This window comes from Deinococcus marmoris (assembly GCF_001949125.1).
In the GTDB taxonomy this organism is placed as follows: domain Bacteria; phylum Deinococcota; class Deinococci; order Deinococcales; family Deinococcaceae; genus Deinococcus; species Deinococcus marmoris_A.
In genome coordinates this window covers 1-51,299 of sequence record NZ_MSTI01000137.1, presented here as the reverse complement: position 1 = coordinate 51,299, position 51,299 = coordinate 1, and the positions used below count along the sequence as shown (strand labels likewise).

At 65.6% G+C, this 51,299-nt stretch carries 55 protein-coding genes, 1 tRNA gene and 1 pseudogene; 28 read left to right on the top strand and 29 right to left on the bottom strand.

All coding sequences use genetic code 11. From position 1 onward, the window contains the following. A pseudogene (locus BOO71_RS28460) lies at positions 1 to 203 on the bottom strand (hypothetical protein); the annotation flags it as partial. Positions 204 to 504: 301 nt separating this feature from the next. Between BOO71_RS28460 and BOO71_RS19755 the strand changes: the two are divergent. After that, a complete protein-coding gene (locus tag BOO71_RS19755) occupies positions 505 to 2,010 on the top strand; it encodes a 2-phosphoglycerate kinase (protein ID WP_075835289.1) in 1,506 nt (501 codons plus the stop codon). 109 nt (positions 2,011 to 2,119) lie between these two features. Here BOO71_RS19755 and BOO71_RS19750 read toward each other — a convergent pair whose 3' ends face one another. The 3 genes from BOO71_RS19750 to dnaJ form a co-directional block, all read right to left on the bottom strand. After that, positions 2,120 to 3,715: a carboxylesterase/lipase family protein gene (locus BOO71_RS19750; RefSeq protein ID WP_075835287.1), complete on the bottom strand. Its 1,596-nt coding sequence runs from the start codon at positions 3,713 to 3,715 to the stop codon at positions 2,120 to 2,122. Positions 3,716 to 3,838: 123 nt separating this feature from the next. Then, complete coding sequence (locus tag BOO71_RS19745; protein WP_083653663.1) at positions 3,839 to 4,612, bottom strand: META domain-containing protein; 774 nt, start codon at positions 4,610 to 4,612, stop codon at positions 3,839 to 3,841. A 150-nt stretch (positions 4,613 to 4,762) separates the two neighbouring features. Further along, a complete protein-coding gene (gene dnaJ, locus BOO71_RS19740; protein ID WP_029479682.1) occupies positions 4,763 to 5,884 on the bottom strand; it encodes a molecular chaperone DnaJ in 1,122 nt (373 codons plus the stop codon). Between the two features lie 302 nt (positions 5,885 to 6,186). On the opposite strand from dnaJ, the gene uraD reads away from it, so the two are divergent. The 3 genes from uraD to uraH are packed head-to-tail and all read left to right on the top strand — an operon-like array spanning position 6,187 to position 8,017. Continuing rightward, the gene (gene uraD / locus BOO71_RS19735; protein ID WP_217694916.1) at positions 6,187 to 6,750 is read left to right on the top strand and encodes a 2-oxo-4-hydroxy-4-carboxy-5-ureidoimidazoline decarboxylase; all 564 of its coding nucleotides are present in this window, start codon (positions 6,187 to 6,189) and stop codon (positions 6,748 to 6,750) included. A gap of 14 nt (positions 6,751 to 6,764) precedes the next feature. Next, positions 6,765 to 7,658 carry a factor-independent urate hydroxylase gene (pucL, locus tag BOO71_RS19730; RefSeq protein WP_075835283.1) on the top strand — a complete coding sequence of 298 codons (894 nt, stop codon included), beginning with the start codon at positions 6,765 to 6,767 and terminating at the stop codon, positions 7,656 to 7,658. Next, positions 7,658 to 8,017 carry a hydroxyisourate hydrolase gene (gene uraH, locus BOO71_RS19725; protein WP_075835281.1) on the top strand — a complete coding sequence of 120 codons (360 nt, stop codon included), beginning with the start codon at positions 7,658 to 7,660 and terminating at the stop codon, positions 8,015 to 8,017. The genes pucL and uraH overlap by 1 nt, the downstream gene beginning before the upstream one ends. Positions 8,018 to 8,098: 81 nt before the next feature. On the opposite strand, the gene BOO71_RS19720 is transcribed toward uraH, so the two are convergent. Beyond that, positions 8,099 to 8,974, bottom strand: coding sequence for a GNAT family N-acetyltransferase (locus BOO71_RS19720; RefSeq protein ID WP_075835279.1), 876 nt, complete (start codon positions 8,972 to 8,974; stop codon positions 8,099 to 8,101). A gap of 354 nt (positions 8,975 to 9,328) precedes the next feature. Between BOO71_RS19720 and BOO71_RS19715 the strand changes: the two genes are divergently transcribed. The 4 genes from BOO71_RS19715 (at position 9,329) to mnmE (ending at position 13,545) form a co-directional block, all read left to right on the top strand. Continuing rightward, positions 9,329 to 9,940: a DUF4258 domain-containing protein gene (locus BOO71_RS19715; protein WP_075835296.1), complete on the top strand. Its 612-nt coding sequence runs from the start codon at positions 9,329 to 9,331 to the stop codon at positions 9,938 to 9,940. 33 nt (positions 9,941 to 9,973) lie between these two features. Then, entirely contained in the window at positions 9,974 to 10,636 is a 663-nt protein-coding gene (locus BOO71_RS19710) for a restriction endonuclease (RefSeq protein ID WP_075835277.1), read from the top strand. Further along, positions 10,633 to 12,159 carry a hypothetical protein gene (locus tag BOO71_RS19705; RefSeq protein ID WP_075835275.1) on the top strand — a complete coding sequence of 509 codons (1,527 nt, stop codon included), beginning with the start codon at positions 10,633 to 10,635 and terminating at the stop codon, positions 12,157 to 12,159. Before BOO71_RS19710 ends, BOO71_RS19705 begins: the two co-directional genes overlap by 4 nt. A 63-nt stretch (positions 12,160 to 12,222) precedes the next feature. Beyond that, a complete protein-coding gene (mnmE, locus tag BOO71_RS19700) occupies positions 12,223 to 13,545 on the top strand; it encodes a tRNA uridine-5-carboxymethylaminomethyl(34) synthesis GTPase MnmE (protein WP_075835273.1) in 1,323 nt (440 codons plus the stop codon). A gap of 9 nt (positions 13,546 to 13,554) precedes the next feature. Here the strand turns inward: mnmE and BOO71_RS19695 are convergent, their stop codons facing one another. The 3 genes from BOO71_RS19695 to BOO71_RS19685 all read right to left on the bottom strand — a co-directional run bounded on the left by BOO71_RS19695 (position 13,555) and on the right by BOO71_RS19685 (position 15,706). Continuing rightward, entirely contained in the window at positions 13,555 to 14,046 is a 492-nt protein-coding gene (locus BOO71_RS19695) for a DUF4385 domain-containing protein (RefSeq protein ID WP_075835271.1), read from the bottom strand. Positions 14,047 to 14,117: 71 nt separating this feature from the next. Further along, positions 14,118 to 14,759, bottom strand: coding sequence for a Dps family protein (locus tag BOO71_RS19690; protein WP_075835269.1), 642 nt, complete (start codon positions 14,757 to 14,759; stop codon positions 14,118 to 14,120). Between the two features lie 47 nt (positions 14,760 to 14,806). After that, positions 14,807 to 15,706: an MBL fold metallo-hydrolase gene (locus BOO71_RS19685; RefSeq protein WP_075835267.1), complete on the bottom strand. Its 900-nt coding sequence runs from the start codon at positions 15,704 to 15,706 to the stop codon at positions 14,807 to 14,809. Positions 15,707 to 15,742: 36 nt separating this feature from the next. On the opposite strand from BOO71_RS19685, the gene BOO71_RS19680 reads away from it, so the two are divergent. Together BOO71_RS19680 and BOO71_RS19675 are read left to right on the top strand one after the other, a co-directional pair. Beyond that, positions 15,743 to 16,714, top strand: coding sequence for a threonine ammonia-lyase (locus BOO71_RS19680; protein WP_075835265.1), 972 nt, complete (start codon positions 15,743 to 15,745; stop codon positions 16,712 to 16,714). Positions 16,715 to 16,787: 73 nt separating this feature from the next. Continuing rightward, positions 16,788 to 17,735 carry an aldo/keto reductase family protein gene (locus BOO71_RS19675; RefSeq protein ID WP_075835263.1) on the top strand — a complete coding sequence of 316 codons (948 nt, stop codon included), beginning with the start codon at positions 16,788 to 16,790 and terminating at the stop codon, positions 17,733 to 17,735. 73 nt (positions 17,736 to 17,808) lie between these two features. Here the strand turns inward: BOO71_RS19675 and BOO71_RS19670 are convergent, their stop codons facing one another. The 3 genes from BOO71_RS19670 to BOO71_RS19660 are packed head-to-tail and all read right to left on the bottom strand — an operon-like array spanning position 17,809 to position 19,195. Then, positions 17,809 to 18,303: a hypothetical protein gene (locus BOO71_RS19670; protein ID WP_139323067.1), complete on the bottom strand. Its 495-nt coding sequence runs from the start codon at positions 18,301 to 18,303 to the stop codon at positions 17,809 to 17,811. 3 nt (positions 18,304 to 18,306) lie between these two features. Further along, positions 18,307 to 18,552: a hypothetical protein gene (locus BOO71_RS19665; RefSeq protein ID WP_075835259.1), complete on the bottom strand. Its 246-nt coding sequence runs from the start codon at positions 18,550 to 18,552 to the stop codon at positions 18,307 to 18,309. A 25-nt stretch (positions 18,553 to 18,577) separates the two neighbouring features. Beyond that, a complete protein-coding gene (locus BOO71_RS19660; protein ID WP_075835257.1) occupies positions 18,578 to 19,195 on the bottom strand; it encodes a ParA family protein in 618 nt (205 codons plus the stop codon). Between the two features lie 51 nt (positions 19,196 to 19,246). Here BOO71_RS19660 and BOO71_RS19655 point away from each other — a divergent pair, with 51 nt between their 5' ends. Then, the gene (locus tag BOO71_RS19655; RefSeq protein ID WP_439823031.1) at positions 19,247 to 19,480 is read left to right on the top strand and encodes a hypothetical protein; all 234 of its coding nucleotides are present in this window, start codon (positions 19,247 to 19,249) and stop codon (positions 19,478 to 19,480) included. Here the strand turns inward: BOO71_RS19655 and BOO71_RS27210 are convergent. Then, a complete protein-coding gene (locus BOO71_RS27210; protein ID WP_139323066.1) occupies positions 19,426 to 19,692 on the bottom strand; it encodes a hypothetical protein in 267 nt (88 codons plus the stop codon). The two genes, BOO71_RS19655 and BOO71_RS27210, sit on opposite strands and share 55 nt — an antisense overlap. A 4-nt stretch (positions 19,693 to 19,696) precedes the next feature. Continuing rightward, positions 19,697 to 19,912, bottom strand: a complete 216-nt coding sequence (locus tag BOO71_RS27205; RefSeq protein ID WP_139323065.1) for a hypothetical protein — start codon at positions 19,910 to 19,912, stop codon at positions 19,697 to 19,699. 53 nt (positions 19,913 to 19,965) lie between these two features. Between BOO71_RS27205 and BOO71_RS19650 the strand changes: the two genes are divergently transcribed. Beyond that, entirely contained in the window at positions 19,966 to 20,811 is an 846-nt protein-coding gene (locus BOO71_RS19650) for a PIG-L deacetylase family protein (protein WP_075835255.1), read from the top strand. Between the two features lie 108 nt (positions 20,812 to 20,919). On the opposite strand, the gene BOO71_RS19645 is transcribed toward BOO71_RS19650, so the two are convergent. From BOO71_RS19645 to BOO71_RS19635, 3 genes are read right to left on the bottom strand one after another with little or no spacing between them, the layout of a single operon-like run. After that, positions 20,920 to 21,507, bottom strand: a complete 588-nt coding sequence (locus BOO71_RS19645; RefSeq protein WP_254843225.1) for a transcriptional regulator — start codon at positions 21,505 to 21,507, stop codon at positions 20,920 to 20,922. Further along, positions 21,504 to 21,710, bottom strand: a complete 207-nt coding sequence (locus BOO71_RS19640; RefSeq protein ID WP_075835253.1) for a hypothetical protein — start codon at positions 21,708 to 21,710, stop codon at positions 21,504 to 21,506. The genes BOO71_RS19645 and BOO71_RS19640 overlap by 4 nt, the downstream gene beginning before the upstream one ends. A 16-nt stretch (positions 21,711 to 21,726) precedes the next feature. Further along, positions 21,727 to 22,116, bottom strand: a complete 390-nt coding sequence (locus BOO71_RS19635) for a DUF3208 domain-containing protein (protein ID WP_139323064.1) — start codon at positions 22,114 to 22,116, stop codon at positions 21,727 to 21,729. Positions 22,117 to 22,237: 121 nt separating this feature from the next. Here BOO71_RS19635 and BOO71_RS27975 point away from each other — a divergent pair, with 121 nt between their 5' ends. Beyond that, positions 22,238 to 22,411 (top strand): hypothetical protein, encoded by a 174-nt coding sequence (locus BOO71_RS27975; RefSeq protein ID WP_175607487.1) that lies wholly within the window; start codon positions 22,238 to 22,240, stop codon positions 22,409 to 22,411. Between the two features lie 31 nt (positions 22,412 to 22,442). On the opposite strand, the gene BOO71_RS19630 is transcribed toward BOO71_RS27975, so the two are convergent. Together BOO71_RS19630 and BOO71_RS19625 are read right to left on the bottom strand one after the other, a co-directional pair. Further along, positions 22,443 to 24,050, bottom strand: a complete 1,608-nt coding sequence (locus BOO71_RS19630) for a S1C family serine protease (RefSeq protein ID WP_075835249.1) — start codon at positions 24,048 to 24,050, stop codon at positions 22,443 to 22,445. A 95-nt stretch (positions 24,051 to 24,145) separates the two neighbouring features. After that, a complete protein-coding gene (locus BOO71_RS19625) occupies positions 24,146 to 25,585 on the bottom strand; it encodes an amidase family protein (protein ID WP_075835247.1) in 1,440 nt (479 codons plus the stop codon). Positions 25,586 to 25,818: 233 nt separating this feature from the next. Here BOO71_RS19625 and BOO71_RS19620 point away from each other — a divergent pair, with 233 nt between their 5' ends. From BOO71_RS19620 to BOO71_RS19610, 3 genes are read left to right on the top strand one after another with little or no spacing between them, the layout of a single operon-like run. Further along, on the top strand, positions 25,819 to 26,661 hold the full coding sequence (locus BOO71_RS19620) for a prephenate dehydratase (protein ID WP_139323069.1): 843 nt from the start codon (positions 25,819 to 25,821) through the stop codon (positions 26,659 to 26,661). Between the two features lie 13 nt (positions 26,662 to 26,674). Further along, on the top strand, positions 26,675 to 27,547 hold the full coding sequence (locus BOO71_RS19615) for an SDR family NAD(P)-dependent oxidoreductase (RefSeq protein ID WP_075835244.1): 873 nt from the start codon (positions 26,675 to 26,677) through the stop codon (positions 27,545 to 27,547). A 47-nt stretch (positions 27,548 to 27,594) separates the two neighbouring features. Continuing rightward, entirely contained in the window at positions 27,595 to 29,037 is a 1,443-nt protein-coding gene (locus BOO71_RS19610; protein WP_075835242.1) for an AMP-binding protein, read from the top strand. Between the two features lie 20 nt (positions 29,038 to 29,057). Here BOO71_RS19610 and BOO71_RS19605 read toward each other — a convergent pair whose 3' ends face one another. The 5 genes from BOO71_RS19605 to BOO71_RS19585 all read right to left on the bottom strand — a co-directional run bounded on the left by BOO71_RS19605 (position 29,058) and on the right by BOO71_RS19585 (position 34,866). Then, positions 29,058 to 30,839 carry a GMC family oxidoreductase gene (locus tag BOO71_RS19605; protein WP_217694915.1) on the bottom strand — a complete coding sequence of 594 codons (1,782 nt, stop codon included), beginning with the start codon at positions 30,837 to 30,839 and terminating at the stop codon, positions 29,058 to 29,060. Between the two features lie 160 nt (positions 30,840 to 30,999). Next, positions 31,000 to 31,524 carry a hypothetical protein gene (locus BOO71_RS19600; protein ID WP_075835238.1) on the bottom strand — a complete coding sequence of 175 codons (525 nt, stop codon included), beginning with the start codon at positions 31,522 to 31,524 and terminating at the stop codon, positions 31,000 to 31,002. 28 nt (positions 31,525 to 31,552) lie between these two features. Further along, a complete protein-coding gene (locus tag BOO71_RS19595) occupies positions 31,553 to 32,059 on the bottom strand; it encodes a hypothetical protein (protein WP_075835236.1) in 507 nt (168 codons plus the stop codon). A 1-nt stretch (position 32,060) separates the two neighbouring features. Then, positions 32,061 to 33,332 (bottom strand): hypothetical protein, encoded by a 1,272-nt coding sequence (locus BOO71_RS19590; protein WP_075835234.1) that lies wholly within the window; start codon positions 33,330 to 33,332, stop codon positions 32,061 to 32,063. A gap of 247 nt (positions 33,333 to 33,579) precedes the next feature. Next, positions 33,580 to 34,866 carry a 3-isopropylmalate dehydratase large subunit gene (locus BOO71_RS19585; protein ID WP_075835232.1) on the bottom strand — a complete coding sequence of 429 codons (1,287 nt, stop codon included), beginning with the start codon at positions 34,864 to 34,866 and terminating at the stop codon, positions 33,580 to 33,582. A 248-nt stretch (positions 34,867 to 35,114) separates the two neighbouring features. On the opposite strand from BOO71_RS19585, the gene BOO71_RS19580 reads away from it, so the two are divergent. After that, positions 35,115 to 35,921: an AAC(3) family N-acetyltransferase gene (locus tag BOO71_RS19580; RefSeq protein WP_075835230.1), complete on the top strand. Its 807-nt coding sequence runs from the start codon at positions 35,115 to 35,117 to the stop codon at positions 35,919 to 35,921. Positions 35,922 to 35,933: 12 nt separating this feature from the next. On the opposite strand, the gene BOO71_RS19575 is transcribed toward BOO71_RS19580, so the two are convergent. Continuing rightward, the gene (locus BOO71_RS19575) at positions 35,934 to 36,275 is read right to left on the bottom strand and encodes a DUF4180 domain-containing protein (RefSeq protein WP_075835228.1); all 342 of its coding nucleotides are present in this window, start codon (positions 36,273 to 36,275) and stop codon (positions 35,934 to 35,936) included. Between the two features lie 181 nt (positions 36,276 to 36,456). Here BOO71_RS19575 and BOO71_RS19570 point away from each other — a divergent pair, with 181 nt between their 5' ends. The 4 genes from BOO71_RS19570 (at position 36,457) to BOO71_RS19555 (ending at position 39,317) form a co-directional block, all read left to right on the top strand. Continuing rightward, positions 36,457 to 36,987 (top strand): DinB family protein, encoded by a 531-nt coding sequence (locus BOO71_RS19570; protein ID WP_075835226.1) that lies wholly within the window; start codon positions 36,457 to 36,459, stop codon positions 36,985 to 36,987. Next, on the top strand, positions 36,984 to 37,466 hold the full coding sequence (locus tag BOO71_RS19565; protein WP_083653661.1) for a DinB family protein: 483 nt from the start codon (positions 36,984 to 36,986) through the stop codon (positions 37,464 to 37,466). The genes BOO71_RS19570 and BOO71_RS19565 overlap by 4 nt, the downstream gene beginning before the upstream one ends. Next, positions 37,460 to 37,942 carry a dCTP deaminase domain-containing protein gene (locus tag BOO71_RS19560; RefSeq protein WP_075835222.1) on the top strand — a complete coding sequence of 161 codons (483 nt, stop codon included), beginning with the start codon at positions 37,460 to 37,462 and terminating at the stop codon, positions 37,940 to 37,942. The genes BOO71_RS19565 and BOO71_RS19560 overlap by 7 nt, the downstream gene beginning before the upstream one ends. An 82-nt stretch (positions 37,943 to 38,024) precedes the next feature. After that, a complete protein-coding gene (locus BOO71_RS19555; protein ID WP_075835220.1) occupies positions 38,025 to 39,317 on the top strand; it encodes an aminotransferase family protein in 1,293 nt (430 codons plus the stop codon). 145 nt (positions 39,318 to 39,462) lie between these two features. On the opposite strand, the gene BOO71_RS19550 is transcribed toward BOO71_RS19555, so the two are convergent. Next, the gene (locus BOO71_RS19550; protein WP_075835218.1) at positions 39,463 to 40,212 is read right to left on the bottom strand and encodes a WecB/TagA/CpsF family glycosyltransferase; all 750 of its coding nucleotides are present in this window, start codon (positions 40,210 to 40,212) and stop codon (positions 39,463 to 39,465) included. A gap of 182 nt (positions 40,213 to 40,394) precedes the next feature. On the opposite strand from BOO71_RS19550, the gene BOO71_RS19545 reads away from it, so the two are divergent. Both BOO71_RS19545 and bshC read left to right on the top strand, forming a co-directional pair. After that, a complete protein-coding gene (locus BOO71_RS19545; protein WP_075835216.1) occupies positions 40,395 to 41,069 on the top strand; it encodes a Crp/Fnr family transcriptional regulator in 675 nt (224 codons plus the stop codon). 66 nt (positions 41,070 to 41,135) lie between these two features. Continuing rightward, positions 41,136 to 42,692, top strand: coding sequence for a bacillithiol biosynthesis cysteine-adding enzyme BshC (gene bshC, locus BOO71_RS19540; RefSeq protein ID WP_075835214.1), 1,557 nt, complete (start codon positions 41,136 to 41,138; stop codon positions 42,690 to 42,692). A gap of 45 nt (positions 42,693 to 42,737) precedes the next feature. On the opposite strand, the gene ftsY is transcribed toward bshC, so the two are convergent. Together ftsY and BOO71_RS19530 are read right to left on the bottom strand one after the other, a co-directional pair. Then, the gene (gene ftsY / locus BOO71_RS19535) at positions 42,738 to 43,694 is read right to left on the bottom strand and encodes a signal recognition particle-docking protein FtsY (RefSeq protein ID WP_075835212.1); all 957 of its coding nucleotides are present in this window, start codon (positions 43,692 to 43,694) and stop codon (positions 42,738 to 42,740) included. A 145-nt stretch (positions 43,695 to 43,839) separates the two neighbouring features. Beyond that, the gene (locus tag BOO71_RS19530; protein WP_075835210.1) at positions 43,840 to 45,633 is read right to left on the bottom strand and encodes a GAF domain-containing sensor histidine kinase; all 1,794 of its coding nucleotides are present in this window, start codon (positions 45,631 to 45,633) and stop codon (positions 43,840 to 43,842) included. Between the two features lie 259 nt (positions 45,634 to 45,892). Between BOO71_RS19530 and BOO71_RS19525 the strand changes: the two genes are divergently transcribed. The 4 genes from BOO71_RS19525 to BOO71_RS19510 all read left to right on the top strand — a co-directional run bounded on the left by BOO71_RS19525 (position 45,893) and on the right by BOO71_RS19510 (position 48,572). After that, complete coding sequence (locus BOO71_RS19525; protein ID WP_075835208.1) at positions 45,893 to 46,969, top strand: Mrp/NBP35 family ATP-binding protein; 1,077 nt, start codon at positions 45,893 to 45,895, stop codon at positions 46,967 to 46,969. Then, the gene (locus tag BOO71_RS19520) at positions 46,966 to 47,709 is read left to right on the top strand and encodes a helix-turn-helix transcriptional regulator (protein WP_083653660.1); all 744 of its coding nucleotides are present in this window, start codon (positions 46,966 to 46,968) and stop codon (positions 47,707 to 47,709) included. Before BOO71_RS19525 ends, BOO71_RS19520 begins: the two co-directional genes overlap by 4 nt. Positions 47,710 to 47,778: 69 nt before the next feature. Continuing rightward, complete coding sequence (locus tag BOO71_RS19515) at positions 47,779 to 48,369, top strand: 2'-5' RNA ligase family protein (protein WP_075835206.1); 591 nt, start codon at positions 47,779 to 47,781, stop codon at positions 48,367 to 48,369. A gap of 127 nt (positions 48,370 to 48,496) precedes the next feature. Next, positions 48,497 to 48,572 (top strand) — tRNA-Trp (locus BOO71_RS19510). Positions 48,573 to 48,630: 58 nt separating this feature from the next. Here BOO71_RS19510 and BOO71_RS19505 read toward each other — a convergent pair. Together BOO71_RS19505 and BOO71_RS19500 are read right to left on the bottom strand one after the other, a co-directional pair. Further along, complete coding sequence (locus tag BOO71_RS19505) at positions 48,631 to 50,058, bottom strand: sensor histidine kinase (RefSeq protein WP_075835204.1); 1,428 nt, start codon at positions 50,056 to 50,058, stop codon at positions 48,631 to 48,633. 177 nt (positions 50,059 to 50,235) lie between these two features. Next, positions 50,236 to 50,898, bottom strand: a complete 663-nt coding sequence (locus BOO71_RS19500; RefSeq protein WP_075835202.1) for a response regulator transcription factor — start codon at positions 50,896 to 50,898, stop codon at positions 50,236 to 50,238. Positions 50,899 to 51,041: 143 nt separating this feature from the next. Between BOO71_RS19500 and BOO71_RS28875 the strand changes: the two genes are divergently transcribed. Then, the coding region (locus tag BOO71_RS28875) for a hypothetical protein (RefSeq protein ID WP_254843224.1) at positions 51,042 to 51,299 on the top strand (258 nt) is incomplete at its 3' end.

Genomic DNA, 51,299 nt, shown 5'->3' with positions numbered 1-51,299 from the left:
CCCTTGTCGCTCAATTTGACGTGTGGACGCACCTGCGTCCACACCTCCGCTGCCGTTAAACGGTCACCTTTCAGGTAGCGCTGAACGGCGTCATGAGCAAAATCATCAACGTGGTTGGCAAAATAGGTTTGTGTCCGATTGATCTGTGTTGCAGCCAAAAACTCGCAGTACCGTTGCCGCCCGACTTTTCGAGGTCTTCCCACCAGCCCAGAATTTCAGACTTGCCCAGTTTCGCGTAAGCCCTAATCTGATGACTGGGTGGCTGTTTGCGGTTTAACCCCTCCGCCCCTCCGGGGCACCTCCCCTTAAAAGGGAGGCAAGGGTTTTCTGTGTGACACGTTCAATTGCCACTCTTGGCTCCCTTTAAGGGGAGCTGGCTGCGAAGCAGACTGAGGGGTCCGCCTTCCAGCTCACCCGCACCCCATCACCCTCCCTGCAACTTTCCCGGCTAGACTGCCAGGAACGCCCTTTCCCCTCTCCCCCGTCCCCGAAGGAGCCTTCCCCTTGACCCAGCCTGAACTGCGCATCGGCACGCCCCGGCACGCCTTTCCATTCAGCCGGGGGCTGGTGGTGGAGTCTCTGGTGAACGCTGGGGCTTCAGGAAATGTGGCGGCGGCGGCGGCGCGGCGCATCGAGCAGAATCTGCGGCTGTCGCGGCGCAGTCTGGTCACGCCGGGCGAATTGCAGGCTCTGATGACCGAGGTGGCGCGCGATCTGGCCGGGGAGGACGTGGCGCAGGCCGCCGGGGCGCAGACCCCTGCCTTCGTGGACATTCTGGTGACGGCCAAGAAGGGTGATCTGCCGTTCAGCCGGGGCGTGCTGGCCCGCACGCTGGAGGACACTGGCCTGACCGGGCGCGAGGCCTACGCCACCGCCAGCGCCGTGGACGTGGAGTTGCGCCAGGAGGGCGTGCGGAGCCTGAGCGCCGAGGACATCGACAACCGCACCGAGCGCGCGCTGGCCGGGCGCTACGGCGAACACCTGCGCCTGACCTACCGCTACCTGCGCCGCAACCGGGGCAAGCTGGGCGTGATCAGCAGCGGCAGCAGCATGCCCACGCCGTTTTCCAAGGGCATTCTGGTGCAGTCCATGCTGGCCGCCGGGGTTGCGCCCGACGTGGCCCGCAAGGTGGCGCGCGTGACCCAGCGCGACCTGCGTGGCCAGGAAGACCGGGTGGTCACGCGCACGGCCATCCGCGCCAAGGTGGAGGCCCTGCTGCGCGACGAGGTGGGGCCGGATGTCAGCGCCCGTTACCGCCTGCTGCGCGTGATCCGTCGCCCGCCACGCCCAGTGATCGTGCTGCTGGGCGGTGTCAGCGGCACCGGCAAGAGCTTTCTGGCTGCCGAGATCGCTTACCGCCTGGGCATTGCCCGCGTGGTCAGCACCGATTCCATCCGCGAGGTCATGCGCGCGATGGTCTCCCCGGCGCTGCTGCCCACGCTGCACGCCAGCACCTTCAATGCCTGGGAGGCGCTGCTGCCCCCCGGCACGCCGCGCCCCGAAACCCCCAGCAAGCGGGTATTGCTGGCCGGTTTCCGCGATCAGGTGCAACAGGTCAACGTGGGCCTGGGCGCGGTGGTGGCTAGATCGGTGCAGGAGGGCAGCAGCCTGGTGCTGGAGGGCGTGCATCTGGTGCCCGGCTACCTGCGCGCCGATGCCTTTGCCGGGGCACTGGTGATTCCCATGCTGGTCACCCTGCCCGATCCCGAGGAACACCGCCGCCACTTCCAGAGCCGCGACGTGGAGACCGCCGCCAGCCGCCCCCTGCACCGCTACATGCAGTATTTCGGTGAAATCCGCGCCATGCAGGACGAGCTGGAAGATCTGGCCCGCCAGGAGGACGTGCCGCTGCTGGACGGTCTGACCCTGGACGAGAGCGCCGATCAGGCCGTGGACGTGGTTTTACGGCGCGTGATGGTGGCCCTGACCCCGCAGGAACGCGCCGATCTGCTGGGCGATCCGGGCGACGGCGAGGCCACCGAATTGACGCGGGGATCGGTAGGAGACTGAGACGCGTTGCAGGGTATGAAAGATCACGTCGCCCACGGGTCTGGGATAGATCGGAAGCGCCGACATGGAAAAAGCCCTCTCCCGAAGAAGAGGGCGGGGAGAACTTCCCCTACTTCAGATCCAGCGGCAGCCAGAATGGGCAGCGGTGGTCATTGGAAAACAGGACGCTAGGCTCAACTCCGTCCGGCGTGAAGACCTGCACGTTGTTCTGGGCCGGATCGAAGGTCTTCCAGTCCGCCGACGCAGGCTTACCCGTCTTGATAAACGACACCCACGCCGCGCTGAAGGCGTCCGAGAGCTGGCGCTGGGCGGGGGTGAAATCAGCGAAGTCGGCCAGACCGTCCACCTTGCTCTGGAAGGCGTAGGCCAGCCCGCTGGAGTGGTGCGCGCCCAAACTCGGCAAATCCACAGGGGTCTTGACGATGGTGACCGCGTTCGGATCGTTGAACTCGAAGGCGTAGACGGGCACGTATTTAGACAGCGCCGCGTCCACCCGCAGGGCCGGGCAACTGAACACTGCATCGGTGAAAATGGTGGCAAAGGCCAGCGCGGGCGTGCCGAAGTTGCGGTACGGGTACTGGTTTAAGACCTTGACTGTGTTTGCCGCCCCCACGGTGAGTCCTGTGCCGCCCCAGTACACCACCGGACTAATCGGCTTGCCGTCCGGCGAGGCCACCGAGACGAACAGCCGCCCCTCGTCGTGGTTGGTGCCGTTCATGACGGGCACGCGGTTGAACTGTCCCGTCCCGTAAGCCTCGCGCAATGTCAGCGGCAGGAGCTTCGAAGCGTACACCGGGGACCACACCAGATTGGCCGCCGGGCGCAGGCCAGGAACCTTTGTGGAGAGCAATTTATCTACAGGAGCGGCGCGCAGGCAGGCCAGATCGTCAGTCTTGCAGCCCAGATTCGAGGCGTACTTCTGGTTGCGGTTCTGCGCGTCGGCCAGGGTGACGCTGTTGCCGGGGCTGGTACACAGCCCACTCTGAATGATCGCGCCCCGGAATAGTCCAGCAGACTGCGGCGAGGCCAGATGCGCGCAATTGCTCATGCCGCCCGCCGACTCCCCGGCAATGGTGACTTTGCTGGCGTCACCTCCAAAAGCCGCGATGTTGGTTTTGACCCATTTCAGCGCCGCCTGCTGATCCATCAGACCGTAGTTGCCCGACTGGCCGCCGCCGTCCTCCGCTCCCAGCGCGGGCAGCGAGAGCCAGCCCAGCGTGCCCAGACGGTAGTTGAGCGTGACCACCAGCATGTTGTTTTTCTCGGCCAGCACGGTGCCGTCGTAGCTGTCGCTCGATCCGGTAATGTATGACCCGCCGTGAATCCAGACCATCACGGGGAGGTTGCTGGCGGAGGTGGACCCCTTCGGCGCGTACACGTTCAGGTACAGGCAGTCTTCTTGCCCCTGGATGTCCCCCGGCGTTTCTCCGGGCAGGGCGAACAGTGCAATGACTTTTTGCGGACATTTGCCGCCAAACTTGCTGGCGTCGCGCGGCGTGTTCCAGGCGGCGGCAGGCTGCGGCGGCTTCCAGCGCAGATCGCCCACGGGCGGCGCAGCGTAGGGAATGCCCAGAAAGGTACGAACTGAAGACTGTTGACCGACGACAGCTCCCCCCTCGGTCTGTACAGTGACGGGTTGCTGGGCATGGGCCAGGTTCAGCGAGGCGAGGGCAAACAGAGCAAGTATTGGGAATGGACGGGACATGGGGTAGGCCTCCTGAACAAAGGGCGGTGGACGCGGTGCTGGAACGGGATTTGATTCTCCCGCCAGCATACCGCGCCCACCGCCCCCTCGCCTGGGTTTTCCGTGTTCCAGGCGCTTCCCCGCTCAGTTCACCGGACGCGCCAGCTCCAGCATCTTGCCGGAACGGGTGGTCAGCTTCAGCATCGAGCCAGCCACCTCATAGCCCGTCACTTCGGACAGGTCTTTCAGGAAGGTCTGCTCCTGCTGTGCCAGCGCGGGATCGGTGCAGGCGCGGCGGGTCACGCCCAGTGGCCCGAAGGTCAGCCCGCCGTCCATGACGTCATACTGGCCCATCAGGTTGTTACAGCCCGTGGTGCCGCTCACGCGCCCGCCTTCGCCGAAGGTCAGGGTCAGCAGTTCGTTGCCCTGCCCGCCCACCAGTCGCCAGGTGGCCCGCAGCCTTTTTTCCATCTCGCTTCCCAACGTGAACACCGCCTTTGATGTGCCAGAGGTCAGAATCAATGTATCGCCCACCCGCACGAAGGCGCGGGCCTGGGCCAGCACATTCAGGTAGCGCCGTTCCAGGGTCATCTGCGCCTCGGCGCACAGCTTGCGCGTGGCCGCAATCGGGCCGAGTTTGAGGGTGCCGCCCATCTGAAGATTGTTTCCGAATATGCCGGACGTGCTAAAGACATTGCAGCCGGCAGACCCGGAAACCTGCGTGCCATCTGCGGTGGAAATGCTGGTGCCCAGCAGCTTCAGCGTGGGCGCGTCCAGGCCGCCCGTGGCCACGGTGCCCGCAGCGTCGCTCAGGCGGCTCAGCGTCCAGGTGCCGTCGGCGATCTGCGCGGCAGAAGCGGTGGTCAGGGTCAGGGCGGCGCAGAGGGTCATACAGCGGGTCAAAAGGCTTCGTTTCATATCGTCTCCAGAAATTCACGCCGGGGCGTGTCGAACATCATCTTGACCCGCCCGACTGACGGCGATGTGACCTCCCCTCTCACCAGAACTTGACCAAAAAGAGTGGACTCCAGGCTAAGGCTCGGAGTCCACTGCGAGAAAATCCCTGGCTCAGTCGCCCCGGAAAATCTTACCCACCTTGTCGAAAAAGCCCTCGTGCTTCTCGTTGACCTCGTCGCCCACGGCGCGGGCATAGGCCAGCAGCGCCTCGCGGGCCTCGGGGGTCAGGTCCTTGGGCTTCGGCACGATCACGTCGTATTCCACGATCAGGTCGCCGCTGCCGCGTCCCTGCAAGCGGGGCATGCCCTGACCGGTCAGGCGGTGCAACTCGCCGTACTGGGTGCCCGCCTTGACCTCCACGGCCTGTTCGCCGTCCAGCGTGGGCACCGTGATCTGGCCGCCCAGAGCCGCCTTGGCAAAGCCGATGCGCGCCGGGTAGATCAGGTGTTCCTGCTCGCGGCGCAGGGCCGGGTGGGGTTCCATCTCGATATGCACGTACAGATCGCCGCTGCCCCCCGGTCCCTCGTTGCCCATGCCGGATACGCGAATGCGGTAGCCCTCGTCGATGCCGCGCGGCAGCTTGACGCCCACCTTCTCAGCCTTCAGGGTGCGGCCACGGCCCTTACAGACGGTGCAGGGGTCCTGAATGATCTGGCCCTCGCCCCGGCAGGTGGGGCAGGCTTGCTGGGTTTCCACCACACCGAAGATGGTCCGGGCCTGGGCGCGCACGGCTCCCGCGCCGCCACAGGTGGCACAGGTTTTGGGCGGTTTGCCCCCCGGTTCGGTCTTGCTGCCGTGGCAGTGTTCGCACTCGGTCAGACGGTCCACGACCACCTCGACTTCCTCGCCCGCGCGGGCCTGGAGCAGCGTGACCTGAACTTCTGTTTCCAGATCGTCGCCGCGTGCCGGGCCGCGCCGCCCACGCCCGCCTGCCATACCGCCGAACAGTTGCTCGAAGATGTCCATCGGGTCAAAGCCCGCGCCGCCCATACCGCCGAAGGGATCGCCGCCGGGCATGTTCGCCCCCGGAGCCGAGCCGAAGCGGTCATAGTGGGCGCGTTTCTCGGCGTCAGACAGCACCGAGTACGCCTCGCTGATCTGCGCGAATTTCTCGTGCGCGCCCTCTTCCTTGTTGCGGTCCGGGTGGTACTTGAGGGCCAGCTTGCGGTAGGCAGATTTGATTTCGTCGGCGTTTGAAGTTCTGGTCACGCCCAGTAATTCGTAATAATCCATGTGTCGTATTCCGCCGGGCAGCCTTCATCTTGGGGCGTCATCACTGACTCTGAGGTGCCGGGCCTCCGCTCAATAGGTTAACATGACCACACTCAGGAAAAGTAGGCGCGGCGCAGTCGCGGGTATGCGTCAGGGTGCGGGCGTTGATGTTCGCCACCACTTTCGAGCGTCACGGCAAGGCCACCCTGCACCGGGTCCAAAAATTCCTGACTTGACACCCCGGTCATGAATCCGTAAGATGCAGAGGTCCAATTAGTTAGCCATCTAAGTAGTTTTGCTGCCCCACCCGCCGGAGGAATCTCTTGACCCAAAGTCCTGCCCCCCAACACCCTGCCCACACCGCCCCGCTGAGCCTTGAAGCCGTGAACGCGCTGAGCGCCGACGCCTTTACCGACTACTTCGCCGGGGTGCTGGAGTACTCGCCGCAGTACGCCCAGGCCGCTGCCGCCCAGCGCCCGTTTCAGAATGTCGAAGAGGTGGCCGACGCCTTCAAGGACGCCGTGCAGGCTGATTCCGAGGCCGCGCAGCTCAAGCTGATCCGCGCCCACCCGGACCTGGCGGGTAAGGCGGCGCTGGCCGGAGAGCTGACCGCCGAGAGCGCCCACGAGCAGGCTTCGGCGGGTCTGGACCGCCTGACGCCCGACGAATTTGCAGAATTTGGACGGCTGAACGACGCCTACCACGAGAAATTTGAATTGCCCTACGTGGTCTGCGTGCGCGAAAACGATAAAGACAGCATCTTCGAGGGGGCCAGGCGGCGGCTGGCGAATACTCCCGAGCAGGAAAGGCAGGCCGCCCTGCACGAGATCAGCCGGATTGCCCGGCTCCGCGTTCTGGACCTGATCGCCGACGGCGACGGGAAATAAGGGGAGGAAGCGACATGACGCAGACCACAGACCAGAAGAACGCAGGCGAGAAGGCCACCGTGAAAGTCAAACTCGGCGAGAACAACTACGGCAAGGCCGAAATTAACCTGATGAAGATCAACCGGGGCGGCAAGCGCCACGAGATTCGTGAATTGCAGGTGCGTGTGGCGATGACTGGCGATTTCGATGCCGCGCACAGCAAGGGCGACAACTCCGAACTGGTTGCCACCGATACCGTCCGCAACACCGTGTACGGGCTGGCCAAGGAAGGCTTCACGAGCAGCCCCGAAGTGTTCGGCAAGGAACTGATCGCGCACTTCGTCAAGACCGGCCCCAGGGTGACTGGCGGCTTCATGGAATTCACCGAACACCTGTGGGACCGCGTGCAGGTCGGCGGCCAGGGCCATGACCACTCCTTCGTGCGCCAGATGCCCAAGCGCACCGGGCGCGTGGAGAGCGAGGACGGCAAGGCGTTCAAGGTCACCTCCGGCATTGCCGAGCTGTACGTGCTGAAGACCACTGAGAGCGGCTGGGAAAACTACCTGCTGGAGGAGCGTTTCACCACGCTGCCCGAAACGCACGAGCGTGTGATGGCCACCTTCGTGACCGCCAAGTGGGAGTACAACACCGATGACGTGGACTACGACGCCGTGTGGGACAAGGTCTTTGGACAGCTTCAGGAAACGCTGACCGATCACTACTCGCCCAGCCTCCAGAACACGCTGTACCTGATGGGCGAGGCCGTGCTGTCCCTGTGCCCGGAAATCTCGCGCATCTGGTTCCGCATGCCCAACATGCACCACCTCCAGTACAACCTGGGCCGCTTCGATATGGAAAACAACCTGGAGATCATGCACGTCGATCCCGAACCCTACGGCCTGATGGAAGGCTGGGTCGAGCGCGCTTAATGGCCGCACACGCCGGACTGAGTACGCACGTTCTGGACACCGCGCGGGGCCGTCCCGCGCAGGGCGTTCCGGTCCAGTTGCACCGCATTGAGGGCGAGACGCGCAAGCCGCTCGCGGAGGCGGTCACCAACGCCGACGGACGCACCGACGCCCCACTGATCGAGCGCGGCAGCCTCCAGAGCGGTACCTACGAGCTGACCTTTCATGTGGCCGACTACTTCTCGGACTTCGACGCGGCCACCGATCCGCCCTTTCTGGATGTGGTGACGCTGCGCTTCACGGTGGGCAACCCGGACGCGCATTACCACGTTCCGCTGGTGATGACGCCGTGGTCCTACAGCACTTACCGGGGAAGCTGAGTTTCAGCCTTCAATCCAAACGAGCCGCCCGCGAGACCATCTCGGGGCGGCTTTTTAATCTTGATGCTGAAAAGCAGAAACCTACGCCTCTTCATCCCCGTCCAGCAGGTAGGTCACCATGCTGCGGCAGTGGGTAAAGCCCATGCGGGCGTACAGGGCGCGGGCGGAGTGCAGGTGATCGTGGGCGCGCACGCGCAGGGTTCGCAACTCGGGATGGCTCTGGGCCTCGGCGGCGGCCAGGGCCAGCAGCACGCGGCCCAGGCCCTGACCGCGCTCGGCGGGGTGGACCGCCAGATACGTCACGTCGGCGCGGGCGTCGTCCGGGCTGAATTCCAGCTCGGCAAAGCCCACCGGATGGTTGCCGCGCCACAAGGCCACCAGCCGCACCGTGTCGTCGGCAAAGTGGGCGGCGTACTGCTCGGGGGTCCAGTCCAGGCGTCCGGCCCAGGCGTCCTCGGCGGCGCGGTACAGGGCGCGGTACTCGGCGACGGGCAGGCTGTCCGTGGTCCGCATTCCGTCCGGCACACGGGCACCATGCGAGATCTGGGCCAGCGGCGCGGAATAGAAGGCGGTGCTGTGCAGGGGCGCAAATCCCGCCTTCTCCAGCGCGGTCCGCACCGGCAGGTTGTCGCGGGCACTGAAGGCATAGACAGGCTGGCCATCGGTATGCTGCGCGGCGCGGCCCAGCAGGGCATTCATTGAGCCGCCCTCGCTGCCAGCGTATTCGGCAATGGGGCCTTCCAGCACCAGACCGTCCCGGAAGGGGGACAGGGCGCAGTAGGCGCGCACGCCGTCGTCATCCTCCTCGACCAGACACAGCCCTTCCTCACACTCCAGATGCAGCTCTCGCGGGTCACGGGAATCGGGGGCGAAGACTTCACGTTCGGGGGCAGCGTCCATCCAGTGGAGCAGCGCGAGGACGTCGGGAATATCGGTGGCCTGCATGGAACGGATCATGGGGGTGTCCTCCGTGCGGAAAGGCGAGATGAACTGGCGGCAGCTTGAGGTTCTGCCTTCCAGCCTAGGAGGCGGGACAGGGCGCTGTCTGCCGAGTGCGTCACGTCCTTTTCTGCCGCGCCGTGCTATGCTGGGCGCATGCCCTGAACAGGGTACGACGCCTGCCTCCTCCCAGACACGAAGCCGTGTTTGAGGGGCCTTTTCTTTTTTGGGGGATGCAGGTCAGCAGCTTGACCCAACAAAAAAGGCAGAGGGCAGGGAGGCGGGAACGTTTTTTCGGAGGTGTTCGCCGTGACCAAACAGTCCAGCAAGCCGCTTGGGATCAACCACAACCGTCAGGGAGGCCGCCACAGCGTGCCCGCCGCGCCGCAGAAGTCCCTGCTGGCCGAGGTCCAGACCGGGACCGATCTGCTGGCCCTGCGTGCCCAGTTGTCGCGCGCCGAGAAGGCGGCCCGCCGCGCCCCCACGCCTCTGCCTGCCCGTGTGGTCCGCCCGGCCCCGGTCAAGCCCCAGCGCGAGGTGGAACTGGCCGGAATCGCCACCGACGACTTCAGCCTGTCGCGCGCCCACGCCCGGCTGCGTGACGCCGTGTACGACGCGCACTATCACCTGTGCCCACATGCCATCGGCCACGCCCGCGCCGAAGGGTTTTTAGAACACGACATCATCAATGTGCTGCTGTGCGGACGGGTGCGGGCGGTGTACCCGGAAGACCGGCGCTGGCTGGTCCACGGCTCCTTCGAAGCGTGCGGCGTGGCCCTGCCGCTGCATGTGGTGGTGCAGTACCACCGGGACGGGCATCTGGACATCGTAACGGCCTTCGTGCCCAGGCACCCGCACCACATCATCAGCCGCGCGAGGCTGGCCGTGATGCTGCGCTACGACGACGAGCAGATCAGGGTCCGCACCAGCACGCCGGGCGCAAAGGCGGGGGCGCGCGGGCGGGGGCGCTGGAAACGGAACTGAGATCAGCGCAGGGCTTGAGATAAGCTGAAGTGAATGAACGCCTCCAACATCCCTGCTTTGACCGTTGATCTGCTTAAGCAGGAGGCGCGGGCCTTTGCCGATCAGGAGCGGACGCACCCCGAGCCAGCACTTTTTGGTGTAGACAACGGCAAGCGGATAGGCACGTACCTTGAATCGAAGTTCAAACAATTTCTGCTTGCACAATATTCTTTCCTTATCGGTAACGCCGCAAGTGGTCTTGATCTACCGGGCCTGAACGTGGATATCAAGACCACCAGCCGCAATCAACCCCAATCGTCAAGCCCTTACTCCTCAGCGAGACAGAAGATCTACGGTCTCGGCTACTCGCTGTTAATTTTCGTCTACGAGAAAACTGACGATCATGCCAGCCGAACGGCTGTACTCGATATCCAACAGGTCATCTTCGTGGACGCGTCACGAACGGCAGATTACCAGTTGACAGCCGCGCTGTTGGAAGCCATTCGCCTGGGTGGAAACGCTGACGATCTGGTGGCAATCATGCTGGATCGCAATCTACCTGTAGATGAAATCGCTGTCCGGTTGCTCGCAGACGAGATTCTGCTCTCACCCCCCGCACAGGGATACCTGACCATCTCCAATGCCCTGCAATGGCGATTGCAATACGGCCACGCCCTGACGAATGCTGGATCGATCATGGGGGTAGACCGTCTATGACAGTGGCTGTCAAACCCACCGACAGGATCGAGTATGGGGATTTTCAAACTCCAGAAACACTGGCAGCCAGGGTCATGGAAGTCATTGTAAGAAAGGGCGTGAAGTACCGGACTGCCATTGAACCAACTTGTGGTGTGGGCAACATCCTCTATGCAGCGGCAGATCATCTTCCCGGCATTCAGAGTGCCTTGGGTATCGAGATCAATCCGGTATATGCGGCCCATGCATTGGCACGCCAGAGTGCTGTACCTGTTCAAGTGGAGACTGCGAATTTCTTCAACCTTGATCTGGCAGCCCTCACTCACTCTCTTCCGCAGCCGTACATTTTTGTTGGCAACCCACCCTGGGTCACCAGCGCGGCCATCGGGCAGCTCGGTGGCCGAAATCTGCCTCAAAAAACGAACGCTGCCGGACTCAGCGGACTTGATGCCTTGACTGGCAAAAGTAATTTTGACATTTCAGAATGGATCATGCGGCGCATGCTCGAGATCGTGGCAGGTACAGACAATGCCTGCGCCATGTTGATAAAATCCAGCGTAGCGCGCAAGGTCATTGCATATGCCGCCAAAACAGGGCTGGCAGTGAAAAACTTTGAACTATATAGCATTGATGCAGCGCGTGAATTTGGCGTCTCGGTCAGCGCCTGCCTATTTTTTTTCAGAGGGGCAAGTTCAGCAGGCACTATGAGTTATGACTACACGACTTACGATAATTTAGAGGGCAAGAGTCCAACGCAAAATTTCTATATTGATGGGTATTTTGTTACCGACCATCAATCATATCGGGAGACCCAGAAATATTCCATGTCAACCAGAGGAGAATGGCGTTCAGGTATCAAGCATGACGCCGCCAAAGTCATGGAGCTGCGGTGCTTGGACAATAATCTTATTACTGCTACAGGCGATACTCTCGACATTGAATCCGACTTGGTATACCCATTTCTCAAAAGCTCGGATATAGCGAAGGGAAATCTCATACCGCGCCTATATACAATTGTTACTCAACACTTTATTGGAGAAGATACCAATTTCATCAAAAAGACTTATCCACACACATGGTCATATCTTGAGCAGCATCGTCAGGTGTTTGATATGCGAAAAAGCTCGATTTACAGAGGGAAACCAACATTTTCAATTTTTGGAGTGGGTGATTACTCGTTTGCACCCTACAAAATTGCCATCTCTGGACTCTACAAGACATTACATTTTACGCTGCTAGAACCTCTTGACGGAAAACCAGTTATGGTAGATGACACCTGCTACATCCTCAGTTTTTTTGATCGAATAGCTGCCCTCATCCACCTTTGCGCGTTTCAGCATCCTGTCAGTGGCAATTTTTTCAGGTCACGTATCCAGTGGGATGAAAAGAGACCTGTGAAGAAGGACATTCTGGACAGTTTCGATGTCATCTCATTTATCCGTGATTATAAGGAAGAAATAGCGATCACTGCACAGCAGTATGGTGTTACCAGATCTGAATTTGATTTCTGGTACAGCCGTCAGCTCCCAGACCGCCTATTCTGACCGACAGATGATCGCGTCCGCGCACAGCTTCCCCGGCCCCTCTCCCCTGCTACCCTTGGCCCCGTGACCCGTTCTGGCCTGTCCGACACCATCGCCGCCATCGCCACCGCCCCTGGCAGCGCGGGCGTGGGCATCGTGCGGGTCAGCGGGCCGGACGCGTTGAACGTGGCAGACGGCGTATTTAAGGGCAAGCGCGCACCCTCCAGAACGGCAGGTGGGCGTTTTCTCTTTGGGGAACTGATTGCGAACGACGGCGAGGTGCTGGACGAGGGGCTGTGTCTGGTGTTCCGGGAGCCACGCAGTTACACGGGCGAGAATGTGGTGGAACTGCAATCGCACGGCAGCCCGGCAGTGCTGAGCCGCGTGCTGGCACGGGCACTGGAACTGGGCGCACGCCCCGCCCGTCCCGGCGAATTCACGCTGCGGGCGTACTTGGCTGGCAGGCTCGATCTGGCGCAGGCCGAGGCCGTGCTGGGGCTGGTGGAAGCCCAGACCGACGGCGCGCGGCGGCAGGCCAGCCTGGGGCTGTCCGGGGCGCTGGGCGCGCGGGTGGCGCGGGTGGCCGCTGGGCTGATCCGCGCCCTGGCCGCCATTCAGGCCATGCTCGATTACCCGGAAGAAGGCGTGCCGGACGAGGACCGCGCCGAACCGCTGGCCCAGGCCCAGGCCGAGTTGGAGGCGCTCCTGGCCAGCGCGCGTGCCGGACAGGTCAGCACGCGCGGCGCACGGCTGGCCCTGATCGGGCGGCCCAATGCTGGGAAAAGCAGCCTGCTGAACGCCCTGGTGGGCTTCGAGCGCAGCATCGTGACGCCCACACCCGGCACCACCCGCGACTATCTGGAGGCCGGGCTGGAACTGGCAGGCGTGCCCGTGACGCTGGTGGACACGGCGGGCCTGCGCGACACGGTGGACGAGATTGAGGCGGCGGGCGTGAGGCAGGCACGGGCGCTGGCCGAGGCCGCCGATCTGGTGCTGGTCTTGGAGGACGGCAGCACAGCGCGCGAGGAGTTGCCGCTGGACGTGACTGGCACGCCCGCCCGCGTTATCCGGCTCAGAACGAAAAGCGATCTGCCCGCCGCGTGGACAGATTCGGAGTTGCTGGACGTGAGCGCGGTGACGGGCGCTGGCCTCCCCCAGTTGCGCGAGGCGGTGCGGGTGGCCCTGCTGGGAGACGCCGCACGCGGCGAGGCGTGGCTGACCACCGAGCGTCAGGCGGACGCGGCGCGGCGGGCGCTGGGGCATGTGCAGGACGCCCAGACCCTCCCCGACGATCTGGCAGGCTATGAACTGGAGGAAGCCCTGCGCGCCCTGGCCGAGATCACCGGACAGGACGTGCAGGAGGATGTGGTGGACGCCGTATTCCGCAACTTCTGCGTGGGCAAGTAAAAGCTCCGTTCATCCGTACTTCGCGCGGTGTGCCTTCTTCAGGCGCGTGTATTCCTCGTTCGCCTCCGCCTCATCCCATTTCGCCTTGAAGATGCGGGCGGACTCGGCTTTCACGGGGTCTTCGGGCTGGCGGGGCAACTCGGCGCGGCCATGTGCGCCACTCTGGCCCTTTTTATCGTCGGGGACGGGGCCGTCGTATTTCTTACCACCCTTGTGGTTGGCGTAGCGGCGGGCACGCGTAAAGCCCATCTGCAAAAACTTGCGGGCCATATCCGCGCCGACGAAATCACCAGCTTTCAGATACTGCTCGAACAGGGCGTAGATGGCCTCGCTGCTCTCACGGGCCGCGTCCGGCGTGGCAAAGCGCCAGTGGGGCAGAATCTCACCCTTGTACGGCTGGACCAGCAGTACGCCCTGCTCGCCCCTGCCGACGCGGTACAGCTCTGGCTGGGCGCGCAGGTCCAGTTCGGCGTAATTCAGGTCATAGTCGAACTTGGGCATGCGCTCTCCTCCAGAAGGTAAAAAAACAGGCCGCCCAAACGCTCTGGCGGCCTATCCTCTTGCTCAAAACCTCAGTTCAGACGGTCATCGTCCATGATCGCCTGAAGCATCCAGCGGATCTTGTCGATGGTGGCCGCGTAGCCGTTGTACATGTCGGAAGTGGCGGGGTCGTTGGCTGCGTCCACGGCCTTGCTGTCGTCGCGGTAGCCCCTGGACACGCGGGTCAGGTCGCTGACCAGATCGGCCACCTGGGCGCGGGCGTCACGCACGGTTTCGGTGGGGACCTTGACCACGCTGAAGCGCTCCAGATCGCTGGGCGCGGCGATGGGGCTGCCGCCCAGGGCCACCAGACGCTCGGCCTGCTCGTCGATGCCGGGGAAGATTTCCTCGATGAACTCGTCATAGGCCAGATGCAGATCACGGAAGAAGCGCCCCCGGATGTCCCAGTGGTACTTCTTGAACTTCAGGTACAGGGTGATGGTGGTGGCGAGGTTGCGCTGCAATGTCTCGGCCACGGTGTCGAACTCGCTCTCCGTCAGGTAGTTGTGGTCCACCAGGGCGTTGAACGCCGTATCCAGATGGGCCGCGTCGGCCTTGGCCTCGCCGCTGGGGGTCACACCGGGCTTGCCGGCCTTGGCCTTGCTCGCCTGATCGGCGGCGCTTTTGCTGGCCTTGCTGGGCGTGGAGGGATCAGTCTTGCTCTTCTTGGTCATATCCCTACGCTACTCCCAGCGTCCCCGCGCGGGCCATTTGAGTTCCTTTACGCTTGTGCGCTGAAGATGAGTTTATTGTCCAGAACCTTCATCTCCACCTGCCCTGATTCCAGCAATTCGGTCAGGTGGGCGCTGATCACGGCGCGGTTGAGAAGGACAGCCCCGGCGTTGCTCATCTCGACATCCAGTGCGCCGCAGACGCGGGCCAGCAGTTCGTCGATGCTGGCCTCTCCCCCGTTCACCGCATCCAACACCGCCTCTGTCGTGCGTTCATAGGAGGCGAGGTTGACCGCCACCATTCCAGCTAAATCATCCGATGACTCGCCGTGGCCCGGCAGTACGGTGCGAACGCCTTCCAGTTCGGCCAGTTTCGCGGCACTCTGCTTCTGCAATCCCGAATCGGCGCAGAAGGTCAGCGGGTGTTTGGTCAATACATCGGGGCCGAACAGGGCGTCGGTGGCGTACAGCACCTCGCCCACGCGCACGGCGTACATCATGGAAGCGTGCCCGGCCACCTCGATCAGCTCGATATCGGCCCCACCGATGCGGCACAGACCCGGCTCAGGGGCAAGGCGGGCAGGGCTGGGCGGCGCGAGCAGGAATTTGTTCTGCAACTCGCGCGGCGGGCGTGCGCCGAACAGCGTGAGCGGCTCCAGAATCGGATGGGTGATGATGGCGTCTTCCAGCGGTGGGGCAAAGACTTTCAGTTCGGGAAAGCGCCCCAGGATGAAAGCGTTCCCGCCGTGGTGATCGGCGTGACTGTGAGTGTTCAGGATACCGCTGGGAACAAGGCCCGCCTCTGCCACCGCCCGCAGCAGCTTGCGCGCGTGCGAGTCGTCCAGGCCAGTATCCACCAGCAGGGCGTCCGTTTCCCGGCCCACCACCACGAAACTGTTGACCGCGCCGGGAAAGTAGAGGACGCCGGGGGCCAGGGCAATCAGGGGCATGTCAGACAGGGTAGCGTGGAGGCAGGAGGCGCACCTATGACCCTCAATGCCGAAATGCTCGTCACCCTGGCCGACATTCAGGCCGCCCAGACCCGCCTGAACGGCTGGGTAGGCCGCACGCCGCTCATCGCCTTTCCCAACGAGGAACTGTGGCTCAAGGCCGAGAACCTGCACCCCACCGGGGCTTTCAAGTTGCGCGGAGCCTTCAACAAGCTGCTGTCGTTGACGGCTGATGAACGGGCCAGGGGTGTGGTGGCCCATTCCAGCGGCAACCACGCGGGGGCGGTGGCTTACGCGGCGCGGGCGCTGGGCATTCCGGCAGTGGTGGTCATGCCGTCCGGTGCGCCACAGACCAAGCTGGCCGCCACCCGTGCGTGCGGCGCGGAAGTCGTGCTGGTGGGCAACGCCAGCGAGGAACGGGCCGCAAAGGCCAGAGAACTTGCGGCGGAGCGCGGCCTGACCCCGGTGCCGCCCTACGACGATCCGCAGATCATCGCCGGGGCCGGGACGGTGGGGCTGGAGATTCTGGAGGACCTGCCCACCGTCGGCACGGTGCTGGTGCCGGTCAGCGGCGGCGGGCTGATTTCCGGGGTGGCGACTGCCATCAAAACCCTGCGCCCGGATGTGCGCGTGATCGGTGTGGAACCCGAACTGGCGGCGGACGCGCAGGCCAGTCTGCGGGCCGGGCAGCGTGTGAACTGGGACCCGGCGCAGGTGGCCCGCACCCTGGCCGACGGCCTGCGCGTGACGACACTGGGTGAGCTGACCTGGGAACACATCCGCGCCCATGTGGACGACATCGTGACCGTCAGCGAGGCGCAGATGCGGCGGGCGGTGCGGGACACGGCCCTGCGCGCCCGACTGGTGGCCGAACCCAGCGGCGCAGTGACGGTGGCGGCAGCCCTGTACTGCGGGTATGACTTTGGCCCTGGCCCGGTGGTGGCGGTGGTCAGCGGCGGCAATCTGGACGTGGGAACGCTGGGGGAATTGCTGGGGGAAGAGGGGTAAACACCTTCGCCCGGCCTTCACCCAACTTTGAATCTGGCCTCACTCCATGCTTTAAGAGTTAAAGTAGCAACTTATGGAATACCGGAATCTGGGCAGGAGTGGTCTGAAAGTCAGTGAAGTCGCGCTGGGCGGCTGGGAAACCTACGGCGCGGGCGTGGACGATCAGAAGATGGTCCGCGACATCGTGACGGCGGCCTACGAGGGCGGCGTGAATTTCTTCGATCAGGCCGATATCTACGCCAGGGGCCGCAGCGAGGAACTGATGGGCACGGTCCTCAAGGAATTGCCCCGGCACACGCTGGTGCTGTCCAGCAAGGTGTTCTGGCCCATGAGCGACGATGTGAATGACCGGGGCCTGAGCCGCAAGCATGTGCTGGAAAGCATCGGCAAGACCCTCAAGCGTCTGGAAACCGATTATCTGGACATCTATTTCGCCCACCGCTATGACCCCGACGTGCCGATGGAAGAGATCGTGATGGCCTTCGATCAGGTGGTCCGCAACGGTCAGGCCATGTACTGGGGCACGTCCATGTGGCCCGCCGCGCGCATTGCCCAGGCCGTGGAATTCGCCCGCGCCAACGGCCTGCACGGTCCCGTGACCGAGCAGCCGGAATACTCCATGCTGCGCCGCGAACGCGTGGAGAAGGAAATTCTGCCCTACACCGCAGGCGCAGGCATCGGCCTGGTGGTCTGGAGTCCGCTGGCGATGGGCCTGCTGACCGGCAAGTACGACGACGGCAAACCGGAAGGCGCACGCCTGACCGAGAAGGAAAACTGGGGCAAGAACTTCCTGACGGAAGAGAACATCCAGAAGGTGCGTGACCTGAAGCCGATTGCCGACGATCTGGGCATCACGCGGGCGCAACTAGCGCTGGCATGGTTGCTGCGCCAGCCGGGGGTCAGCAGCGTGATCACCGGAGCCACCAAGGTTTCCCAGATTCAGGACACCGTGAAAGCGGGCGGCGTGCGCCTCAGCGACGACGTGCAGCAGAAGATCGAGGAAATTCTGAACCCGGCGTAAACGGCGAAGGAATCTTCAACTGCCCTCTCCCGCGCGGAGGGGGCTTTTTGCTGTCATGCACAGGTCTGGCGATTCAGCGCACGTCGTCCCACAACGCCAGCGCCGAGCCGACGATCACCGAGGCCAGCGCCAGAAAAAAGACCACCCGGCCCAGCGGTTCGGCCAGATTCAGCGCGTCCCAGCCGCCCAGCAATTGCCACCAGTCATGGGTATCGGGATCGCCTGTAATCAGGTCCAGATTGCGGGTGGGCGCGTCGCGGATGTAGGCGGACACCCCCGCGAAGGATTGCCCCAGCCACAGCGTCACGATGCCCGCCGCGTAGCGGTCCCCGCGCAACAGGAAAGCGGTGATGCAGGCGGCGGGGATCAGCAGTTGAAACAGGCTGCCGCCCAGCAGCGTGACCGTTTCACCCACCCAGATCAGCAGAACGTGGCCCGCCTCGTGGAAGATCAGATTGACCAGATCGAGGGGGTGGCCCTGGAGCGGGTGAATGACGCCAGGGACGATAAAAATAAGAGCCACGAGCAACCCCGCGATACGTGCCGCCTTGCGCTGAAGCGGGGTCACCGTTTACGCCCGTTCGCGCAGCCACGCCAGCAACAGGTCTTCCACCAGTTCGCTGACGCTCTCGGCGGTGTCGCCGTCGCGCCGGACCTCGCGCCACACGGCCCGCAGCGTTTCCTTGCGGATGTAAACGACTTCCACGCGTTCGCCGGATTCGCCCTTGTGGCGGCCATCGGGCGCAGGGGCGGCTTTGCGGAGGCTTTCTTTCCTGCCCTTCTTCGATTTGCCGTCCAGATAATCGAAACGTCCCATCAGCCGTGCCCCAGCAGCAAGAACCTCACAGCAGCTCCCGCGATAGGGCCAGGATGTCGGCCCAGGCCACGGCGGCGCGGGTGTCACGCACGTCGCGGGCCAGCGTTCCCAGTTCGGCAGCCTTCTGGTACGCGGCGTACTGGCGCACGAGGGTGTTGCAGACGGTCAATCCCTCGTCGCGCAGGTTCTCGCGGGCGTCCTCTCCGGCGTGGCCCACGGGCGGCACGCGGGTCAGGACGATACGGGTTTTGCGGCCCACATCGCCCGCCTCCAGCAAGAAGTCCAGCAGGTCAAGGGTGGAGTCCAGTTCCAGCGCACTCACGCCGGACGGGACCAGAATCAGGTCCGCGCGTTCGGAGAGGCGACGCAGTTCCTTGCGTTTGGGGCGGCCCTCGGTGTCGATCAGAACGGCATCGGCAGCCGCCAGTTTCTTGGGTTTCACGTCGTCCGGGGTCAGCACGGGAAAGCTCAGGCCAGCCTCTCCAGCACGCTCAGCCCAGCGCAGGCTGCTGCCCACGCGCCCGTCCTCGTCGATCAGAACGGTGGACAGGCCGCGCTCGGTGAAGGCTCCGGCCAGATGGACCGCCAGCGTGCTTTTGCCCACGCCTCCCTTCTCGGACGTGATGGCAAGGACGCGGGACATGGAGGGAGCGTAGCAGACGGGCCAGGAGATTGCGTCAGGCATGATGGGGGCATGGATATGGACGCCGAACGCCTGGAAACGCTGATGGCCGCCGAAGTGTACTGGACGGCGCTGGCGATGAAACAGCAGGGCAGCCGCTTTTACCGCGCCATCGGCGAGGCGCTGGAGGCCGCCGACGTGCCCAACCGCCGCCTGATCTACCAGACCTGGCCGGACGCCGTGTGGGACTTCTATCTGCGCGGTTTGCGTCTGGAAGCCGGAGAGTCCTCGCCGTCCTGGGGATGATTGTCCGGCTGAAAGATGGCAGCGTAAAAGGCCGTGCGGACCAGCGTACCCAGGGTCTGGAGGGGGCCGCTGGGCCGATTTTCCTGCACTCGCTGGCGCTGACGGGCCTTTCTGGCCTGGGCTTCCGGCTCGGTGCCGCCGTCCGGCTGACCGATCACTCCCAGGAACAGGGCGCGGAACACGGCCCAGAGAGAGCTGAGGACATTTCGCATCGAATTAACGCCTGCGCCGGATGGGCCGATGCTGGGGCTTGCCTCTGGCCTGCCACCAGCCGTCGAAGGCGAAGAAGTTAAGGGCGTCCACCACGGCATACATCGCGTCTCTGCGCGTTTCCCTCAAGGCCAAGAGCCACAATGGACCGGACGTTACAGGTGGCGTTTGCCTGGGCGGCCAGTCCGTGCCGCGCACGCCCGATTCTGGAGACGGCTTCATGCTTTCAGATACGTTGCGCGGGCCGGGCGCGTTCCCGCACTAGACTCCGGGGCATGACCGATTCACACGATGCGTCCTCCTCTAAACCCACCCTGATGGCCGTTTTCGCCCATCCCGACGACGAGGCATTTTCTGTCGGCGGCACGCTGACGCATTACGCGCGCAAGGGCGTGCGCGTGCAACTGGTCTGCGCCAACCGAGGCGAGGCGGGCAAGATCACCGTGCCGGGCATGACCGTGGACGACCTGGGCCAGCAGCGCGAACACGAGCTGCGCGAGGCGTGCAAGGCGCTGGAAATCCCCGAACCCGTGTTTCTGGACTTCCACGACTCGGGCCGCTTCGAGCGCACCCGCTATGACGATCCGCTGGCGATGATGAACGTGACGCCGCTGGAGATCGAGGTCAAGTTGCGCGCCGTAATCGCGGAATATCAGCCGCAGGTGCTGGTGACCTTCGATCCGCACGGGGGGTACGGCCACATCGATCACCTCCAGATCAACCGGGCCGCCACCGCCGCCTTCTTCAGCACGGGCGTGTTGCCCTACGGCGGGCCGCAGCGGCTGTATTTCACGGCGCTGAATGTGGAGGCTGCCAAGGGGTTGTCGCGCATGGGCCAGGATCTGGACCCGGAAGTGTACGGCGTCTCGGAAAGCACCATCGCAGTCAGCATGGATGTCAGCCCCTACCGCGAGAACAAGAAAGCCGCGCTGGCCGCCCACGGCACCCAGATGGGGCCGAACAGCCGCCTGGGCCAGATGTCGCAGGAAGAACGCGACGAGATGGAAACCCGCATGCTGGGATCCGAGAACTTCAGCATCGGCGGCACGCGGACGCCGATTCGCAACTGGCCGTTGAAGGGCCTGTTCGACGGGGTAGCCGGGGGCGAAGGTCTGGACTGAATTCGGGCCGACTTCACTGACGGCCTGCCCAGTGACCTCTCGCCCCTCGCAACTTGGGGCGAGAGATCATTTTCAGCGTCTTGACCCAGCGAATCGGGCCGAATCGCTTTACAGCGTACCCAGCCGCCGCGCCGCATCTGCTGCCGCCTCCGCGCCCCAGACGGCGGCGGCGACATGCAGAGCGGCGTGCAGGGCCGGGAAGCCGCCCGGTGTGGTGCAAAGCTGTGCATCGGTCCAGACCTCGCCCGCATGCACGTCGCCTGCGCCGTGGCCCCACAGCGTATCGGCCAGATCTGCCGGGCCGCCCACCTCGCGCCCGTTTAGGACGCCAGCCTCGCCCAGCAGCAGCAGGCCGCTTCCGCTTGCGCCGGTAGGTAGCGCGGCGTAGGATGCGAGAAAGGTTTTGAGCAACGGATCGCGGGCTGCCTTCAAGGCTCCGGGGCCGCCGGGCAGCAGCAAAGCAGCAGGCTCAGGCAGGGCGGCATACAGCACATGCGGCGTGCTGACCAGCCCCCCAGCGGTCACGATGCTGGCGCGCGAGCGGTTGACCGTGATGGCCGCGCCTTCACCGCCGCACAACCGGCAGACCGTGACCATAATGCCCAGTTCCAGTTCACTGACGCCCGCATAGACAGGGATGGCGACGATAGGGCCATCCGTTTCCTGCTCTATGGACTGAACCCCGGAGTCACTCACGGTGAAGCGGAGGAGAGCAGGGGCCGCAGCCTGTACTCCCGGCGGGCCAGGGGCGGGGCGACGTGGCCGTCCTCGATCAGCGCGTCGGCGGCTTCCTCGGACAGGCGTTCGATTCGCAGCAGGTAGGGGCGCAGACTGGCCGGGCCGTCAAAGCGACGCGGGTGGGTGTCACCCTCGGTCAGCAAGTCGAGCCAGCCGATCACAGCGCTCGCCTATCCATCACAGCTCTCTCAGGTCCTCCCAGAGCTGCCAGCCTACGCCTTCCGGGGTGCCGTCCAGCAGCGGCCCCAGGGCCTGCGAGGCTGCTGCGGCGTCCTCGTGCAGTTCGGTGTTGTCGGGGCGCTCGTCGTACACGCGCAGCACCGTGAACTGGTAAAAGACCTGAGAGGCGGTGGGATCGCCATTCTCGAAAAAGGCAAAGGGCGGGTTGACCGTGTCCCACAGCACATGGGCACTTTCCTGCTCGGCCAGGCCGGGCGGCGTGGGCAGGTCCAGCTCACGGGGCAGGAAATGCTCCAGGTCAACGTCGGCGTCCTGGGCGTGCCAGATATAGCCTTGCAACAGTCGGATAGCGGCGCGGCCTCCGGCCTGCGGTTCGGTGGGACTCACGCCGCACAGCATACCTGCTCGGCGCGCGAACGGGGGCTTAAGCCTTTGCCTATTTCCATTTTCCCGGACGGCACTCCATCACCCCAGACGGCACCGGGCACCCGGACCTTATGCTGTCCGCATGCCCAATCTCGGTCTATCGGAGTTGATCCTGCTGCTGGTTGTCCTGGCCATCAGTGTCACTTTTATTGCCGGGGTGGTCTGGCTGATCAGGAGCGTGGTGGGCGGCGCAGAGCGGACGAGAATTCAGGAACTGGAAGCGCGCGTGCGGGAATTGGAACAGCGTCAGCTCTGACCGTCGCATCCCCCCGTTCTACCGGAAGGAACTATTTCAGCGTGGCGACGCAACTGCCCAGTTCGGTCCCCTCTCGGTCATCCTGGGAGGCGTACAGGAAAGCCTTGCCACGCAGACTGCGGCCAGACAGATTGCTCTTGACGAACTCGCAGCCTATGTACACCTCATTGTCTGCCGTCATGTCGAGGATCACGCCCTCGTTATCGTTGTCGTTGATGTAGTAGTACACCGCCGTCCACTTCTGCCCACCCGGCGCAACCGCCGTCCCCGTGGGATTGCCCTTGTCCGAGCGCTCTTTCAATGGCAGCGTCCACACGCCGCGCCCCTGAATCTCAAAGGTCCAGGTCTGGCCTGTGGTGGGCTTGACCGGCCATTTCAGGGCCGCCGCGCCAGCAGGCGGTGTGGGTGCGGCGTTTCCGGCAGGGGCCGCCCCGGTCCTGACCAGCGCCTGACAGTCGCCGATGCGCTCCGGGTCGGCATTGGTATCGCTGTAATAGAACGCGCGCCCCACCCACGGGCTGGTCCGCAGCCCACTGACCTCGAAAGCACAACTGGTCATGGCCTTGCCGTCGCGGGTCAGGTCGATCCAGACCAGATCGGCTTTCTTGTCGTAGGCGACATATCCGGTCTGGCTCTGGCTGCCCTGGGTCGCGGTGCCCTTGAGATCACCGTTATCGGCGCGGTCTTTCAGGGTCAGCGCCCAGCTCTGGGTCTTGGGCGTGCCGCTGCTGCGCTGGATACTGACCTGATAGCTCTGCCCCAGCGCGATGGTGGGCGGCCATTTGGGCTGGGGCGCGGCGCTGGACTGACCAGGACTGGTTTGGCCAGTGCTGGTTTGGCCAGTGCTGGCAGGCGCGGAAGCCGTCGGCCCACCAGACCCTGCGCCGCGCACCACGAAACGCGGCACATTGGGCGTGATCAGGCCCCAGGCCACCGCCAGCGGACGGGCGAAGGGGGTGATGGTGCTGCTGGACTTGTTGATGTTGATGGCGCTGTTGACGCCGATCAGCAGGCCCTTTTCATCGAAGACGCCGCCGCCCGAGTTGCCAGGGCCGGTCTGGGCGTCGTGCTTGATCCACTGCCGCCCGCTGCCCTGGAGGTTCTCGCCAGTAAAGCCGCTGACGGAGCCGCTGGTGTAGGTCAGGGTATCGCCGCCCGTGCCAGGGAAGCCGAATACGAAGACCGGATCGCCCACGGTCAGCGCGTTGGAATCGCCCAGTTCCACGAAGGGCAGATTCAGCGCCCCCACCGGCTTTTCATCGTAGGTTTCCAGAATGCGGACCACCGCCAGATCCAGGTTGGCATCGGCAGCCACCACCTTGCCCCAGTAGGTGGGTTCGGGTTCGCGGTCTACAAACTTGACGGTGCGTACCAGAATCCACTCGGAAACCTTGCGGCTGTCGATGTCCCCGATGACATGGAAGTTGGTCAGGATGTACCCTGCCGGGCTGATCACGCTGCCGCTGCCCAGCGAACCGTCGATCTTGCCGTCTGCTCCGGTGGGCATCAGCATCACGGTGGACTGGACGATCTTGTCCCGCGTGGCCTTGGGCAACACCTGTGCCACCGCTGAACCAGACAGGACGGCCCCGGACAACAGCGACGCGGCGAGGACGGCGGCAGCCACACGAATTTTCATATGCCACTCACTATAAAGGTCACAATTGGCCGCCGTTTGTCTGGAGAACGCCATTTCTCGGACCGCGAGATCGGCTGTCCGAAGGGGCCGACAACCTAGTTCAGTACAGGAAAACGCACGCCGCCTACCCCACCTTCCGAGTGTTCGGCCAGATGCGCGGCCAGTGACAGCAGCGGGGCGTCCGCGCCTGCCGGGGCCACCAGCAGCACGCCTCCGGGCCGGGTCTCTGGGGCAGAGTCCGGCGCATGAACCGGCAGGGCCACGCTGGGATACCCCGCCTTGGCCGCCAGCGCGCAGCCGTGGATGCCCGGAAAGACCACGGCGTCCAGCCCACCCGCAAACAGCAGATCGAAGCCCTGCTCACGGGTCAGGCGCAGGTCACGGGCGCGGGCCAGCACATAGCCCGGCTCGCTGGCGTCGCCGCGCGTGCCCTGGGCGGCGTGCAGGAAGGTCTGGCCATATTTCAGGCAGCGTTCGGCCTGGGTCTGATTGCCCTCGATCACGTCCGCCACGGTGCGGGGACCGTCCGTGACCCCGGCCAGATAGGCGTTGAGATCCCCCTTGAATTCATATTCCAGGACTTCGAGCATCACGCCATTGCTGTTCAGCTCGGCGCGGCTGGGAAAGGTCACATCGCGCACCGTGGCACCGGCCCTCTCCAGGGCAGTGCGGGCCAGTTTCAGGCTGGTGGCGTCGGCCTCCGAAACGCCCTTCTCGTCGGTCACGATGCCCACCACCGCGCCGCTCAGGGCATTGGATGTCAGCCTCAGTTCGGGCACGGGCCGCAGACGGCTGGCCCCGTCGCGCTCGTCCGGCCCGGCCATCACCGAGAGCAGCAGCAGGGCGTCGCGGGGGCTGCGGGTGATCGGCCCCGCCGTGTCCTGGCTGTGGCTGATCGGCACGATCCCGGTACGCGGAATCAGCCCCAGCGTGGGCTTTAATCCCAGCACGCCGTTCTGATGCGCCGGACTGACCACGCTGCCACTGGTCTCGGTGCCAATCGCCGCCACGCACAGCCTCGCGGCCACCGCCACGCCGCTGCCCGACGAACTGCCTCCGGTGTCAAAGTCCTCGCCCCAGGGATTGACGGTCTGCCCGCCCTGCGAGGAATAGCCGTTGGGCATCCCCAGCGTCATAAAATTGGCCCACTCGGTCATGTTGGCCTTGCCCAGAATCACCGCGCCCGCCGCGCGCAGCCGGGCCACCAGCGACGCGTCCACCGTGGGCATATGCGCGGCCATCAGCGCGCTGCCTGCCGTCGTGGGCAGGCCCGCCACGTCGATGTTGTCCTTGATCAGCACCGGGCAGCCGTGCAGAGGGCCGCGTTTCTCCGGTTTCAGGGCGTCCAGCGCGTCGGCCTCAGCGCGGGCGTAGGGGTGAATGGTGATCACGGCACGCAGGCGGGGGTTCAGGGCTTCCAGCCGCTCCAGATAGGTGCGCGTCACCTCGCCGCAGGTCAGGTCGCCGCGCCGGGTGGCGTCGGCCAGATCGGTGGCGTCCAGATCGAGGATGGGATCGGGCAGGGGCAGGGTCATGCGGAACACTGTAGCGGCAGGGCTGGAGCGAGGGCTGTGTGGGGTGATGCGGTGGCGGCGGCCTGGTCCCCCTGCTATCGAACCTCTGACGGTCCCTGACTTTGCGGCCATGCCAGCGCTGTGCGCTAGCCTCACGGTCATGAGTGAGCGCCGTGAGTAAAGCCGTGCCCCCGTCCGGGCCTGAATCTGTCGCCTCTGAACCTGTCGGCTCTGAATCTGGCAGCTCTGGGTCCATCACCGTCGCCTTTCAGGGCAATCCCGGCGCATACGGCGAGATCGCCGCGCTGAACGCTATTCCAGCAGTGGGCACAGACCGGCAGACGCGCGGCTACCCCACCTTTCACGGCGTGGCGCAGGCGGTAGAGAGCGGCGAGGCGCAGTACGGCGTGCTGCCGGTGGAAAACAGCCTGATGGGCGCTATTCATCAGGCGATTGATCTGCTCAGCGACACCGAGCTATACGTGATCGGCGAGGTGGTGGTGCGCGTCAGCCATTGCCTGATGGCACTGCCAGGGGTGGAACTGGCGGACCTGAAGAGCGTGGCCAGCCAGCAGCCCGCGCTGGACCAGTGTACCGGGCTGATCCGCAAGTACAACCTGCAACCCGTGGCCGCCCACGACACCGCCGGAAGCGCGCGTGAACTGGCCGAGCGCGGCGCGGCAGGAGGTGGGCAGGGCGAGGCCGCCATCGCCAGTCGCCGCGCCGCCGAACTGTACGGCCTGAACATCCTGGCCCACGAGATCGAGGACGAGCCGTTCAACTACACCCGCTTCATGGTGCTTTCCAAGCACGAACCCGCGCCCAGCGACGTGCCACACAAGACCAGTCTGGTGTTCGCCGTGCGCCACACCCCCGGTTTTCTGGTGGAAACCCTGAACGAGCTGAGCGGCCTGAACCTGAGCCGCATCGAGAGCCGCCCGCGCCGGGACCGCGCCTGGAGCTACCTGATGTACGTGGACATCGAGGGCGATGCCCGTGACCCGAAGGTGGCCCAGGGACTGGCGGGGGTGCTGCGCAAGGCGAGTTACGCCAAGATCATCGGCAGCTATCCACGGGCAATGGAAACGGTGGGCTAGAGGCTGACCTGAAATGGCCCCGCCTCTGACCCTGTTGCGCCAGTTCCTCCTATCACCGCCTGCCTGCCACGATTCATGGCGCTTGGGGGTGGCGGTACGCGGCCAGACGGTATTGATCACGGGCGCGTCCTACGGCATCGGGGAGGCGACGGCGCGGCTGCTGGCCTCGTGTGGCGCGGAGGTGCTGTTGCTGGCACGCAGCGGAGAGCGGCTGGAAGAGGTGGCCGCTCAGATTCGGGCGGCAGGCGGGCAGGCCAGCGTTTATCAGTTGGATTTGACCGATGCGGAGACAGTAAAGACCATGGCCGCGCAAATTGAGGCGAACCACCCCCGAATCGACGTCATCATCAGCAACGCGGGGCATTCCATTCGCCGCCCAGTCCTCCAATCCGGGGAGAAGGATGATCTGGGCCGCCTGCTGGCCGTCAATTTCACTGGGCCTGCCGCGCTGCTGCTGGCGCTGTTGCCGCGCATGGTGGCGCAGGGCGGTGGAGTGATCGTCAATGTGTCCAGCGCCTCGGCCCTGCCCCCCGGCATTCCGCGCTGGGCGGCGTACCAGGGCAGTAAGGCGGGCTTTGACCTGTGGCTGGGCAGTCTGGGCAATGAGCTGCGCGGACGTGGCGTGCGCGTTGCCAGCGTGTATCTGCCGCTGGTCCGCACCCGCATGATCGCGCCCACCCGCGCCTATCGCCTCGCCCCGGCCCTGACCCCGCTGGAAGCCGCGCAGTCGGTGGTCTATCCACTCGTCAAGCCCGTGCGCCGGGTGGCCCCGTGGTGGTTGAAGGGGCAACAGGTGGCGGCGCTGCTGTTTCCGAACGTGCTGGACGGGGCGCTGGGCGGTCTGGAAGAGCTGGAGCGGCGGCTCACGCGAGACCAAAGAAAGTGAGCCTGCTATCAGCAATCCGGCGCACGGGTGTCCTCGGCTATCGGCCAGTGCTGAACACGCTGGGGCTGGTCTGGACGGTATTCAGGCACGGGCCGACGCTGTATGCGCTAGTTGCCTGGAACGCGCACCAGATGCCGAATGCTGTGGCTCTTGTGGACGAGAACGGTTCACTCACTTACGCGGATTTGCTGGCGCGGGCCGATGCAATGGCCGCCGCTCTCGCTCACCGGATTAAACCGGGCGAGGCGGTGGGCCTGCTGTGCAGCAACAGCGCAGATTCTGTGGCTGCCCTGCTGGCCTGCGTTCGTATCGGCGCGCGAACTGTTCTGCTGAACACCTCATTTTCTGCCACCGAAATCGGGCGGGTGGGGCGTGAACAACGCCTGCGATTGCTGATCTGCGACGGCGACTGGCCAGAGCGGCTACGCGAGGAGGTGGAAGCGGGTCTGACAGTCCTGACCCTCGCTGAGTTAAAACCTGCGAATGCGAAGTCTCCCCCGTTGCGTCTACCCCGCATCGGCCCGCTGGTCCTGCTGACTTCCGGCAGCACGGGAACGCCGAAAGCCGTACGCTCGCGCGTGGGTCTGCGGGCCGGGCTGAGGATGGCAGGCGCATTGCTGGATGCCCTGCCACTCCGGGCGGGTGCGCCGACGCTGCTGCCCCTGCCGCTGTTTCACGGGCACGGGCTGGCGACGCTGGGCATGGGTCTGGCAATGGGCGCACCCCTGCACCTGTGCCGCCCCAACACGCAGGATCTATGGCGCACGCTGCAAATGGAAGGAATCGAAGTTCTGGTGCTGGTCCCCACCCTCCTCCACCGACTGCTGGACGTGCCCGGTACGCAGGCTGCACCCACACTGCGCGCCATCATCTGTGGCTCGGCCCCGCTCGGCGCATCGCTGGCGACAATAGCGCTGGACCACTTCGGGGACGTGCTGTTCAATCTTTACGGCTCCACCGAGACGGGCCTGATCTCGCTGGCGACGCCCGCCGATCTGATTGCTGCGCCAGGGAGCGTGGGGCGGACCTTGCCGGGGGTAAATCTCGAACTTCGCGGAGAAGTGGGGCGCGTGATCGTCAACGGGCACGACACGGGCGATCTGGCCTCCCGTGACGCGGCGGGCCGCCTGACCCTGCATGGCCGCGCCGACGAACTGCTGATCTGCGGCGGCGAGAATGTCTTTCCGGCCAGCCTGGAAGAACGCATCGTCGCGTTGGATGCCGTGGCCGAGTGTGCCGTGGTGGGCGTCCCCTGCACCGAGTTCGGGACGGGCATCCACGCCTTTATCGTGCCGAAGCCCGGTTGCGAGATCACCCCGGAACAGATTCAGGACGAGTTGCGCCCGCTGCTGCCGCGCATGTTCCGCCCGCAGAAAATCACGCTGCTGGACGCGCTGCCCCGCACACAAACAGGAAAGCTGTTGCGCTCGCGCCTGCCCGCAGAGGCACACATGAAAATGGGCGCTACAGACGAACAATCTTCGCCGTAACGCCCTGCTCAGTTTTTATCTCAATCGGCAGATACGGCCATCGCCTCGGCTCCCCGCGCAGGCAGAGCAGCCCGGCCCAGAATCAGATCGGCAGCCTTTTCCGCGATCATGATGGTGGGCGCGTTGGTGTTGCCGCGCGTAATCACGGGCATCACGCTGGCGTCGGCGATCCACAGATTTTCCAGGCCACGGACACGCAATTCGTCGTCCACCACTGCCAGATCGTCGTTGCCCATCTTGCAGGTGCCGACGGGATGGTAAATGGTCATGGCCTGCTCGCGGATGTAATTTTCCAGATCGGCGCGTTCGGTCACGGCCTCGCCGGGCATCACTTCACTCAGGCGGTAGCTGGACAGGGCTTCGGTGTCGCCCACCTGCCGGGCCAGCTTCACCCCGGCAATCAGCACGTCCATGTCATGTGGGTCCGAGAGGTACTCTGGTTCGATCAGCGGGCGGGCCTGCGGATCGGCGCTGGCCAGGCGAATCTGGCCCCGGCTGCGGGGAGCAACCAGCGAGGGCAGCAGCGTGTAATGGTAGCCGTCCAGCTCGGCAAAACCGTGGTCCACGAACAGCGCCGCGCCGTTATGGAATTGCAGATCGGGGGCGGGGAGCGACGGATCGGTCTTCATGAAACCGCCCGTCTCACCCACGTTGCTGCACAGCATTCCGCGCTGCTCAGACATATACAGGGTCATCTGGGCCTCGCTCGTGGCGTCTTTCAATCCCGCTGTCTCGGTGTCGTAGACCACGGGCACGAACAGATGGTCTTGCAGGTTCTGGCCCACCCCTGGCAGATCGTGCAGCACTTCCACGCCCACCGCTTCCAGTTGCGCCCGCTCGCCCACGCCCGACAGCATCAGCAGATGCGGGCTGGTGATCGCGCCTGCCGCCAGAATGACGCCCTTACCGGCCATGACCTGCCGGGTTTCGGTGCCGTCCAGATACTCCACACCCACGGCTTTCTTGCCCTTAAAGAGAATTCGCGTCACATGCGCGCCCGTGCGGGCTTCCAGCTTGCCGGGGCCGCTGCCTGCCAGGGCTGGGCGCAGGTACGCCACCGCCGCCGAGTGCCGCGCGCCGCCCTTCTGGGTCACATGGAACCGGCCCACACCTTCCATGTTCTCGCCGTTGAAATCATCGTTGGCAGGGTGGCCCAGTTCCTTGAAGCCCTCAGTGATGGCGTCGCAGATTTCGTGGGTGTAGCGGCGGTTCTCGACGTGCAGCGGGCCGCCTGCGTTGTGGAATTCACTGGCCCCATCCTCGAAATCCTCGGCCTTCAGGAAGTACGGCAGGACGTCGTCGTAGCCCCAGCCGTGATTGCCCGCCGCCGCCCAGCCGTCGTAATCGGCGCGGTGGCCGCGAATGTAGATCATGGCGTTGATGCTGCTGCTGCCGCCCAGCATCTTGCCGCGCGGCCAGTACAGCTTGCGCCCGTTCAGGTGTTCCTGCGCCTCGGTCTCGTAATTCCAGTCCAGCGGAGACTTGAACAGCTTGGGAAAGGCGGCGGGGATGTGGATTTCGGGCGTTTCGTCGGGCACCCCGGCTTCCAGCAGCAGCACCTGCGCCCCACTTTCCTGCAAACGGGCGGAAACGGCACAGCCGCCCGAACCCGCCCCAATCACCACGTAGTCGTAACTCTGCTGACCGTCTGGACTGTGATTGCTCTGCATCTCTGAAGCCTCCGCGCGAATGGGTGAGGACGGCAGGCCAGAGGGGCCGACAGCTTCGGCACACGACAGGTCAGGGCCACCGGGATTAAGTTCGCGTTCGGGCAAAGTATAGAACCGGGCCGGGCCGGACATTGGAGGGCACCCTCCAGAATCAGGGCCAACTGATGCCACGGTCAAAACGCCAACGTTTGCCACCCAACGCAACGCCAGCCACAGCCATACCGCCCCGAAAGCCAGCAGCCCCAGCAACAGTCACGCGAGATCGGGTGCGGTCAGCTCCAGGGTGTTTATTTCATTTTCCGCTTCTCCCTGGAGCGGTGCCACCTTTCGCCCGGTCATTTTCCCCGGATGGTGCGGCAAAGGCGGCCAGCTCCGGCGGCAGCTCGCCAAACAGGTCGCGCCAGTGCTGACCATCGAAAGTCACCTCGGTTTCCGAGTCTTCCCAGAGTTCTGCATCGTCCGGGAGGGAGGAAATGGGATCGCTCAGTTCACTGGCCGGGAGGGCCATCCGCACCGCGACGGGCACTGGCAGGGCCTGATCTTCGGGAATGTCCAGGAGCCAGTCCTCGCTGTCTTTCAGGATGCCTGCCGTCCATCCGGCCCACTTCGGGGGATCGCCCGCCCCGGTCAGGCTTTTGAGGACGTGCAGTTCGGCCTGAATCCGCCCGCTGTGCTGCGCGGGCAAGTCTTCCGGCCACTCCACGCGCCCGTCGGCGTGAACGGTCACGGTGACCCAGCGCATGGCCCGGCTGAACACCCGCCGCCACAGCCACCACGCCCCGGCCAGAACCAGCGGCCCCACCAGAACGGGCAGCATCCAAAGGCCCACCGAGTCGGCCTCCACTTCAGTCCCACCGGCCTTCGGCGGCGCTTTCATCTGCGGGCGGCACGGTGAATGCGGCCAGTTCCGGCGGCAGTCCGTCCAGCAGATCCCGCCAATCCTGACCGCTGAAGTTCACCTCCGATTCCAGCAAGGTACGTGCCAGCGGAGCAGACCCATCCAGAGCGTCTTCGAGAACATTGAGGCGCACGGCGGCGGGCACCGGCAGCGCCTGACCCTCCGGCACGTTCAGGTCATCCACGAACCGCAGGGTCAGGATTTTCTCGGTCCACCCAGCCCACGCCCGCGCGTCGCCCGCCCCAGTGACGCCGCGCAGCTCTGTCTGAAGGCGCTCCCGGTGTGTTCTGGAAACGTCGTCCCCGACTTCCACGCGGCCATCGGCATGGACGGTGACTTCCACCCGACGCCCGCTTTTGCCGGGTGCCTGACGCATTCTCCACTGTCTCGCTTTCAGCGCCAGCCAGCCCAGCAGGGCGAGCAGCACCAGAAAGCCGACCAGCTCTGAATTCATCTCAGTTCAGCCGCTCAGGATCATCCTCCGGTGAGGGCGGCGCGGCAAAGGCGCTCAGTTCCGGCGGCATGTCGTCGAACAGGTCACGCCACTGCGTCCCGTCGAAGGTCACCTCCGATTCCATGAAGGTCTGAGACAGCGGATCGGGGTCCTGCAAGGCGTCCTCGGGAAGGTCCAGGCGCACGGCGGCGGGAACGGGCAGACTCTGGCCCTCGGGCACGTTCAGCTCGTCGCCGTAGATCTCGGTCAGCATCTGGGCGGTCCACTCGGCCCACTCGTCGGCGGTTCCGGCCCCGGTGGCGTCACGCAGCTCGCCCTCGATGCGCTCCCGGTGTTCTGCGGGCACGTCGTCCTCAAATTCCACGCGCCCGTCGGCGTACACGGTCACGCCCACCGTCGCCATGTCGAAGATGTTGGCGAGTTCGGGGGGCAGATGGCTGCCGTCCACCTCGGCGTCGGGGTCCGCGTAACTGGTCCAGGTTTCGCCGTCCAGGCTGTAGGTGTCGGACTCCATGACCGGGATGAACTCCACGCCCGAGCGGATGGCGAACACGCCGCTCAACGGATTTTGCAGCGGGGCGGGCAGGCGCAACTCGAAAGTGCTGCGGCGGACCAGCGGCACCGGGGCATCGTCGTCCTCCATGCGGTCCCGGTGAATCTCGGTCCACAGTTCCTCGGTCTCGCCGTGCCATTCGCGCGCCACTTCTTCCAGCGCCTCCAGCAGTTCCTCGGGCGGATCGGGTTCGATGTCAATGCGCCCGGCCTGCCAGTGTTCGGCGGCAAACTGCCCGATCAACTCGCCCTGAAGGTTGAAAGCCGCGTTGTTCTGGAGGGCCGACATGACCTGCTGCGGGCTGCGCGGCGCGGCCAGGGTCTGCCAGCGCACGCCGTCAAAGGAATGCCGCTGCTCGCGCAGACGGATCGCGCCGCCCTCGACTGGAATGGAAACCTGTTCGCTGCTATTCCCCTGCGGCCCCAGCGCCAGCTCGCCCGTGATGCGGCGCAGGTCCGGCACGGCGATGGCTTCCACATCTTCCACCGTGGACAGCGTGCCGCCCTGGGTGCTGGAAAGCAGCAGCGACGTGCGGTACTCGCTGGCCCAGGCCGGGCCACTGGACTGCGTGGCCTTCAGCGCGTCCACGATAATCTCCGTCAATCCAGCGTCGTCCGGCCCGCGCACCAGCGAGACCTCGCCGGACGCGTCCAGTTGCGCCTCGAAGGGATGGACGGTGGGCATCAGGCCCAGTTGTTTGCGTCGTTTGGCTTCACCCATAAGACCCACAGTCAAGCACGGATGGGCGGGTGTGGGTGTCGGGCAGGTTAAAAAGGAGTCCAACTTCTCCTGCTCATTTACGGACTGCCCGGTGACCAGCGTGCCAGGGCTGGATTGAATTGCTCTCGTCAAGCTGTTGCGTCCCGCTTCAGTTTAAATCCATCAGTTCAAACAGGTTGTGGGAGGGGGCGCAACCTCACGCCTCCTCCCACATCTGCTCGCACGGATTCCGTCTGTTGTTAGAGCTTCAGTCTGCCGCTTCGATGCTGTCGTTGTACTCGCGCGGATCAGAGATAAAGCCGCTGACTGCGCTGGCCGCCACCGTCGCCGGCGAGGCCAGATAAATGGCCGCCGTGGGATCGCCCATGCGCCCGACGAAGTTGCGGTTGGTGCTGGAGATACACACGTCGTCCGGCCCCAGCACGCCACTGTGCATGCCCAGGCATGCGCCGCAGCTTGGGTAGCTGACACTGGCCCCGGCGTCCACGAAGATTTCCAGCAGGCCCTCGCTGGCCGCCTGCTTCCAGATCAGTTGGGTGGCGGGCACCACGATCATCTGCACGCCCTCGGCCACCTTGCGCCCCTTCAGGATGCGGGCCACGTCGCGCAGATCGCCAATTCGCCCGTTGGTGCAACTGCCCACGTAGGCGTGGGTGACGGCAATCTTGTCGCTGCCCGCCACGCGCCCGTTGCTGGGGATGTTCGGGTAAGCCACGGTGGGTTCCACGGCGGAGGCGTCCACATCGACAATCACGCGGTATTTAGCATCTGCGTCGGAGGTGTATTCGGTGTAGTCGCCGGGGCTGATGCCGCGCTCTTGCAGGTAGGCGCGGGTGGTGTCGTCCACCGCCACGATGCCGGTCTTGCCGCCCGCCTCGATGGCCATGTTGGTCAGGGTGTAACGCCCTTCCATGTTCAGGTTGTCGATGTACTCGCCCACCCATTCCATCACCAGATAATTCGCGCCGTCGGCCCCGATGCGCTTGATGACTTCCAGCACCACGTCTTTGGGTGTCACGCCCGGTTGCGTCCGGCCCGTGACCCTGATCAGCATGGTCTCGGGCACCTTGAACCACACGCGGCCCGCGTAAATGGCCCCGGCCAGATCGGTGCTGCCCACGCCCGTGGCAAAGCAGCCCAGCGCCCCGGCGTTGCAGGTGTGGGAGTCGCCGCTGACCAGCGTCTGCCCCGGCTTGATCAGGCCGGTATTCTCCAGCACCACATGGGCAATGCCGCCGCGCCCCACATCGTAGAAGTGTTTGATGCCCTTTTCCTTGACCCAGGATTTGAGCTTCTGGTACATCTGCGCGGCCTTGATGTTCATGGCCGGGACCGAGTGATCGGGAATGGCCACGATCTGATCGGGATTGAAGACCCGGTCCATGCCGCGCTCTTCCAGCATCCGCAGGGCGGCGGGCGTGGTGATCTCATGGCACAGCACCCAGTCGGTCTTGCACTCGATCAGTTGGCCGGGCACCAGCACGTCATGGCCGCTGTGGGCCGCCAGAATCTTTTCCGCAATCGTCATTCCCATGTGTCGTTCCTCCCCATCACCAAAGCTCTTCCATCGTCAAATCTTCCAGGCGCGCTGCTGGCGCTTTTCCGCCGCCGTGACCCGATGAACATGCCCGCGAGTCTAGCGCCTGACCGGATGAGTGCGGCCCGAGGTGGGATAGATGGGCCACGCCGCCCCAGGTTGAACTTCATCCCCCACTGGCCCCGTCCGCGAAGGTGGGCCGTGACTCTAGCCGTAAACCGCGCCGGGCCGCTAAACTACGGGCTGTGCTGAATCTGCTGCGGAAGCCCGCTGTCCATGCCGCCGAACTCGATGAGGGTCTGGCCGCGCTGGGACTGGACGGCACGCAGCACCTGATCGTCCACGCCAGCCTGAAGTCCTTCGGCACGCTGGACGGCGGCCCCCGGACATTGGTGGATACGCTGTGGCGGCGCACGGCCACGCTGGTGGCCCCGGCTTTCAGCTATAACACGCTGCTCAACCGACCCGGCAGCGTGGCGCACGCCAAATTCCACCGCGACACCCGCGTCAGCCGCGACATCGGGCGGGTATCGCAGGAACTGGTGGAGCGGCGCGACGCCCTGCGCTCCTTTCACCCCACCCTCAGCTTCGTGGCCCTGGGAGACGAGGCGGCGCGGATCACGGCAGCCCAGTCGCTCAGCAGCCCGTACCAGCCCATCGGGGCGCTGTATGACCTGAACGGCTACGCGCTGCTGATCGGTGTGGATTTCGGCAGCAACACCAGTGTCCATTACGGCGAGTATCTGGCCGGAATCCCTATGCTGACGCGTTATGTGCCGCTGGACGGTCAGGTGTTGCCCACCGCCTTTCCCAACTGTTCGGCGGATTTCGACAACCTGCTGCCCGAGATGGAATTCAAGTTCCGTTCGACGCGCGTCGGCCCGTCCACGTTGCGCCTGTACCGTGTGCGCGATCTGGTAGACAGCACCGTGCGTCTACTTCAGCGGGACCCCGAGGCGCTGCTGTGCCAGTACAAGGGCTGCCGCTGCCAGGAAGTGCGCCAGACGGTGCGGCGTGATGGGCTGAAGCCCCGGCTGCATGTGGGACTGTAAAACGTCACCGCGTCAGGAATTGAGCCATGCCCGTGCCCCCTCCTCGCTGTGAACGAAACGGATCAGCGGGTGGGACGAATGTTCGTGGGCCAGTTCCGCGAAACGCTCGCCGTGAGCCGCGAAATCCGGCAGCACCAGCGCCACGCGCAGGCGGTAATTGGTAAACTTCTGGAACGCCTCGCCCGCCAGCCCGGTCTTCAGATCGAAGAACTCCGGCGAGAGGTCCGTTTCAGTCAGGATCAGGCCGTCCAGATCGTAAGCCGCGCCGATCAGGGTGTGGATGTCGTCCAGGCCACGCAGGGACAGTCCCAGTTCACGGACGGTCTGAATTCTGGGAGCTTCATCTGGGTTCATGCTAAATGCAGCGTATTACGGCCTCCGTTTGTTTCGTGAAGGGACCGGGATAGCGCCGGTCCCTTCACTCCACGCCCGGAACCCGTTTTTCTCCCTCTCGCTCCGCTCGGATTTTCAGGTGTCTTCAACACCTTCTAATCGGAATCCATATAACAAAGCCGGCGTCTGCGAAACTGGGCGCATGACTTCTTCTGACCGCACCCCCGATGACCACCTTCCCGACAACCGCAGCGGACGCGCCCAAGTGGCCCTCGCCCGCCTGCTGCCCAAACTGTTCCGGGGCGGGCAGGCGTTTGTGGGCGTGGAGGCCAGCCTGAGCGGCCTGGACGCCGGGACGGCGGCGCGTGTGCCGGACGGGCTGCCGCACAGCGTCCTGGGGCTGCTGGCGCATGTGAACTGGTGGAACCGCTGGATGCTGGACACCATCGAGATGGGACAGGCGCAGCCCTACCCCGCCCACGCCGCCGACACCTGGCCGCAGGTGGGGGCCGACGACTGGGGGCGCGTGAAGAACGAGTTCTATGCATTGCTGGCCCGCGTGGACGCACACGCCTCAAGGCCCGATCTGGCCAACCCGGTCAACCACGAGGAAACGATTGGCGAGCTTCTGGCCGACTTCGCGCTGCACACGGCCCACCATTTCGGGCAGATCGTGACCGTGCGGCAGGTGCTGGGCGCGTGGCCCCCCCCCGGAGGAGGCGATAGCTGGTGAGCGAGTCTCAGACCGCAGGGATCTTCGGCAAGGCAGTGGGCAACCTGTACCGGGGCGGCCCGGCCAACGTGTCCTGGGCACACGCGCTGGAAGGTCTGGAGGCCGGAGACGCCGCACGCACGCCCAACCATCTGCCGCACAGCGCCGCGCAACTGGTGGCGCATGTCCAGTTCTGGCAGGCGCATCTGCTGGACACGCTGGCCGGGAAGCAACCCGCCACGCCCGAACATGCGGCGGAAGGCTGGCCCATGCCGGGCGACTGGGAAACCCTGCGGGCCACCTTCCTGCGGGACGCCGCAAAATTGCGTGCCCACGCCCGCGATCCTAAACTCTGCGCCGCCCTGAACCGCGAGGGCGTACCCCATGCCGCCCTGCTGACCACCTATGCCGGACACAGCGTTTACCATATGGGGCAGATAGTGGCCGTCCGGCAGGCGCTGGGGCTGTGGCCGCCGCCGGGTGGGGGCGATACATGGTAGGGCGGGGGAAGCTCAGCAGGCAGCGCGGCTTCGAGGTAGTGTCCGATCTACACCGCCAGCACCCAGATATCGCTATTCAGCTTCCCAGTCGGGGTTCACGTCACTCTGCCGGATACGATCTGCATACGCCGACGGGCTTCACGCTCCCGCCTGCGGCCACTGCCATTGTCGTCACCGATCTCAGGGCGTACATGCAGCCAGACGAGGTTCTGGCGGTCTACCCGCGCTCGTCCGTGGGCCTGCGCGGCGTCATGCTCACGAACACGGTGGGCATCGTGGACGCCGACTATTACGCTAATGCCGCCAACGACGGCAACATCCGCCTCTCGCTGCACAACATCGGCCCGGAGACCTTCACGGCGCAGGCGGGAGACCGCATCGCGCAGGCCATCTTCACGAAATACCTGCTGGCCGATGGCGACGACTTCGCGGCTGGCCCCGAACGTCAGGGCGGGCACGGCCACACCGGACGCTGAGGCTGCTGGCCCCATTCAACCCTGACCTCATTCAATTCCAGGCCGATTCAACCCTGATCCTATTCAACTCTAGGATGGCCCCATGTCCAACGTCTTCTACCGCTCGCGCAAACCCTACCCTGTCGCCAGCCATGCGAAGGGCGTCTACATCTTCGACGACAGCGGCAAACATTATTTAGACGGCAGTTCCGGCGCGCTCGTCGCCAACATTGGGCATGGGCGGGCGGCGGTGGCGGACGCGATGGCGGCGCAGGCGCGGCGGCTGGCCTTTGTCCACGGCTCACAGTTTTCAAGTGAAGTGCTGGAGGAGTACGCCTCCCGCCTCGCCACCTTTCTGAAGCTGCCCGATTTCCGCTTCTGGGCCGTCTCCGGCGGTTCGGAGGCCACCGAGAGCGCCATCAAACTGGCCCGCCAGTACCACGCCGAGCGGGGCGAGACGGGGCGCTACCGCATCGTCACGCGCAGGCCCAGCTACCACGGCGCGTCGCTGGGGGCACTGGCGGCGTCCGGCATGGGCGCACGCCGCGAGCTGTACACGCCGCTGATGAACGAGGCCGCGTGGCCCAAGCTCGCCAAGCCTGACCCCACACTGTCCGGCGAACAGGATGCCGAACGCTTACGGACACTGCTGGAAGAACTGGGACCCGACACGGTGGCCGCCTTCATGTGCGAGCCGGTGGTGGGCGCGTCGGACGCGGCACTGGCCCCGAATGCGGGCTATCACGCGCGAATTGCCGAAATCTGCCGCGAATACGGCGTGCTGTTCATTGCCGACGAAGTTATGTGCGGCATGGGCCGCTGCGGAGCGCCGCTGGCCGTTCGGCTGGGCGGAGAGGTGACCCCTGACATCGTGGTGCTAGGCAAGGGTTTAGCTGCCGGATACGCCCCCCTGGCCGGATTGATGGCCAGCCCCGCCGTCCACGACACCGTGATGAACGGCTCCGGGGCCTTCAAACATGGCTTTACCTACGCGGGCCACCCGATCAGCGTGGCGGCGGGTTTAAGCGTGCTGGACATCGTCGAGGACGAACAGCTTGTGGAAGCGGCAAACGAACGGGGCGCTCAGCTTCTTGAAGGTTTGCAGGCGTTGAAGGCGAAGTATCCCCAGATTCTGGAGGCGCGCGGTCACGGCCTGCTGCTGGGACTGGTCCTGGGCGATCCCGCAACCGGACAGGCGTTCGGGACTCCGGGGCTGGCGGACCGGGTAGCGGCGGCGGCGCGGGCACGCGGCCTGATCACCTATCCCGGCTCCGGCGCGGTGGACGGCGTGCGCGGCGATCATCTGCTGCTGGGGCCACCGCTGAGCATCACGGCAGCGGAAGTGGACGAGATGCTGGCGGGTCTGGATGGGGCCTTGGCAGACACACAGGGCTGAGGGCGGAAACGCTGGTCACACGCCCCCTCACCCTTCCGGCGCTGCGCGCCTCCCTCCCTCTCCCACAAGGGGCGAGGGGATTGAAACTTCCACGCCCTGCATACCGCTTCCCATCTTTTCCCACACTCTACAGCCCACACCCCATCTACCGCTTCCGCCGCTTCTCCGCCCCCACAAGACGCACAAAATTGAGCAGCCGGGGCGCACGGTTCCACCGCTTCCGGTCCCCAGCCACGCGCCAGACCCATTCCACGCCCAGTTTGCGGGTCCAGGCGGGGGCCAGCTCTGCCGTTCCGGCCAGCACGTCGATCACGCCGCCGCAGCCGATCATCACGGGCACGCCCAGTACGCCGCGCTGGCCCTGGTTAAAGACCTCCTGCCGCCCCGCGCCCATCGCGGTCAGCAGTAGATTCGCGCCGCTTTCGCCCACCAGCCGGGCCACGCGCTCATCGTCCTCCGGGCCAAAGTAGCCGTGGTGGATTCCGGCCACCGTGACGCCGTAATCGCGGGCTGCATTCTGGGCGGCGGCCTCGGCCACACCGGGTTTCGCGCCCAGAAAGAACACGCGCAACTCCACGCCGTGCTGTTCCATCAGGCCCCTGACGATGTCGAAGCCGGGGGCGCGCGGCACCTCCTGACCGTGAAGCTGTTTGGCGGCGTACACGATGCCCACGCCGTCCGCCGTGACCAGATCGGCGTCCTGAACGGCCTGGGCAAATTCAGGATGGCTGCGCGACTGCACGATGATTTCCGGGTTCAGGGTCACGACGGTGTGCGGCGCGCGGGCCGGGTCCGCCAGCCAGCCGCCCAGCAGCGTCAACGTGCCTTGCAGATCAATCACGTCCAGCGGCAAGTCGAACAGCCGCAGGCGCGGGCGGGGGGCAGGAGAGGACATTCGAGGAGGATTCTAAACGTTCGCGTCCTACAAGGGCGTCTGTTTCTTGGTTTCGAGGGAGGGGCCAGAAGGGACACACCACAGGGAATACCCCGAAAAACCGCCCAGCAACGGCGTTTCCCTCCCGGCACCACGCCCCCGCTTGCGTTCCCCGGCGGCAATTGGGGCATACTGAGCCGCATATGTTGCCCGGAGCATTTGGAACCCTGCCTGAGACGGCGCAGGCACAGGTCATGGCGGCGGGGCGGGTGGGGCGCTGGGCGCGGGCCGGGCTGCTGTTTCACCCGGAAGACGCCGCCGAGACGCTGTTTCTGATTCTGCGCGGCACGGTGCGGCTGTACCGCCTGGGCACCGGGGCGCGCGAAGTCACGCTGGACGTACACGGCCCCGGTGCGCTGCTGGGCGTCTCGGCCCTGACCCCCGGCGAGAGCTACAACGTCTACGGCGAGGCGATGGACGACGTGGAGGCCCTGATGCTGGGCCAGGACGCCCTGCACCGCCTGACAGGCGCGCAACCGGCGGTGGGCGTGGCCCTGACCGAGCAGATCACCCGCCAGACGCGCGGCGTGCAGGAACGCCTGTCCGGGCTGGTCTTTTTAGAGGTCTCGCAGCGGCTGGCGCTGGCGCTGCTGAATCTGGCCGAACGCGAGGGCGGCTGGCCGGAGGAAGGGCCGATTGCCCTGAAAGACCGCGTCTCGCACCAGGACCTGGCCTATGTGGTGGGCAGCACGCGTGAGACGATTACCAAGCTGCTGGGAGACTTCCGCACACGTGGGCTGCTGGACCTGGGCTACCGCCGTATTATCCTGACCGACAAGGGAGGTCTGCAAAGGGCCTCACGGGAATCGCTGCGCTAGGTAGGGCTTTGAGATGAACCAGAAACTGATCCCCGGTTTACGCCGGGGCGGGAAGGAATGGGCGGTATGGCGCGGAATATAGCGGCGGAGTACAGGGCCGGAGGGCTGGAAGAGTTCTTCCGCCTTCCGGTGGACGCAATGAAACAGGCTCAGGCCGAGGTCAGGCCAGACATTGACCGGGGGGCGCTGGCAGAGGCTTTGCGCCAGTATCACCAGGGTCTGGGAACGCTGGACAGGACCGTGGAGGAGGCGCTGTCCCGGCTGGCCCACCCCGCGTCCAGGGTGGTCGTGACCGGGCAGCAGGCGGGGGCACTGACCGGCCCGGCCTACAGCGTCCACAAGGGCGCAGACGCCGCGCTGCTGGCCCGCAGCCTGAACACCGAAGATGCCCCGGTGGTGGCGATCTACTGGGTGGCCAGCCAGGACCACGACGCGGCAGAGGTGGCCAGCACCAGCCTGCTGGACATGTCGGAAGTGCTGCACCGCCTGACACTGGACGTGCCCGAAGGTGTGCCGGTGGGCCGCGTGCCGTGGCAGCAGGAATGGACCGCTCAGGCTCTGGCCTTGCTGGACGCTTTCGATGCGCCGCCCGAATACATCGCTGCCGTGCGGGCGCGGCTGGTACGGGCTATAGAGGCGGGCGGCAGCTACGCCGACGTCTTCGCACGCCTGATTCACGGTCTGCTCTCTCCTGCTGGCCTTGTCGTGCTGGACCCCCTGCACCCCGCGCTGGCCCGGTTGATGGCCCCCACCCTGGCGCGTGAATTACAGAACCCGCTGGCCTCCTCGGCAGCCATCGAGGACGCGGCGGCGCGGCTTCTGGCCCAGGGTTTCACACCGCAACTGCGCCGCGCGGCAGGGGCCACCAACCTGTTTATCGAGGAAGAGGGTGGCCAGCGGCGACTCCTGAAGCTGGACGGGCAGACTTTCAGCACCGACACCCGCGAGTACACCCGCGCCGAGTTACTGGCCGTGCTGGACGCCGATCCCAGTCGCCTGACCCCGGCGGCGGGTCTGCGCCCGGCAGTTCAGGACGCGCTGCTGCCCACGCTGGCCTTCGTGGTGGGGCCGGGGGAAATCGCGTATGGCGCGCAACTGCGGGAGGTCTACGAACTGCACGGCCTGAAACAGCCGTTGCTGTGGCCGCGCCTGACCGTGACATGGCTGGAGCCGAACGTGGCCCGCCTGCTGAGGCGACTGGGTGCAACTGCCGCCGAGGTTCAGGCCGATCCCGAGGGCGTCCTGGGCCACGCCCTGGCCCATGAACGTGGCGCGGAGGCAGTCACATCCGAGAAACTGGCGGAGATAGACGCCCAGCTCCGCGCCGTGATGGACGAAATTGCCGCCCTCGATCCCACCCTCGTCGGCGCGGCAGAGCGCACCCGCTCCCGAGTGACCGGGCGGGTCAGCCGCCTCCAGACCCAGGCGGTGCGCGCTCTGGCACGTCAGGAAAATGACCGCAGCGGGCAACTCACCCGGCTCAAGGCCCATCTGCTGCCGGGCGGCACACCCCAGGAACGCGAGATGAATTTCCTGACCTACCTGCTCAAGCACGGTGAAAAACCACTAGAGCTGTTGCTGGCGCTGGAGCCGGGGTGGCGGGGAGAGATCGAGATTCCCTGACCGAGATGGGGAGGAACGATGTTCTCACTCCTCCCCACTGCTCGCCTATTGCTTCGGCACTTCCACATCGAACAGCGCCCGCACGAATTCCTGGCTGTCGAAGGGTTGCAAGTCGCCCGCGCTCTCGCCCACGCCGATGAATTTGATCGGCACACCCAGCTCGCGCACGATGGGGATCAGGATGCCGCCCTTGGCCGTGCCGTCCAGCTTGGTGACGATCACGCCGGTCAGGGGCGTGGACTCGTGGAACTTCTTGGCCTGCTGCAATCCGTTTTGCCCGGTCACGGCGTCCAGCACCAGCCAGACCTCGGCAGGTTCACCGGGGTCGGCCTTCTCGATCACGCGGCGCACCTTCTTCAGTTCTTCCATCAGATTGTGCTTGTTGTGCAGGCGTCCGGCGGTGTCCACGAACAGCAGGTCGGTGCCCCGCGCGGCGCGGGCGGTGGCGGCGTCGTAGGCCACGGCGGCGGGGTCTCCGCCATCGGTGCCTTGCACCACCGGCACGCCCAGGCGGTCTCCCCATTCACCCAGTTGCGCCCCGGCGGCGGCGCGGAAGGTGTCGCCCGCCGCGAACATCACGCTGTTGCCCCGGCCCATGTAGTACTGGCCCAGCTTGGCAATGGTGGTGGTCTTGCCCACGCCGTTGACGCCGATCACCATGATCACATGCCCGTTCGGCTGCACCGACACGCGGCTGGCCTGCGGCGCGAAGCCCAGTTTGCGGAACTCGGCGCGGCTGGCGTTGGGTTCGAGTTGCAGGGTCAGGGCGTCCATCAGCGCCTGCTGCATGTTCTTGCCCTCGCTGCGGCGCACGTCTTCCAGAATTTCCTCGGTGGCGGCGCGGCCCACATCGGCGGCGATCAGCGCGTACTCCAGGTCTTCAATGGTGTCCAGACGGTTGTTGAACACGTCCTTGACGTCGTTGCCCATGAATCCGGCAGTCTCGTTGATCTGCGCGCGGGTCTTGCTGAGGCCGCTGCGCAGGCGTTCGAGCCAGCTCACGGGCGGTCCCCGGCGAGGGCAGGTGTCGGGCAGGAAAAGAATGGGGCGATCATGCCCCCACCATAGCGCCCGCTGCCGGGGGCAAAAGGGCAGCGGGCGCTCAGAATTTCCAGTGTGCAGGGCCAGTGTGGAAAGGAAGCCGGGCCTAAGCCTGCGGCATCTCCGCCTCGATGGTGGTGCCCCCGCCCGGCGTGCTGAGGACGCGGTACTGGCCGCCCCTGGCCTCCAGGCGTTCGCGCATCTGGGTCAGGCCCAGGCCACCCGCACTGCTGACCCGTCCGGTGACCGCCTCCAGATCGAAGCCAGCGCCGTCGTCCTTCACGCTCAGGAGGACCCGCCGCGCGCCGCCGTCCAGGGTCACGCGCACCTCGCCCGCGCGGGCGTGCTTGGCGACATTGTTCAGGCTCTCTTGCAAGATACGGAAGACCACGGCCTCGTCGCCAGGCGAGAGATGCACCTCGCCGGTCACGTCCAGACTGCTTCTGATGTTGTTCTGCTCGCCAAAGTCCAGCACATAACGGCGTACCGTTTCGAGCAGGCCATAGCGTTCCAGATCGATGGGCCGCAGGGCAAAGATGCTGCGCCGAACCTCCTTGATCTGCTCGCGCAGCAGTGCCGTGGCCGCGCGCACGTCAGCCTCGGCCAGTTCGGGATCACTGTGCATTTTGCGGGCCACCACGTCCAGCTTGAGGGCCGCGAAGGCCAGCGACTGCGCCACGCCGTCGTGGATCTCGCGGGCAATTCGGGCACGCTCGTCGCTGATCGCCAGTTCCTCGGAGTACAGGTAGGCGCGGGCATTGCGAACCGCCAGGGTGGCCTGCCCGGCCATTAGGGCCAGCAGCGATACGCGGGCGGCCTCGAACACCCCCTCACGCGGATCGCCCAGCATCAGGACGCCCACCAGCCCCTCCTCGTCGCGCATGGGCAGGCCCAGCACGCTGCGGGCCTCGGGGAACACCTGACACGCCTCGGCCCCGGTGACGATCAGCGGCCCGCTGGACTGCGCCACCCGCGCGGCGAAGGCCGGGGCCACGCCGCCGCCGGGCGCGTCGTTCCGGCTGGCTCCGTCGCTCCTGATTCCACCGCCGCCAACTCCACCGCCGCTGACCTCGCCGCGCCGGTCCTGGGCGTACTCCAGCCGCAGCACGCCATCCTCATCGCTGAGATACGCCGCGCGGGCCTCCGCACCCACCCGGCCCGCCATCGTACTGGTCACGCGCGACAGCAGACGGCGCATGTTGCGCTCGGCGCGGATGCTCTGGTCCACGCTGTACAGGGTCATCAGGTCCAGGGTGCGCTGGCGGGCGGCCTCCACCCCGGTGGCCACTTCGGCGGCCAGCGCCTGCGCCAGTTCCGCCGTGTCCGCGCTGGGCGGGGTCTCAAAGTGCAGCAGCAATGCGCCGCCGCCGGGAACACTGACCTTGAGGGGATGCAGCGCGGCGCTGGGGGCGCTGAGCAATGTTTCGCCGCGCGCCGTACCGCTCAGGCCGCCAGGGACGGTCAGCGTGGCGTGGGTGGCCCCGGTCACGCGCACCGCGCCTCTGGCCGCCACCTCCAGCACCGCGCCCAGATCGGGTGCGCCGCCCAGATCACGCATCAGCTCCTGCACGCCCTGTAAGCGTCCGTGCGAGGCGCTGAGCTGCCCGTACAGGTCCCGCAGCTCACGCTCGGCGCGTTCGCGGGCGCGGGTGCCCTCGGCGATCCACTCCACGCTGAAGAAGGTCACGGCGGGACCCACCAGTCCGTAAAACAGCAGGTGACCCCACAGCTCGCGTTGCCCGTTGCCCAGCAGCGAAATGGTCAGTTCCACCGCGCCCACCACCAGCACGATCAGCGGCGGCAGCAGGTTGCGGACCAGCCGCACCCGGTCCGACAGCGGCGCACGCGGCGCGGCGGGGGGCCGGGCGGGCGGTCTGCGGGTGGCGGGAAGCTCGGTCATGCCCCCAGTCTAAGGTGGAAAGCACGTCAGGATCAGTAACTTCCGGTGCGGGGTAGGCAAAATTGGGACGGATGGACGCTTTCATAAAGTCTCTTTTCAGGCTTTCAGCTTCTCCCTCTCCTGGCATCTCCTGGGAGTGTGACGGCTTGCAGCAGCACCCAGCCCCGAAGCTTCGCCTGCCGTCCACCACACCTTGCCCCCTGCCCACTGTGAGCGCGTGGCTTGCCCCCCACTCAGCTTTGCGGTACTACTAACCCATATGCATGACGCCGTGATGGCCGCCCTCAGCACCGTGAACGATCCCGAACTGCACCGCGATCTGGTTTCGCTGGGCATGATCGAGCGCGCCGAGGTGGTGGGAGGTGTGGCCCAGATCAAGGTCAACCTGACCACTCCCGCCTGCCCGTTGAAGGGCCAGATCGAGCGTGAGGTCCGCGAGGCCGTGCTGGCGGTCCCCGGCGTGAATGACGTGCAGGTGACCTTCGGCGCGACTGTTCGGATGGCCGCGCAGCCCGCGCTGCCGGGAGTCAAGCATGTCCTGCTGATCGGCAGCGGCAAGGGCGGCGTAGGCAAGAGCAGCGTGGCCGTGAATCTGGCGGCCTCGCTGGCGGCAGACGGCGCGCGGGTGGGCCTGCTGGACGCCGACGTGTACGGCCCCAGCGTGGCGCACATGCTGGGCCAGGGTGCGTCGCGCGTGACCGCCAACGCCGAGCGCAAGATGCAGCCGCTGGAGGCGCACGGCCTGAAATTCATCAGCATGGCCAACCTCTCCCCCGCCGGACAGGCCCTGGTGTGGCGCGGGCCGATGCTGCACAGCGCGGTCCAGCAGTTCATCAAGGACGCGGCCTGGGGCGAACTGGATTACCTGATCGTGGACTTGCCCCCCGGCACCGGGGACGTGCAGCTTTCCCTGACGCAGACCGTGAACGTGACCGGGGCCGTGATCGTCACGACGCCGCAGGACGTGGCCCTGATCGACGCGGCGCGGGCCATCGACATGTTCCGCAAGGCCAGCGTGCTAGTGCTGGGCGTGGTGGAGAACATGAGCTATTTCGTCGCGCCGGACACCGGGAATGTCTATGACCTGTTTGGGCGCGGGGGCAGCCGCAAGCTGGGCGAGCAGTACCCGCTGCTGGGCGAGGTTCCCCTTGACATGGACGTGCGCCGGGACGCCGACGCCGGGGTGCCCGCCGTGCTGGCCCACCCGAACACCCCTGCATCGCAGGCGCTGATCAGTGTGGCGCGCAATCTGGCCGGACAGGTCAGCGTGCTGGCCGTGAATAAGGAGCTGAGCCAGTCCCTGGCCGACTTGCCGGATCAGTTGACCGTCGTATGAACGCTGGCTCATCCCACGCTGCCTCGCCCCACGCTGCCTCGCCCCACACGGCCTCGCCCCACACGGCCTCGTCCCACACGGCCTCGTCCCACGCTGCCGCTCCCGAACTGCCACCGCCCGCCCCGCCGGAGCGCACCAAGGTCCGGCTGCTGGAACTGGTGCAGCGCCACGGCCCGCAGACCGCGCAGGATCTGGCGGCGCGGCTGGAGGTCAGTGTGCCCGCTGCGCGCCGTCACCTGGGCGACTTGCAGGAGCAGGGGCTGCTGCTCTCGCGCACCGAACGGCCCGGCGGACGTGGGCGGCCCCAGCACGTCTTCAGCCTGACGGAGCGGGGCGAGGCGGGCTTTCCCCGCAGCTATTCCGGCCTGTGCGTGGACGTGCTGCGCCACGTCGAGGACCTGTTCGGCCAGGGCGCGGTGCTGAAGGTGCTGGACGCCCGCAATGTTGAGATCGAGGCTCGGATGCAGGCTGAAATCCCAGGGCATCTGCCGCTTGAAGACCGGGTGCGGCGGCTGGCGGCCCTGCTGTGCGAGATGGGCTTTGACCCCGTGCTGGAGCAGGACGGCGCGGACTGGTGCCTGACCCAGCGCAATTGCCCCAATCTGGCGGTGGCCCGGCAGTACAGCCAGCTCTGCGACTCAGAATTGAACCTGTACGCCAGTCTCCTGGGCGCGCCCGTGGTCCGTGAAACCCGCATCGCCTGCGGGCAGGGCGGCTGCCGTTACCGCATCGTCGGCTAAACCCGGTCTACCGCACCCCAGGCTGATCAGAACATGAGACGGTACAGTGGTCCCCAGGACTCCCCTGCCATGACCCAGCATCTGCCCCCCCTCCCCGAACCGCACAGGCCGCTGTACAGCCTGGTGGCCTGGCCCCCGCAGGTGCTGGACACCTGGATGCGCCGGGTCCAGGCCACGCTGAATGTCAGCGGCTTCGGCCTGCCCCACCTGAACCTGCGCGCCCCCTTCCAGACCAGCCTGAGCGGTCCCGATCTGGTGGCGGCCTTCCGGGGGGGCCTGCGCGGCGAACCGGCGCTGGAGGTGCGCGTGCGGGGCTGGAAGCGCCTGAGCGGCGTCATCTTTCTGGAGTTCGAGCTGGACCCGGCGCTGGCCGATCTCCACACCCGGATGCTGGAGATCGGCCCGTCCAGCCGCGCGCCCTACGACGGCCCCGACTACCGCCCGCACCTGACGCTGGCGCTGGGCATCCTGCCGTGGGCCGAGGACCTGCTGTGGGAGCAGGTGCAGGCGCTGACGCCCCCGCTGGACCACTTCACCGTCCAGGCCCTGAGCCTGACCCGCGAGGAACGCGGTGAGGTGCAGGAACATCACACCTTCCCGCTGATGCTTCCCCCCGACGAGGAAGCTCCGAGGACCGAGGCCGGGGCCGCGCCCAGTTAAATCGCCCAGCTAAATGACTTGGAGGGTCGCACACGTCTTGCACCGCTTCCCAGGCTCTGCTACTCTGTCCAGGCCCGCGAGAAAACGCCGTTTTCCGGTGGGTGTCCGGTCAGCAACATCTTGGCGAGGGTTCTTAGCTCAGTTGGTAGAGCATCGGTCTCCAAAACCGAGGGTCGCAGGTTCAAGTCCTGCAGGGCCCGCCAAATTATTCCCCGCATTGCGCGGGGTTTTTTCGTTTCTATCTGCCGGGGAGGACCGGTTCTATGGCCCGGCAGTGGAATCCCGGTGGAGTGGCCCTTCCCCTGGCAACCGCAACGTCGCCGTGAAGCCCTCTCCCGGCGCACTTTTTAAGGTCAATGTGCCGCCATGCAACTCGGCGGCGCGGCGGGCCAGCGCCAGCCCCAAGCCGTGGCCCTCGCCGCTGCGGCTGGCGTCCGGGCGATAGAACGCCTCGCCCAGCCGGGCCAGCACGTCCGTCCCCACGCCGGGGCCATCGTCGTGGACGGTGACGGTGGCCCAGCCGTCTGCCTCCGCCAGCGTCACCGTTACGGTTGCGCCGGGGGCGTGGCGCACCGCGTTCATGGTCAGGTTCCAGATCGACTGGCCCAGCAGCACCCGGTCTCCCAGCACCGTCACGGGCTGCGGGGCACTCAGGTCCACGTCCGCCTCTGTCTCCACATCAGGGGCATCCAGATCAGGGGCCAGTTCGCGGGCGCGGTCCACGGCGTCGGCGGCCAGCTCGCGCAGGGGCACCGGGGCGCGGGCCAGTTGCGAGGCGTCGCGCGCCAGCAGCAGCAGGTGGTTGGTCAGCGTGGACAGCCGCGTGATGTCGGTGCCGATCTCCTGCAAGTCGCTGCGGTAGCGCGCGGGGTCCCGGTCACGCGCCAGACTGCCCTCCACGCGGGCGGTCAGGGCGGCCAGCGGGGAACGCAGATCATGGGCCGCCGCGCGCATAAACGCCTGTTCGCGGTCACGGGCGTCGGCCAGGCGGCCAAAAGTACCTTGCAGGGTCAGCGCCAGCCGCGACAGCTCGTCGTCCTCGCCCGCGCCGGGCAGGGGGCGGCGAAGCTGCGCGCCCTCGCCCACCTCGCGCGCCGCATTTTCCAGCGTCCGCACGGGACGCAGCAGCCGTCCGGCCACCCACCAGCCCACGCCCAGCGCCAGCAGCAGCGCCAACGGCAGCAACCACGCCAGCGCCCGCGTGAACGCCTCGCGCGCCTCGCCCAGCGCCCGCGCGTCCGAGATCACGGTCAGGCGCAGGTTGCTGCCCCGCAGTTGCTGCACGGTCAGCAGTTGATCGCCGTTGATCCCCACCCCCATCGGCAGGTCCAGCGGCACACCCGGCGGAAAACGCGTGGTATGCACGTCCGACAGCTCACCGCCCTGCACGCCCTGAATACGGACCTCAAAGGCCCGGTTCTCGCCGCGCGTGTCGGCCAGACTTTCCAGGTCCGCTGACCGGATCGCCACGCCGTCCAGCCCAAAGGGCCAGTTGCGGTCGCTGGCGCGTTGCAGGGCCGCCTCCAGCCGCACCGCGATCACCGCACTGGTGGTTAGCAGCCGCTCCACCTGGGCCTGCCGCAAAAAACTGTTGACGGCAAAGAACAGTCCCGTCGCCACCAGCAGCACGGCCAGCCCGGTTGCCAGCGCCGAGAACAGCGCCAGCCTCAGCCGCAGCGTCAGGCGCATGGAGGATGTGAGGTGTGGGCAGTAGGCGGTGGGAAAGAGCAGGGCCAGAACATGAGGCGCGGAGGATGGATCATGGGAAGAGAAGAGGGAGACGATCTGCCGCCTGCACCCCGCGCGCAGCCTCCCAATCTCCGCGCCCTGTCTTTTTTCGCACCCTGCAACCCACAGCCCACACCCTCATTTTTCCACCCGGTAGCCCCGCCCGCGCTCGCTGCTGATCGCCTCCGGGGCCAGTTTGCGGCGCACATAGCGCACATACACGTCCACGATGCGGGCCTCGCCGCCAAATTCCGGTCCCCACACACGGTCCAGCAGGTCCTCACGGGTAAACCAGCGTTCGGGCGAGAGGGCCAGCGCCTCCAGCAGCGAGTATTCGCGGCCTGTCACCGACACCTCCGCGCCGTCCCAGGCCACGGTCCGGGCCACGGTGTCCAGCGCGCCGCGCCCAACCCCAAAAGAGACCTGCGGCGCGGTCTGGCCCCTTTCCCGACGCGACAGGGCGCGCAGGGTAGCCAGCAGTTCCGGCACCGCGAAGGGCTTGACCAGATACGCGTCGCCGCCCAGATCCAGCCCCTGTACCCGGTCCGCCAGTTCGCCGCGCGCGGTCAGAAACAGCACGGCGGCCTCCACCCCACCTGCGCGCAGTTCGCGGGCGATCTCGAAGCCGTCCATGCCGGGCAGCATCACATCCAGCACGATCAGGGGAAAGTCGCCCAGCAGCGCGGCCTCCAGTCCCTCGGGGCCAGTCTGTGCCCAGGTCACGGCATAGCCCGCCTCGCGCAGCGCGCCCACCGTCGGCTCGGCGATGCGCGCGTCGTCCTCTACCAGCAGTAAGCGCATATGGCACTCAGTCTACGGGGCGGCGTTAAGCCGGGGTTAGGCAGGCTTTTATCTCAACCAGATCCAATTCCCAAGACGTTCAGCGCGGCCAGAGGATCATGCCGTAGGCGTCTGACCAGATCGGTGAGGTGTCGTGTTCGCGCGTGCAAAAGGGTCAACAGTATGCCGTGCAGGACAGCCAATCCTTGCGCTCCTTGGCGCAGTCGGTGACGATCTTCATGGAAGATCGTGTCACGCCGATGGTGGCTCCGATTCTCGATACTCCAGTGTTGTCGCCAGATGTCCTCGGCTTCCCTTGCTGTGAGCAGCGTGCTGCTCACGGCAAACCGCACCTCATGGGTCACGCGCCCATCTCGGTGCGTGACCTGATGCTCCCGACGAATCAGGGTCTGAGCGGCGGG

What these genes read in the sequence shown, in the direction of transcription:
- BOO71_RS19750 (WP_075835287.1), bottom strand. Translation starts at nt 3,715, where the DNA reads ATGTCCCGTCCATTCCCAATACTTGCTCTGTTTGCCCTCGCCTCGCTG.
- BOO71_RS19745 (WP_083653663.1), bottom strand. Translation starts at nt 4,612, where the DNA reads ATGAAACGAAGCCTTTTGACCCGCTGTATGACCCTCTGCGCCGCCCTG.
- dnaJ (WP_029479682.1), bottom strand. Translation starts at nt 5,884, where the DNA reads ATGGATTATTACGAATTACTGGGCGTGACCAGAACTTCAAACGCCGAC.
- pucL (WP_075835283.1), top strand. Translation starts at nt 6,765, where the DNA reads ATGACGCAGACCACAGACCAGAAGAACGCAGGCGAGAAGGCCACCGTG.
- uraH (WP_075835281.1), top strand. Translation starts at nt 7,658, where the DNA reads ATGGCCGCACACGCCGGACTGAGTACGCACGTTCTGGACACCGCGCGG.
- BOO71_RS19720 (WP_075835279.1), bottom strand. Translation starts at nt 8,974, where the DNA reads ATGATCCGTTCCATGCAGGCCACCGATATTCCCGACGTCCTCGCGCTG.
- BOO71_RS19710 (WP_075835277.1), top strand. Translation starts at nt 9,974, where the DNA reads ATGAACGCCTCCAACATCCCTGCTTTGACCGTTGATCTGCTTAAGCAG.
- BOO71_RS19705 (WP_075835275.1), top strand. Translation starts at nt 10,633, where the DNA reads ATGACAGTGGCTGTCAAACCCACCGACAGGATCGAGTATGGGGATTTT.
- BOO71_RS19695 (WP_075835271.1), bottom strand. Translation starts at nt 14,046, where the DNA reads ATGCCCAAGTTCGACTATGACCTGAATTACGCCGAACTGGACCTGCGC.
- BOO71_RS19690 (WP_075835269.1), bottom strand. Translation starts at nt 14,759, where the DNA reads ATGACCAAGAAGAGCAAGACTGATCCCTCCACGCCCAGCAAGGCCAGC.
- BOO71_RS19685 (WP_075835267.1), bottom strand. Translation starts at nt 15,706, where the DNA reads ATGCCCCTGATTGCCCTGGCCCCCGGCGTCCTCTACTTTCCCGGCGCG.
- BOO71_RS19680 (WP_075835265.1), top strand. Translation starts at nt 15,743, where the DNA reads ATGACCCTCAATGCCGAAATGCTCGTCACCCTGGCCGACATTCAGGCC.
- BOO71_RS19675 (WP_075835263.1), top strand. Translation starts at nt 16,788, where the DNA reads ATGGAATACCGGAATCTGGGCAGGAGTGGTCTGAAAGTCAGTGAAGTC.
- BOO71_RS19665 (WP_075835259.1), bottom strand. Translation starts at nt 18,552, where the DNA reads ATGGGACGTTTCGATTATCTGGACGGCAAATCGAAGAAGGGCAGGAAA.
- BOO71_RS19660 (WP_075835257.1), bottom strand. Translation starts at nt 19,195, where the DNA reads ATGTCCCGCGTCCTTGCCATCACGTCCGAGAAGGGAGGCGTGGGCAAA.
- BOO71_RS19655 (WP_439823031.1), top strand. Translation starts at nt 19,247, where the DNA reads ATGGATATGGACGCCGAACGCCTGGAAACGCTGATGGCCGCCGAAGTG.
- BOO71_RS27210 (WP_139323066.1), bottom strand. Translation starts at nt 19,692, where the DNA reads ATGCGAAATGTCCTCAGCTCTCTCTGGGCCGTGTTCCGCGCCCTGTTC.
- BOO71_RS27205 (WP_139323065.1), bottom strand. Translation starts at nt 19,912, where the DNA reads ATGAAGCCGTCTCCAGAATCGGGCGTGCGCGGCACGGACTGGCCGCCC.
- BOO71_RS19650 (WP_075835255.1), top strand. Translation starts at nt 19,966, where the DNA reads ATGACCGATTCACACGATGCGTCCTCCTCTAAACCCACCCTGATGGCC.
- BOO71_RS27975 (WP_175607487.1), top strand. Translation starts at nt 22,238, where the DNA reads ATGCCCAATCTCGGTCTATCGGAGTTGATCCTGCTGCTGGTTGTCCTG.
- BOO71_RS19630 (WP_075835249.1), bottom strand. Translation starts at nt 24,050, where the DNA reads ATGAAAATTCGTGTGGCTGCCGCCGTCCTCGCCGCGTCGCTGTTGTCC.
- BOO71_RS19625 (WP_075835247.1), bottom strand. Translation starts at nt 25,585, where the DNA reads ATGACCCTGCCCCTGCCCGATCCCATCCTCGATCTGGACGCCACCGAT.
- BOO71_RS19615 (WP_075835244.1), top strand. Translation starts at nt 26,675, where the DNA reads ATGGCCCCGCCTCTGACCCTGTTGCGCCAGTTCCTCCTATCACCGCCT.
- BOO71_RS19605 (WP_217694915.1), bottom strand. Translation starts at nt 30,839, where the DNA reads ATGTCCGGCCCGGCCCGGTTCTATACTTTGCCCGAACGCGAACTTAAT.
- BOO71_RS19600 (WP_075835238.1), bottom strand. Translation starts at nt 31,524, where the DNA reads ATGCTGCCCGTTCTGGTGGGGCCGCTGGTTCTGGCCGGGGCGTGGTGG.
- BOO71_RS19595 (WP_075835236.1), bottom strand. Translation starts at nt 32,059, where the DNA reads ATGAATTCAGAGCTGGTCGGCTTTCTGGTGCTGCTCGCCCTGCTGGGC.
- BOO71_RS19590 (WP_075835234.1), bottom strand. Translation starts at nt 33,332, where the DNA reads ATGGGTGAAGCCAAACGACGCAAACAACTGGGCCTGATGCCCACCGTC.
- BOO71_RS19585 (WP_075835232.1), bottom strand. Translation starts at nt 34,866, where the DNA reads ATGGGAATGACGATTGCGGAAAAGATTCTGGCGGCCCACAGCGGCCAT.
- BOO71_RS19575 (WP_075835228.1), bottom strand. Translation starts at nt 36,275, where the DNA reads ATGAACCCAGATGAAGCTCCCAGAATTCAGACCGTCCGTGAACTGGGA.
- BOO71_RS19570 (WP_075835226.1), top strand. Translation starts at nt 36,457, where the DNA reads ATGACTTCTTCTGACCGCACCCCCGATGACCACCTTCCCGACAACCGC.
- BOO71_RS19560 (WP_075835222.1), top strand. Translation starts at nt 37,460, where the DNA reads ATGGTAGGGCGGGGGAAGCTCAGCAGGCAGCGCGGCTTCGAGGTAGTG.
- BOO71_RS19555 (WP_075835220.1), top strand. Translation starts at nt 38,025, where the DNA reads ATGTCCAACGTCTTCTACCGCTCGCGCAAACCCTACCCTGTCGCCAGC.
- BOO71_RS19550 (WP_075835218.1), bottom strand. Translation starts at nt 40,212, where the DNA reads ATGTCCTCTCCTGCCCCCCGCCCGCGCCTGCGGCTGTTCGACTTGCCG.
- BOO71_RS19545 (WP_075835216.1), top strand. Translation starts at nt 40,395, where the DNA reads ATGTTGCCCGGAGCATTTGGAACCCTGCCTGAGACGGCGCAGGCACAG.
- bshC (WP_075835214.1), top strand. Translation starts at nt 41,136, where the DNA reads ATGGCGCGGAATATAGCGGCGGAGTACAGGGCCGGAGGGCTGGAAGAG.
- BOO71_RS19530 (WP_075835210.1), bottom strand. Translation starts at nt 45,633, where the DNA reads ATGACCGAGCTTCCCGCCACCCGCAGACCGCCCGCCCGGCCCCCCGCC.
- BOO71_RS19525 (WP_075835208.1), top strand. Translation starts at nt 45,893, where the DNA reads ATGCATGACGCCGTGATGGCCGCCCTCAGCACCGTGAACGATCCCGAA.
- BOO71_RS19520 (WP_083653660.1), top strand. Translation starts at nt 46,966, where the DNA reads ATGAACGCTGGCTCATCCCACGCTGCCTCGCCCCACGCTGCCTCGCCC.
- BOO71_RS19515 (WP_075835206.1), top strand. Translation starts at nt 47,779, where the DNA reads ATGACCCAGCATCTGCCCCCCCTCCCCGAACCGCACAGGCCGCTGTAC.
- BOO71_RS19505 (WP_075835204.1), bottom strand. Translation starts at nt 50,058, where the DNA reads ATGCGCCTGACGCTGCGGCTGAGGCTGGCGCTGTTCTCGGCGCTGGCA.
- BOO71_RS19500 (WP_075835202.1), bottom strand. Translation starts at nt 50,898, where the DNA reads ATGCGCTTACTGCTGGTAGAGGACGACGCGCGCATCGCCGAGCCGACG.